General features: G+C 39.7%; 53 protein-coding genes and 1 riboswitch. Of the genes, 10 read left to right on the forward strand and 43 right to left on the reverse strand.

Annotation, left to right across the window (positions count from 1 at the left end; all coding sequences use genetic code 11):
- Positions 1-332: 332 nt before the first annotated feature.
- From IC619_RS14050 to IC619_RS16885, 4 genes are all read right to left on the reverse strand, one after another.
- Positions 333-500, reverse strand: coding sequence for a hypothetical protein (locus IC619_RS14050; RefSeq protein ID WP_191140772.1), 168 nt, complete (start codon positions 498-500; stop codon positions 333-335).
- A 176-nt stretch (positions 501-676) separates the two neighbouring features.
- The gene (locus IC619_RS14055; protein WP_191140773.1) at positions 677-2,122 is read right to left on the reverse strand and encodes a lipopolysaccharide biosynthesis protein; all 1,446 of its coding nucleotides are present in this window, start codon (positions 2,120-2,122) and stop codon (positions 677-679) included.
- Between the two features lie 199 nt (positions 2,123-2,321).
- Positions 2,322-2,885 (reverse strand): hypothetical protein, encoded by a 564-nt coding sequence (locus IC619_RS14060; protein ID WP_191140774.1) that lies wholly within the window; start codon positions 2,883-2,885, stop codon positions 2,322-2,324.
- 85 nt (positions 2,886-2,970) lie between these two features.
- Positions 2,971-3,639 (reverse strand): DUF3856 domain-containing protein, encoded by a 669-nt coding sequence (locus tag IC619_RS16885; RefSeq protein ID WP_191140775.1) that lies wholly within the window; start codon positions 3,637-3,639, stop codon positions 2,971-2,973.
- 235 nt (positions 3,640-3,874) lie between these two features.
- On the opposite strand from IC619_RS16885, the gene IC619_RS14070 reads away from it, so the two are divergent.
- Complete coding sequence (locus tag IC619_RS14070; RefSeq protein WP_249669874.1) at positions 3,875-4,288, forward strand: NUDIX hydrolase; 414 nt, start codon at positions 3,875-3,877, stop codon at positions 4,286-4,288.
- A 102-nt stretch (positions 4,289-4,390) separates the two neighbouring features.
- On the forward strand, positions 4,391-4,990 hold the full coding sequence (locus IC619_RS14075) for a YetF domain-containing protein (RefSeq protein ID WP_191140777.1): 600 nt from the start codon (positions 4,391-4,393) through the stop codon (positions 4,988-4,990).
- 12 nt (positions 4,991-5,002) lie between these two features.
- On the opposite strand, the gene IC619_RS17135 is transcribed toward IC619_RS14075, so the two are convergent.
- Positions 5,003-5,131 carry a hypothetical protein gene (locus IC619_RS17135; RefSeq protein ID WP_255506031.1) on the reverse strand — a complete coding sequence of 43 codons (129 nt, stop codon included), beginning with the start codon at positions 5,129-5,131 and terminating at the stop codon, positions 5,003-5,005.
- A gap of 73 nt (positions 5,132-5,204) precedes the next feature.
- Entirely contained in the window at positions 5,205-5,726 is a 522-nt protein-coding gene (locus IC619_RS14080; RefSeq protein WP_249669875.1) for a YfiT family bacillithiol transferase, read from the reverse strand.
- Between the two features lie 415 nt (positions 5,727-6,141).
- On the opposite strand from IC619_RS14080, the gene IC619_RS14085 reads away from it, so the two are divergent.
- The gene (locus IC619_RS14085) at positions 6,142-10,626 is read left to right on the forward strand and encodes a glutamate synthase-related protein (RefSeq protein WP_191140778.1); all 4,485 of its coding nucleotides are present in this window, start codon (positions 6,142-6,144) and stop codon (positions 10,624-10,626) included.
- A 58-nt stretch (positions 10,627-10,684) separates the two neighbouring features.
- Here IC619_RS14085 and IC619_RS14090 read toward each other — a convergent pair whose 3' ends face one another.
- A complete protein-coding gene (locus tag IC619_RS14090) occupies positions 10,685-10,930 on the reverse strand; it encodes a hypothetical protein (protein WP_191140779.1) in 246 nt (81 codons plus the stop codon).
- Positions 10,931-11,307: 377 nt separating this feature from the next.
- On the opposite strand from IC619_RS14090, the gene IC619_RS14095 reads away from it, so the two are divergent.
- Complete coding sequence (locus tag IC619_RS14095; RefSeq protein WP_191140780.1) at positions 11,308-12,336, forward strand: alpha/beta fold hydrolase; 1,029 nt, start codon at positions 11,308-11,310, stop codon at positions 12,334-12,336.
- Between the two features lie 10 nt (positions 12,337-12,346).
- Here the strand turns inward: IC619_RS14095 and IC619_RS14100 are convergent, their stop codons facing one another.
- The 16 genes from IC619_RS14100 to pabB form a co-directional block, all read right to left on the reverse strand.
- Positions 12,347-13,336, reverse strand: coding sequence for a sensor histidine kinase (locus IC619_RS14100; protein WP_191140781.1), 990 nt, complete (start codon positions 13,334-13,336; stop codon positions 12,347-12,349).
- Positions 13,326-14,030: a response regulator transcription factor gene (locus IC619_RS14105; RefSeq protein WP_191140782.1), complete on the reverse strand. Its 705-nt coding sequence runs from the start codon at positions 14,028-14,030 to the stop codon at positions 13,326-13,328. Before IC619_RS14105 ends, IC619_RS14100 begins: the two co-directional genes overlap by 11 nt.
- A 20-nt stretch (positions 14,031-14,050) precedes the next feature.
- Entirely contained in the window at positions 14,051-16,771 is a 2,721-nt protein-coding gene (locus tag IC619_RS14110; RefSeq protein WP_191140783.1) for an ABC transporter permease, read from the reverse strand.
- A complete protein-coding gene (locus IC619_RS14115) occupies positions 16,771-17,457 on the reverse strand; it encodes an ABC transporter ATP-binding protein (protein ID WP_191140784.1) in 687 nt (228 codons plus the stop codon). The genes IC619_RS14110 and IC619_RS14115 overlap by 1 nt, the downstream gene beginning before the upstream one ends.
- Positions 17,458-17,637: 180 nt before the next feature.
- Positions 17,638-17,949 carry a cytochrome C oxidase subunit IV family protein gene (locus IC619_RS14120; protein WP_191140785.1) on the reverse strand — a complete coding sequence of 104 codons (312 nt, stop codon included), beginning with the start codon at positions 17,947-17,949 and terminating at the stop codon, positions 17,638-17,640.
- Positions 17,950-17,952: 3 nt separating this feature from the next.
- Entirely contained in the window at positions 17,953-18,573 is a 621-nt protein-coding gene (locus IC619_RS14125) for a cytochrome (ubi)quinol oxidase subunit III (RefSeq protein WP_191140786.1), read from the reverse strand.
- Positions 18,573-20,378 carry a cytochrome c oxidase subunit I gene (ctaD, locus tag IC619_RS14130; RefSeq protein WP_224749767.1) on the reverse strand — a complete coding sequence of 602 codons (1,806 nt, stop codon included), beginning with the start codon at positions 20,376-20,378 and terminating at the stop codon, positions 18,573-18,575. Before ctaD ends, IC619_RS14125 begins: the two co-directional genes overlap by 1 nt.
- Positions 20,379-20,520: 142 nt before the next feature.
- Positions 20,521-21,522, reverse strand: coding sequence for a cytochrome c oxidase subunit II (gene coxB, locus IC619_RS14135; protein ID WP_191140787.1), 1,002 nt, complete (start codon positions 21,520-21,522; stop codon positions 20,521-20,523).
- A 115-nt stretch (positions 21,523-21,637) separates the two neighbouring features.
- Complete coding sequence (cyoE, locus tag IC619_RS14140) at positions 21,638-22,573, reverse strand: heme o synthase (RefSeq protein WP_191140788.1); 936 nt, start codon at positions 22,571-22,573, stop codon at positions 21,638-21,640.
- Positions 22,574-22,841: 268 nt separating this feature from the next.
- Complete coding sequence (locus IC619_RS14145; protein ID WP_191140789.1) at positions 22,842-23,237, reverse strand: ATP-binding protein; 396 nt, start codon at positions 23,235-23,237, stop codon at positions 22,842-22,844.
- 32 nt (positions 23,238-23,269) lie between these two features.
- Entirely contained in the window at positions 23,270-25,030 is a 1,761-nt protein-coding gene (locus IC619_RS14150) for an ABC transporter ATP-binding protein (RefSeq protein WP_430624115.1), read from the reverse strand.
- Between the two features lie 330 nt (positions 25,031-25,360).
- Positions 25,361-26,140: a GTP-sensing pleiotropic transcriptional regulator CodY gene (gene codY, locus IC619_RS14155; protein ID WP_191140791.1), complete on the reverse strand. Its 780-nt coding sequence runs from the start codon at positions 26,138-26,140 to the stop codon at positions 25,361-25,363.
- Positions 26,141-26,356: 216 nt separating this feature from the next.
- Entirely contained in the window at positions 26,357-26,884 is a 528-nt protein-coding gene (lepB, locus tag IC619_RS14160) for a signal peptidase I (RefSeq protein WP_191140792.1), read from the reverse strand.
- Between the two features lie 449 nt (positions 26,885-27,333).
- On the reverse strand, positions 27,334-28,176 hold the full coding sequence (gene proC, locus IC619_RS14165; RefSeq protein WP_191140793.1) for a pyrroline-5-carboxylate reductase: 843 nt from the start codon (positions 28,174-28,176) through the stop codon (positions 27,334-27,336).
- 519 nt (positions 28,177-28,695) lie between these two features.
- Positions 28,696-29,133, reverse strand: coding sequence for a GNAT family N-acetyltransferase (locus IC619_RS14170; protein WP_191140794.1), 438 nt, complete (start codon positions 29,131-29,133; stop codon positions 28,696-28,698).
- Positions 29,134-29,404: 271 nt separating this feature from the next.
- Positions 29,405-30,850 carry an aminodeoxychorismate synthase component I gene (gene pabB / locus IC619_RS14175; protein ID WP_191140795.1) on the reverse strand — a complete coding sequence of 482 codons (1,446 nt, stop codon included), beginning with the start codon at positions 30,848-30,850 and terminating at the stop codon, positions 29,405-29,407.
- A 166-nt stretch (positions 30,851-31,016) separates the two neighbouring features.
- Between pabB and IC619_RS14180 the strand changes: the two genes are divergently transcribed.
- The gene (locus IC619_RS14180) at positions 31,017-31,220 is read left to right on the forward strand and encodes a hypothetical protein (protein WP_191140796.1); all 204 of its coding nucleotides are present in this window, start codon (positions 31,017-31,019) and stop codon (positions 31,218-31,220) included.
- An 83-nt stretch (positions 31,221-31,303) separates the two neighbouring features.
- Here IC619_RS14180 and IC619_RS16890 read toward each other — a convergent pair whose 3' ends face one another.
- The 3 genes from IC619_RS16890 to IC619_RS14195 all read right to left on the reverse strand — a co-directional run bounded on the left by IC619_RS16890 (position 31,304) and on the right by IC619_RS14195 (position 34,866).
- Positions 31,304-33,145, reverse strand: coding sequence for a VanW family protein (locus IC619_RS16890; RefSeq protein ID WP_249669876.1), 1,842 nt, complete (start codon positions 33,143-33,145; stop codon positions 31,304-31,306).
- Between the two features lie 89 nt (positions 33,146-33,234).
- Positions 33,235-34,320 (reverse strand): A/G-specific adenine glycosylase, encoded by a 1,086-nt coding sequence (mutY, locus tag IC619_RS14190; RefSeq protein ID WP_191140829.1) that lies wholly within the window; start codon positions 34,318-34,320, stop codon positions 33,235-33,237.
- Between the two features lie 258 nt (positions 34,321-34,578).
- Positions 34,579-34,866 carry a hypothetical protein gene (locus IC619_RS14195; protein ID WP_191140797.1) on the reverse strand — a complete coding sequence of 96 codons (288 nt, stop codon included), beginning with the start codon at positions 34,864-34,866 and terminating at the stop codon, positions 34,579-34,581.
- Positions 34,867-34,943: 77 nt separating this feature from the next.
- On the opposite strand from IC619_RS14195, the gene IC619_RS14200 reads away from it, so the two are divergent.
- Together IC619_RS14200 and IC619_RS14205 are read left to right on the forward strand one after the other, a co-directional pair.
- Positions 34,944-35,936 (forward strand): metal-dependent hydrolase, encoded by a 993-nt coding sequence (locus tag IC619_RS14200; protein ID WP_191140798.1) that lies wholly within the window; start codon positions 34,944-34,946, stop codon positions 35,934-35,936.
- An 86-nt stretch (positions 35,937-36,022) separates the two neighbouring features.
- A complete protein-coding gene (locus IC619_RS14205; RefSeq protein ID WP_191140799.1) occupies positions 36,023-36,922 on the forward strand; it encodes a mechanosensitive ion channel family protein in 900 nt (299 codons plus the stop codon).
- 72 nt (positions 36,923-36,994) lie between these two features.
- Here IC619_RS14205 and IC619_RS14210 read toward each other — a convergent pair whose 3' ends face one another.
- Both IC619_RS14210 and IC619_RS14215 read right to left on the reverse strand, forming a co-directional pair.
- Positions 36,995-37,144, reverse strand: a complete 150-nt coding sequence (locus IC619_RS14210; protein ID WP_191140800.1) for a hypothetical protein — start codon at positions 37,142-37,144, stop codon at positions 36,995-36,997.
- A 196-nt stretch (positions 37,145-37,340) separates the two neighbouring features.
- A complete protein-coding gene (locus IC619_RS14215) occupies positions 37,341-38,663 on the reverse strand; it encodes an O-antigen ligase family protein (RefSeq protein WP_191140801.1) in 1,323 nt (440 codons plus the stop codon).
- A gap of 374 nt (positions 38,664-39,037) precedes the next feature.
- On the opposite strand from IC619_RS14215, the gene IC619_RS14220 reads away from it, so the two are divergent.
- Entirely contained in the window at positions 39,038-39,859 is an 822-nt protein-coding gene (locus IC619_RS14220; RefSeq protein WP_430624116.1) for an ABC transporter ATP-binding protein, read from the forward strand.
- Between the two features lie 48 nt (positions 39,860-39,907).
- On the opposite strand, the gene IC619_RS14225 is transcribed toward IC619_RS14220, so the two are convergent.
- Entirely contained in the window at positions 39,908-41,662 is a 1,755-nt protein-coding gene (locus IC619_RS14225; protein ID WP_191140802.1) for an adenine deaminase C-terminal domain-containing protein, read from the reverse strand.
- A gap of 95 nt (positions 41,663-41,757) precedes the next feature.
- On the opposite strand from IC619_RS14225, the gene IC619_RS14230 reads away from it, so the two are divergent.
- Together IC619_RS14230 and IC619_RS14235 are read left to right on the forward strand one after the other, a co-directional pair.
- Positions 41,758-41,949, forward strand: coding sequence for a YgaP family membrane protein (locus IC619_RS14230; RefSeq protein WP_191140803.1), 192 nt, complete (start codon positions 41,758-41,760; stop codon positions 41,947-41,949).
- 593 nt (positions 41,950-42,542) lie between these two features.
- Positions 42,543-42,755, forward strand: a complete 213-nt coding sequence (locus IC619_RS14235; protein ID WP_191140804.1) for a hypothetical protein — start codon at positions 42,543-42,545, stop codon at positions 42,753-42,755.
- A 29-nt stretch (positions 42,756-42,784) separates the two neighbouring features.
- Here the strand turns inward: IC619_RS14235 and purD are convergent, their stop codons facing one another.
- The 14 genes from purD to IC619_RS14305 all read right to left on the reverse strand — a co-directional run bounded on the left by purD (position 42,785) and on the right by IC619_RS14305 (position 57,533).
- Complete coding sequence (gene purD, locus IC619_RS14240; RefSeq protein WP_191140805.1) at positions 42,785-44,068, reverse strand: phosphoribosylamine--glycine ligase; 1,284 nt, start codon at positions 44,066-44,068, stop codon at positions 42,785-42,787.
- 20 nt (positions 44,069-44,088) lie between these two features.
- On the reverse strand, positions 44,089-44,367 hold the full coding sequence (locus IC619_RS14245; RefSeq protein ID WP_191140806.1) for a hypothetical protein: 279 nt from the start codon (positions 44,365-44,367) through the stop codon (positions 44,089-44,091).
- A gap of 73 nt (positions 44,368-44,440) precedes the next feature.
- Entirely contained in the window at positions 44,441-45,982 is a 1,542-nt protein-coding gene (purH, locus tag IC619_RS14250; RefSeq protein ID WP_191140807.1) for a bifunctional phosphoribosylaminoimidazolecarboxamide formyltransferase/IMP cyclohydrolase, read from the reverse strand.
- Complete coding sequence (gene purN, locus IC619_RS14255; RefSeq protein ID WP_191140808.1) at positions 45,979-46,569, reverse strand: phosphoribosylglycinamide formyltransferase; 591 nt, start codon at positions 46,567-46,569, stop codon at positions 45,979-45,981. The genes purH and purN overlap by 4 nt, the downstream gene beginning before the upstream one ends.
- Complete coding sequence (gene purM, locus IC619_RS14260) at positions 46,566-47,603, reverse strand: phosphoribosylformylglycinamidine cyclo-ligase (RefSeq protein WP_191140809.1); 1,038 nt, start codon at positions 47,601-47,603, stop codon at positions 46,566-46,568. Before purM ends, purN begins: the two co-directional genes overlap by 4 nt.
- A gap of 64 nt (positions 47,604-47,667) precedes the next feature.
- Entirely contained in the window at positions 47,668-49,086 is a 1,419-nt protein-coding gene (gene purF / locus IC619_RS14265) for an amidophosphoribosyltransferase (protein WP_191140810.1), read from the reverse strand.
- Complete coding sequence (gene purL / locus IC619_RS14270; protein ID WP_191140811.1) at positions 49,050-51,335, reverse strand: phosphoribosylformylglycinamidine synthase subunit PurL; 2,286 nt, start codon at positions 51,333-51,335, stop codon at positions 49,050-49,052. Before purL ends, purF begins: the two co-directional genes overlap by 37 nt.
- Complete coding sequence (gene purQ / locus IC619_RS14275) at positions 51,322-52,005, reverse strand: phosphoribosylformylglycinamidine synthase subunit PurQ (RefSeq protein ID WP_191140812.1); 684 nt, start codon at positions 52,003-52,005, stop codon at positions 51,322-51,324. Before purQ ends, purL begins: the two co-directional genes overlap by 14 nt.
- Before the next feature lies 1 nt (position 52,006).
- Positions 52,007-52,258 carry a phosphoribosylformylglycinamidine synthase subunit PurS gene (gene purS / locus IC619_RS14280; protein WP_191140813.1) on the reverse strand — a complete coding sequence of 84 codons (252 nt, stop codon included), beginning with the start codon at positions 52,256-52,258 and terminating at the stop codon, positions 52,007-52,009.
- A complete protein-coding gene (gene purC / locus IC619_RS14285) occupies positions 52,251-52,955 on the reverse strand; it encodes a phosphoribosylaminoimidazolesuccinocarboxamide synthase (RefSeq protein WP_191140814.1) in 705 nt (234 codons plus the stop codon). Before purC ends, purS begins: the two co-directional genes overlap by 8 nt.
- A 6-nt stretch (positions 52,956-52,961) precedes the next feature.
- Entirely contained in the window at positions 52,962-54,266 is a 1,305-nt protein-coding gene (gene purB / locus IC619_RS14290; RefSeq protein WP_191140815.1) for an adenylosuccinate lyase, read from the reverse strand.
- 1 nt (position 54,267) lies between these two features.
- Positions 54,268-55,458, reverse strand: coding sequence for a 5-(carboxyamino)imidazole ribonucleotide synthase (purK, locus tag IC619_RS14295; protein ID WP_191140816.1), 1,191 nt, complete (start codon positions 55,456-55,458; stop codon positions 54,268-54,270).
- On the reverse strand, positions 55,455-55,940 hold the full coding sequence (gene purE, locus IC619_RS14300; protein WP_191140817.1) for a 5-(carboxyamino)imidazole ribonucleotide mutase: 486 nt from the start codon (positions 55,938-55,940) through the stop codon (positions 55,455-55,457). The genes purK and purE overlap by 4 nt, the downstream gene beginning before the upstream one ends.
- 106 nt (positions 55,941-56,046) lie before the next feature.
- A riboswitch (purine riboswitch) is annotated at positions 56,047-56,148 on the reverse strand.
- Positions 56,149-56,300: 152 nt separating this feature from the next.
- Entirely contained in the window at positions 56,301-57,533 is a 1,233-nt protein-coding gene (locus IC619_RS14305) for a cation:dicarboxylate symporter family transporter (protein ID WP_191140831.1), read from the reverse strand.
- Positions 57,534-57,671: the final 138 nt, after the last annotated feature.

The following is a 57,671-nucleotide window of genomic DNA, read 5'->3' on the forward strand; positions in this document are numbered from 1 at the left end:
AAAGCCTAAATACGATTATCTTAAGTATATAGCATCTTAGCAGTATGAATATTCTAATATAAGTAGCGAATACATAAGTGCTGAAGAATTCTCCTCTAGCTCTAGTACAAGTGATCAGAAAATAGCCGAATCCGACCCAATCGTCATTCGGTACACCTACACCTTATAGGAAAATATCGTTTAAGCTATCATTTTGTCAAGCTCGGTAAACAGATCGTTAACGATTTGCCCTCCACAATATTCTTCGTAGAAGCCATCTACATGAAAATAACCGTCCTCTATTTGTCTGAGGACGGCTACTTAAATTGAGTCAATCAATATGTTGTTCGTAATTACACTTGATTTCGATCACAATGATGCTGAAAACCGGCTATACATCCAGCCAACAATAAAGAATCGGAGGACCCTTTTAAATTTTGAGATGGCAAAGCGGTAGCACTAACTACATTAGAAAAAAGGACGGTAAGTGCGATTGAAGTAACCATGACTATTTTTTTCATTTTTATCACTACTCCCAATTTGAAGGTATGTATAATTATTCATTATAAATTATAAATTCACTTTTGTATACATTAATTTAAGAATGATTTAGCCCATTCTAGCTATTTAAACGGAGGATCCTTCTCCTATCGTTATCATTAGCTATTATAGTCAGTAAGATTGCACGAATTCCCATTCATTTTTTTATAATTAATCTTTTTAACAACCCCAACGATCGAATGGAAAATAGACCTGATACGAAAACCGAAACGATCATGATGCACAGTGCTAATAGATCGTACCGCCACAAATCTATGGTACTTTGCAATTGAAGCCATGTAATACCAGTCATTACAGCTATATAAATACATAGATAAATGACGATAGATGGAAAGCGGAAATTGATCGCATAAACTTTCTGGTTTTGTTTGTAAACAAGTAAAATGACCAAAAAATAGGAAATCAAAGTCATGGCTACTGCCCCCCACAGCTTATAAAGGAGGATTAGAAACAAGCAACCCAATACATAAATAAGCGAAGCGATTAAAAATGCTTTGGATATTTTCTTAGTCTGTTTATTAATAAGTAGACCTACTGCAAAAACAGTATGTAAAACATTTAGAAGCGTTCCTAGTGAGAGAATCCAAATATAAGGATACGCAGGAGCTAGCTTCTTCAAGTAAAATGCACTGAAATCTTTTATAAAAAAAGTCATAACCATAATTGACAGTGTCCCAATGACGAGTAAGATTCGCCCCACTAAGCTATAGATACGTTTTGCATCATCTCTGCTTTTAATCGACATCGCAAAAGGGCGCCATGCCAACTGAAACGGAGCCGTAATTAAGACAATCATACTCGCAACTCGAAGCGCACCCGAATATAGAGCCGCTTGACTACCATCTATGTGTACCAGCACAGAGCGACCAATTGCCGTAATCGCCCAAAATGAGATTAATGTCGGCACCAGCGGGGCACCATATTTGATTAAATTTGTGAGATGTTTTTTGGAGAATTGTAAAATAAACTCCGATCTAAACAAAATCATCAAGATGATGGCAATTGTTATCTGGCCGATTAACTGCCCATAAAATAAGCCTACAATTCCGCTATCGTAAACAACAAACCATAGGCTCAATAGGTTAGAACCTATAACGTACCCCATGCTAAAAAAATTAAACAGCCATTTCTTTTGCATATAGCGGGCATATGCAAGCAGATGCTGGATCACAATCGCACCTAAGGTCGCCATTGTCGCGATAAAAAGTAAATATTTATAATCTGATCTAACAACTTCACCATATACAATCGGATTAACATATTCGCCTATAAAATACATGATGAGTGCAATTACAATGCAAACCAGACTACTAAACAATAGTGCGTTAGACAAGTAGATACGACGCTCTCTCAGCTCTTTCGCGTCAAAGAAGTAATACGCCATCGCGGCATCTGTACCTAATATACAAAGGTAAGTCAAAATTAAGGTGTAAGCATTGGTTTGATCCCATGCAGCAAACTCATCTTTTGCTAAATAGCTAATATATACCGGTGCTAGTAAAAAAGCGACTAACTTATTACCCATCGTCGAAAATGCAAACGCCGCAGAGTCTGAGAATAGTTTTTTCAGTAAGTTGTTCATTAAGGTACCTTCATTTTTCAGAATATACCCTACATCATAACATGAAAAATAAAGGGATACATGCAATTTTTACAACTATGTAATTTATCAAGGGTGTTGATCTCCATCATTTCTACATTTGGGCTGTGTTACGAGTTATTCGTAAAATGAGAGCGTACTGACTGAGTCTGCACGCTCTCATTTTATCAGCAGTATTTCATTAGAATTGGATCTCTGGCGGATCAGTTTCAAAACGATACATAATATCAGTCCTCCGTGTACGGTGCTCTTTTACTGTCAATTCAATAAATTGACTAGCGTATTTTCCATACTTCTTTAAACCATATCTTTCACAAATATCGATTAAAATCAATAAGATGTCAAATTCTAAATTAAGATAATAGTCGCGGGATATCGATAATGCTCTAACTAAATTATTGTAAGCTAGCAGATCATCTTTCTGAACAATTTGACATTCAGCTAAAGATTTCATGGATTCAACCAATCTATACTCATCATTGTATAGTTCCCCTTTCTGCATCTCTTTATCCAATAAACTTCGAGCTTTTTCAACTTGCCCTAACTCTAAGTGTAGAATGCCTAGTTGTGTGTAGGTTTTAATGGTTAAATATTTTCTGGTAATTGACTTTTCTAGAGCGAGAGCCATACTAAAGCATGACATCACGTTCTTGAAATCAGCAGTTTTAGAGTAGCATTCACCCAATGTATACCATATCTCATAAGATCGGTCTATAAGATTGTTAATATAAGCTTCCTCTAACACTGAAAGACCCACCTCTATAGCATGAAAATACATTTTCATTTTTTTCAGAATATCCATTCGTACTAAAACAATTGTTAAACGAGCATCAGCATGAGATACTAAATCTTTGTTTCCCCAGCGCCTCATGATCCCGATCAATTCTTGTAAGAACGATTGCTTTTGTGATCCATAAATGAGAGTATAAATATTTTCTTTCTCCAGATTGGTTAAAGCATTTAATTCCTTTGTCTACTTCAATTATAGCTTCATTCAATTTATGTTTCATATTGTAGATTCTAGCAAGAGCAGTATGACAGGCTGCCACTATATTTAAATTCTTGTCACATTCACTATCTGTTCTTATCGTTGTGTCAAAAACCTCTTCTTCAATTTCTATCGCTTTTTTGTACATCTCGATTGCTAAGTCAAATTTTTTGTTACCACTGTAATTCCTACCTTTTAAATAATACACAGTGGACTCTAATTCCTTCCAAAACTCACTCTCTTGCAGGGTTTCATGTAACCCATCATCTAGGCTTACTAACCTCATCCCATGTTCAATTGCTGTCAGCTTTAGTCTAAGATCTAACTGATCCTCTGATTCATCCTCTTTTTGAAAGTTTTCAATGGTTTCAAAGGGGATCTCGTAGCAGGCACATATCTCTGCTAGTGTTTGCTTGTCCCATTTTAATCCTTTCCCCCGTTCAATTTTAGATATTGTGGACTGTGGAATATGGGTTTTCTCTTTCAGATATTTCCCTATCTCAGTTGTCACTCTAATGCGTTCCCTTAGTACCATTTTTTCACCCTTTTCAGCATTCATTTTTGTTTAATGTGTTAGACATTTTGTATATTTGATCTTATTTATATAAAGAAAAGGGCACCAGCTCAGTTCAATGTATAGCCAGAGATAAAAACAACGACTTGGAGGTGTAGACATACATCCAAAAATCAATCATAATACCGTTCAGCAGTTGGTTAGTGATGCTCAAAAGGATGGTATTCAGAAGTTGGTTGTAGGTGCGGTGATACGTATAGATAACCGCTTCCTGCTCCTCGAACGCGTAGACACTGATTTCGTGGCTGGACTCGTAGAACTACCAAGTGGTACTGTGGATACAGGTGAAAGCTTATTTTCTGCACTCGAGCGTGAAGTTCGTGAGGAAACAGGGCTTATGCTTGAAGCGATCGATCAATATCTGGTTTCATTTGATTATGTGTCAGGATCGAACAAGAATACGAGACAGTTTAATTTTCTCATCAAAACATTAGCAGGCGATATTAGATTGGAGCCGACTGAACACCAGGCGTATCACCTCATCGAGACTTCCAGTAAAGTTTTTCATACTTACAATATTTCGGAGGAAACCATAAAGGTCCTCAATACCGCGCTACAACACATCAGTCTCAACTCGGATTATTAAAATCAACAAGCAAGCCCCCACACATCAAGTGTGAAGGCTTGCTGTTTATTTTTTCCTCATATGGACATGGTATTAAGGAAAAGCAAAGATGAGGGGTCCGCTGTGTTCATACAAATCGTTTGGAAGACATTTCTTATATTTGTAATCGGTACGATCATTTTGCGACTGGGCGGTCGCAAATCGATTTCTCAGATGACAATCGCTCAGGTTGTGGTGATGATTGGAATCGGATCGTTGCTGATTCAACCGGTTTCCGGGCATGGGATTGGCTATACTTTTTTAGCAGCCTTTGTTCTCGTCTGTTTTATGCTTATTTTTGAGTATTTGCAAATGAAGTTTGATCGCTTTGAAACCATTGGTACTGGAAAAGCGAAGATGGTGATCGAGCACGGTCAATTAAACGTAAAAAACCTGCGTATGCTTCGATTAACTGTCGACCAGTTAGAAACCCGATTACGAGAAGTAGGTATCGCTAATATTGAAGATGTAGAATGGGCCACGATCGAAGTGAGCGGTCAACTTGGTTATGCCCTAAAGCCCCCTAAGCAACCGGCTACGAAGGAAGATATCCAGCTCATTCTCGATCATTTACAGCACCTAAGCTCCAAACCAGTCAACACGCAACCTAAATCCCATATTTTTACAGAAATTAATACGCAAGAACATGAAGGTAATCAAGATGGACCGAAAGCTACCTTGTGAATGGAGTGGATGCTATTCCTGCTGTCCTTCTTCCTCCGATGATTTGGTAAGCATACGTTCTAATAAGGTAAAACGCAACTGCAAGTAGACAATCCATACGTGACCCAGTATGGTAATCGCGGTAATCACAATCTCTTTCAAACAAATGCCCTCCTTTTTTAACGGGATCATTTGTTCTTATTTTGTCGAATTAGGAGTTATTTATACGTCATTACTACCAGTTCATCCTTTTCTTAAGTGTGGTAATATGTGCGACATGATGCTTTCCATGCCATGCATATAGCTCTAAATTTTGCGCAAGCGTAAGTATGCCCATTTCTGGATTCCGGTATGTCCCCTTTAAAGTTTCTGCTGAGATCGACTTTATCAGATAGATCCAGCGGGCATGAATCGAAGTGAGCAAATGAATGGAAAGAGAGACAGGAGCTCCCGTAGCATCAGGTAACGCCGCCCATTTATTCTCATCATAAGTTAAAATAGTAGGTTCATCTTCCGTCAATGCAAGCCGTACACGCAGGTAACCATTTAAATGACTGTCCGCCAAATGATGTACCACTTGTCGAACCGTCCATCCGCCTTCACGGTAAGGAGTATCCAATTGCTTTTCACTGAGTCCATCTATCTCTTGTTTCAGTAAAGTAGGCAACACCTCTATATCCGAAATCCATTGTTCGATCATTTCCAGCTGAATTTTTTCTGTGAATTCAAATGGGCCAATCGGATAGCGTAGATCCATCTTTATCATCCTTTCTCGCATAGCGAGGTATACCTATATGAAAAACGTATTCCACAGATAACCTACGATCCCTTTACTGCATCGTCCTTATATATTCCCAAACTTTTTCCCAATAGGATAAATATACATTTTAAATTGCAAGCGCTTTCATTCTTACTAACACGCACAAAACCCTTTTAAAACCTTCTCTCACTCCACTTTTATCATTCAAATTTTCGCCACAATTGATTGTATAATCACTGACTTCGATGAATAAAAATGGCTGTAAAACTTGTTTATCATGTAAAATAATGATATCCTTGGGTTAATGTAGAGACCGTGTACGGGTCTTCCTTCTCTAATAAATTACTCATTTCTCGTAATTCTGTAAATTATCTACTATGATTGTATATTTTGATGGAGGTGACGGTCAACGATGACCAAAACGAAGAAAAGCCTAAACAATCTGGGTTCTTTTAAGCATTTAACCTCTGAAGAACACGATAGTTGCGGAATTGTCGCAACCATTGAAAAAAATGGAATACCTACACGCGCCAATATGTTGGATACAATAGACGCCTTGATTAAAACCGAACATCGTTCTGGTTTTATACAAGGTGAAGGGGACGGCTGTGGCATACTAACCGATATCCCACGTGCTTTATGGGCCGATAAATTAGCTGATAAAGGTCTAGCTGACATCGTACATGATCCACGATTTGCCGTCGCGCATATTTTTTTACCAAAATCTGAAGAGGCACTATACATCAGAGAGCAAATTATTAAACATTTATCTCAAAATCAGTTTGAGTTCTTGCATGAAGAACTTGACCAAGTCAACCATTCTGTCTTAGGTCCAAATGCCCAGGCTGATGAACCACATTTCTGGCAGATTGCTGTACGATCACAGTCAGAACAAGACATCTCTAAGCAAATGTTTGAGCAGGTTGTACAATTAGAAACACAATTCCCTGTTCAACTCGCTTCTTTTAGTAACCATTCTGTCGTCTATAAGTTGATGGGGGCGGCAAGTTTAATCCCCAAATACTTTAATGACTTAAATGACGATCAATTTAAATCGTTAGCGACAATCGGACATAATCGCTACTCGACCAATACGTTATCTAATTTCTTTCGTGTTCAGCCATTTTCGATCTTAGGACATAATGGTGAAATTAATACAGCTCGTAAACTACGCGACGAAGCACAGATGATTGGTGCTCCCCTCGAGGAAGAGAGTAGCGATTCTCAAGATCTAAATCGAGTCGTAGAAACCCTGATTCATCGCTATGACTATAGCTTGTTTGAAGCAATCGAGATCGTTTTCCCACCGATCATTCATGAATTACATCAACTACCTGAGCAGATCAGACAGCTATACACCTACTATAGACAAACATGGGGACCGTTTTCACAAGGACCAGCAGGAATCATCTCCCGCTATGGAAATGAGTGTGCTTTTAGCGTAGATGCCTTAGGCCTTCGACCTCTCTGGTTAGTTGAAACAGTACGTTCCTATTCCTTCTCATCTGAACAAGGGATTGTGCCCGTTTCACAGATGATAGGCGAACCGAAGCCCCTCGCACCAGGTGAAACAATCGGAGTACAACTTCTACCTCAAGCTAAAGTATATGCACATCATGAATTGCAACAAGTTGTTTTAGAACGCACCTCAAAGCGATGTGATTTTACACCGTATGGTCAGGTGAACCCGCTACCTAAGCCCAAACAAGCTTTACAACTAAAGGACAATACAGCCTCAGCTCAAGCTTATGCTGCCTTTGGCTGGGAGCGGGAACAAATTCAGATGGTCGAGCAGATGGGCGATATCGGAGTTGATCCCATTCGTTCACTAGGGCATGACGCGCCTTTAGCGGCACTAGCTAAAATGAGGCAAAACATTCCTGATTATATAAAAGAAAGTGTTGCTGTAGTAACCAATCCAGCAATTGACCGCGAACGGGAAATGGAACACTTCTCAACACGTATCCTACTGGGAGAGCGCCCCCGTCTCGGTTCAGCACAACAAGAATCGCTTCCCCTCGATTTGCCATCCCCAATATTGGTGGAAGGTAAGTGTGGCCAGCGCGTAAGTGAGCAACACAAAACGTATGCTTATGAAGAAGTGCTTCATTATTTTTCAACTGATGCAAATCGTGTACATCATTTTTCACTATCTTATAAACGTGGTACATCCATCCCTGATCGGCTTCATCAATTAGCAAATGAGGCAATTGAAGCGGTTCAGGCAGGAAAAACCATCCTGATTCTGGATGATCAAGATTGTCATACCCATGATCAGATGTTTTTAGATCCACATATCGCCATCTCCAAAGTGGATCAAGCACTAAAACTAGCCTCCCATCCTAGTGAAGGTCAAAATCTGAGAAGGAAGGCAAGTATTATCGTGCGTTCTGCCGCTATGCGTAGCCTTCATGATCTTGCAACAGCGATTGGGCTCGGTGCTGATGCCGTTTCACCTTATCTCATGTTTGCCACCTTACACGAGAAAGAAAATGCTGAGGCCACCCATCTTTTTACAGCTATCAATAAAGGGCTTGAAAAAATTATTTCTACCATTGGTATCCATGAACTACGTGGTTATGCAAGACTGTTTTCATCCATTGGACTCCATCCAGAAATAGCAGAGATTTTGCAAATTGTCAATTATGGCGGTAGCTCCACTGCTGGTTTATCCTGGAAAAAAATGGAGCAGAGTGCAGAAGAACGTTACCTTGATTTTAATGATGGTAAAGCAAAAGCTGCACGACTTTTCCATCTATGGCCGCGTGTGTGGAAATCTATTGGCCAGTTAGCTGCCAATGATATTACCTATGAAGAGTTTGCAAACAAATTAGAAACACTGGAAACCGAAAATCCACTTAGTCTTCGTCACGTAACGGATTTAAAAATAGATTTAGATTCTCACATCGACGCCAATCAAGTGGATCTTTCCATCGGAAAACATGATCTACCACTAGCCATTAGCTCTATGTCCTTCGGTTCTCAAAATGAAATTGCCTTTCGAGCGTATGCGGAAGCAGCCAATCGCCTCAACATGGTAAGCCTGAATGGTGAAGGTGGCGAAATCAAGGATATGCTAGGTAAATATCCAAATACACGTGGTCATCAAATTGCCTCAGGCCGTTTCGGTGTAAATGTTGAGCTTGCCAACTCGGCCAACATCCTAGAAATCAAAATTGGACAAGGGGCTAAACCAGGTGAAGGTGGCCATCTACCGGGTAAAAAAGTTTCTCCTAAGGTAGCAGAAGCTCGAAATGCGACGCCAGGCAGCGATTTGATTTCGCCTTCCAATAACCATGATATCTATTCTATTGAGGATTTAGCTCAGATCATTACGGAGCTCAAAACAGCCAATAAACAAGCCCAGGTGATCGTCAAAGTTCCGATCGTTCCTAACATTGGTACAATCGCAGTTGGAATCGCTAAAGCTGGAGCTGATATCATTACATTAAGTGGGTTCGATGGTGGAACAGGAGCTGCTCGTATCCATGCCCTCCAGCACGTTGGCCTACCGGCTGAAATTGGCGTGAAAGCGGCACATAATGCGCTACTTGAGGTAGGTTTACGTGATCACGTAGAGATTTGGGCTGATGGTGGTGTCAAAAGTGCCTTAGATGCAGTTAAATTAATGTTACTCGGCGCCAATAGGATTGGTTTTGGAACCCTTGCGATGCTAGCCATCGGATGTACGACCTGTAAAGGCTGTCATCTGGATACTTGTCACGTTGGAATCGCTACGCAGATCGAAACCGTAGAGGAAGCCGAGGAGCATGGGTTACGCCGCTTTGTGCCTCGTCAACTGGACATCGCGATCGAAAATCTGATGCACCTATTCTCTACATTTGGTCAGCAAATACGAGAAATAACCGCTCAGTTAGGTGAGAAGCGTACCCAAGATCTAGTGGGCCGCTCTGATTTGCTCGTCCAAACACGCGCACTTGAAGCACTTGATCTCTCTGATTTATTGCAAGTTACACCGCCCGCTAAACAACTTGAAAGTAGAGAAGAAGTACTGATTGCAGGTAGGATCAAAAGCTTGTCTGAAGATCAACATTATACGTTCACAGAGCGTACTGTGGATACGTTTACCCAAGTGGATAGTACAAGTCGTGTTCTTTTATCCAATATATCGGGAGCTCGTGTTCGTAACCGTTTAGATGGTAGCTATCATACACTGCCTGAAAGCACCTTTACTTTTGGTGAAGGCTCCATCCCTGGAAATGGATTTGCTGCATATCACGCTGAGGGTATGCAAGCTACTGTTCATGGTGGTGCACAAGATGGGGTTGGAAAAACGGCATTTGGAGGAAAAGTAGCCATTCTAAAGTCACCCAACCAACATAATGTGTTGATTAATGGTTCAGTGGGTAAAGGATTTTGTTACGGGGCACAAAAAGGACTGTTCATCGCTCAAGGAGATGCTGACTCGCGGGCAGGAATTCGTCTCTCAGGGGCTGATATCATCATCGGTGGTGAACTTACTGCACCTGTGAAAGATGAACTTGGTTTTATTGCCAATCGAGCAAATATCAAAGGTTTTGCATTTGAGTATATGACGGATGGGCGAGCCGTTGTGCTGGGAGACCCAGGGCCATGGATATGCTCCGGTATGACTGGTGGCGTGGTCTATCTCCGTCTCCAACCCGAATTAGGATTGGATGAAGTGGCTATTATGCGTCGTATCGCCAAAGCGGCTAAGGTATCCATCGAGCCCCTTAATGAAAAGGGAATTGACGACTTACAGGAGCTACTCACTCACTACCTTAATGAATTACGAGAAGCCAAGCAGTACGATACAGCAGAACACATCACTAACTTACTCGCTAACTTAGACCAACACTTTATTCAGGTGATTCCAAACAAACAGCAAGCTGATCCTGCCGTATCTACTGAGTAAGCCATCAAGAAAAAGTCCTAGAGAAAGCATATCTAGGGCTTTTTCTTATATACACACACTACTCACAACAAATAACATACTTCCATCGATCTTCTCTCTTAACATGAGTATTCCCTTGTTCATCAATCTTATGATCAATGTCTTTTTCTGCAAATGTTTTAATATACTCCGCTCTTCTCTCTTCATTTAACGTTTCAGTTGGTACAATAAGTGTATAGTCACTTCCCCACATTTTGTAAAAAGCAAATATCAGGACTAATGCCATAATGGTGCTTACAGTCCCAATAACAAATTTATTTTTCATAGTTACATCACCTACTGTCTAATTAATTCAAGAACAGAATGAAGTAAGATCGCGTAGGTCTCCTTCTTCTATATGAAATTTTCCATTTTCAATTTTATAGTTTGCATCAATTTTCACCATACATGCCTATAACAATTTTTGATCTATGTTAGACGTATCAGTTAACTCCACAAACTTTTTCTCTACTTGGCAGGCTGTACGAATTGATAACATAAAGCTTAGTGATATGATTCATAAGATCCTACAGTGAAATGGATTAGACCGTCAGCAATGACCGATCACGACATTTTGTTACTTAAAAAAAGGAATAATCCAACCTTTAGCGAATTATATTCACCTCAAGGAAAACTGTCAGAACAAAAAGGTAGGGACAATCTATGTTTACAAACAGAACTCCTCAATATCATGGAAAGCCGCTTAATAGCAGTATTGCTTGTATCGAACAGGTATGCTTAGGAGGTTTAGAACAATCCATCCTGATACGAGGCACTGATGTAGACTCACCTATTTTATTATTCCTGCATGGTGGGCCAGGTGAAGCCCAAATCGGTTACGCCAGACACTATCAATCTGAACTGGAAAAACACTTTATTGTCGTCAATTGGGATCAACGAGGTGCTGGCTTGTCGTATACACACCCTGATCATAAAAATCCTCTTACGATGACACAACTGATCAATGACACCATTGAGCTGATTGCTTATTTGTTAGAGCGATTTTCTAAGCAAAAACTCTTTATCGCAGGTCATGGATTTGGTAGTATGATTGGCATTTTAACGGCCAAACTTATACCTGAAGATATTTACGCATACATCGGAGTGGGGCAATTGGTTGATATCAATCAAAGTGATATTACCGCTTATCATTTGGCACTCCTACATGCTGATTTGATTAATCACCATCGCGCACTCAACCAGCTTCATAAAATCGGAGCGCCACCTTATGCAGATCACAAAAAATATTTCACCCTGTTAAAGTGGTTATCAAAATTTGGTGCAGTCACAAAAGAAGGCTCAAAAGCTGATTTTTTAGCAAAAGGGAAAAAATCAACCGAGTATCGCTTCCGTGACTGGAGAAAATATGAAAAAGGTAGATTACATGCATTCAAACAGTTGCTTCCTGAATTGATAGACTTTAATTTATACGAGAGAATCACACATTTAACGATCCCAACTTATTTTTGTATCGGTCGCTACGATTTTGTATCCTCTTACGAAATGCAAGAGGATTATGTAGAAGTACTAGAAACGCCGCATAAGGAAATCATTTGGTTCGATAAATCAGCTCACTACCCGCATTTTGAAGAGCCTACTCCCTTTTTAATCGCTTGTCTCAAAATAAAACGGGATACCCTAGCAGCATCTGGTAAGATCATCCCTTTTCCTAAAAAGGCAGTTTCTTTTTGACTGATCTCCTTTAGTCATGAAGTGGGAAAATGGGTACAGACAGAGAGAACGTAGTTCCTTTCCCCACTTCACTCTTTACTGAAATTGCTCCTTCATGAATCTCAACGAACTCTTTGGCAATCGCTAAACCTAGACCTGTGCCACCTGTGAAGTGGTTACGATCATTATTTCCACGATAAAAATGATGAAATACATAGGGAAGTTTTTCAGTTGGTATGCCGTGCCCTGAATTAAAGATGTTACATATCAAATTCCCATTTTTCTCTTGTATCTCTAAACGGATGATTCCTGTTCGTGGTGTATATTGAACCGCATTTCCTAAGAGGTTGAGAAAGGACTGTTTCATTCGACTGGAGTCCCAGTAAACTTCGGAGGAAACGGAGATTGATTGATGAAATGTCACTTCTTTTTCCATCATAATAGGTGCCAATAAATCGGTCATTTCTGCCATCCATTTCTCAAGCGAGATCCATTCTTTCTGCAACAAAAGTTTCCTTGATTCAGCCAGACTTAAGCTTTGTAAATCTTCAACCAGTCTAGATATGCGAATCGTTTCATCGATTAAACCATAGAACTGGGGGTCAACTACTTGCTGTTTTAATAGATACGACTCTAAATTGGTTCGCAAAATGGTGAGTGGAGTTCTTAATTCATGAGCAGTAGCTGCAATCATTTGATTTTTTGTCGTTTCCTCTTGCGTAACTCGTCTAGCTAAGCGGTTTACATCTTGTAAAATGGCACTGTAGTGTGAATGCTTCAGTATGCTTTTAGACTGCAACTGAGGCCGATCTACTACCTCACGTACTTTTTCTTGTAGTTCATAACATGCCTGCTTACGCTTACTTTCCCAACGAAATAAAACAAGAATAAAGATGAGCATCGACCAGCCCCATATCACATATGTTGCTATTCCCAGTAGGTGCCTTAACTCAGCTATCACGAACGATAAAAACATCGCACCAATGAGGAGCAATCCATATCTCAAAGTATCATATTGCATCAGAACCCCCCATGCGATAACCTAGTCCAAATACAGTTTCAATCCCTTCAAATTGCGTATCTACTTGCTTTATCTTTTTGCGTAGGTTATGAATATGGGTATCAATCGTTCTTTCATATCCAGCATATGCGTCACCGAAGCTCGCTTCAAGCAGTTGAGCCCTTGTAAAGACGCGTTCTGGTGTCATCATCAATGTTTCAAGTAGCTTTAATTCAGTTGTGGTACAGATGATTTCTTCATCTGAAAGAAAAACTTTACACTTTACCTTATCTAACTCTAACTTTCCATAACGCAAGCTTGTGTTCTCTGGTTTCTTTAATAAACCAGACTTCACTCTGCGTAAGATAACACGTATGCGTGTTACCAACTCCCTCATTGAGAAGGGCTTTTTAATATAATCATCTGCACCCAACTCCAGACCTAAAAGTAAATCGTATTCATCACTCTTAGCAGTCAAAAAGATAATCGGGATATCCGAGTATTTCCGTATTTCTTTACACACCTCTAACCCATTTTTGTCAGGCATCATCCAATCGAGTAGAATAAGATCATACTTTTCCTCCATCCGTATCCGTCTGATGGCATTTAAACTGCTACTCTCCGTTACAACATCAAACGCTTCTAGTATGAGATATTCTGCTACAGTTTGAAGTATTTTCACTTCATCATCCACAATTAAGATTTTGAATTTCATATAGCCTCCTGATTTGTATACTATCGGATATAGCGAGTAGCTTCACTGGGAGCATAACGACTCGCCTGATAAGCAGGCCAAAAAGTACATAGCATAGTAAATAATACTGCTCCACTCCATAACATAAAGAGATTTAAAAGTGGCCACTGCACTTCTACCGCACGATCCATGAGCATGTTCATTAGCATAACAGCCAATCCACTCCCCATTATGACCCCCATACTTATTCCAATCGTAGCTATAACGGTGCCTTCTATTACAATACCTGTGCACAACCATTGAGGTGCCATCCCCATAGCGCGTAACATGCCGAGTTGCTGTCTACGCTCATGTACAATTCGATATAAGATGACCATCAAACCAACAGCTCCGATGCCAGTAGCAAGCTTACTAAATATCTCTAGCAACTGAAGTGTTACTTGATATAAATATTCTCCTTTGGCCAGTTGGACTTTGGGATTATGTACAGGATATATTCCTTCCGGTATAAAAGCTTTCTCAATTTTGCTAGCTAGTTGTGCCACTTCATTTTCCTGCTTTCCACGAATGAGGATTGCGGTCTCTAATGCACGATTTTCTTTATGATTCCAATTTTTAAAAGCTTTTTTACTAACCCATACGCCATCGTTAACCATTGTATATCCATACGACTCATTTTCTGCTGCTACAACCCCTACCACCGTTTTCTTTTCGCCTGTAGGAAGCTGAAGCGTATCCCCAATCGCTATATCTGCTTTTCCGAGCTGAAGAACAGCAAACCGACGTTCCACTACAATTAATCGTGGGTTACGGATAGTGGCTAACCACATGTCACGATTCGTTTTAAAATGTGAATCTTTCTTAATCACATTTAAGTCGGCAACCGCTACAAATTCGTTATCAATTCCATTTATCACGCCAAATGAAGAATCAAATAATTGCCATACGGTAGCTGATGCTTCAACTTGCTGATGCTTTGTCATCAATGATTTTTGTTCAGAATCCGTTAGTAATCCCTTGGTTTGAGCTGTTAGATCAAACCCACCTACTGCCTCTCTGCTATCATAGATTTGCTTAAATAGAGGTGAAATGGAGCTATGGATCACACTTGCAAATGAGGTGCTCAGCATTATCATTGAAAATAGAAGGATCATAAGTTGTGTACGTCTTTTATTTTGTATGGCGTGGGCAAATGAAATTTTGAAGGTAGCGAAAACCTTAGGGAGAAATGAAAATAATCTCTGAATCCCATTTAAAAGTAGTGGATAACCTTTAGTTACACCAACAGCTAATAACAGAACCATAGTAAAAAAGAGGACGACATCTACATATCCACCCAGGTCTTCCATAGTTCGTAACCATGCTTGGTAACGGGGATGTAGCATGATGATATAAAGGATAATCCATGATCCTAATGTAAAAATAGTCCATCCGGCTTTGCTATGATTAGATCCCCTTGTGTGATTTTTAGAAATGTAAACAGGCAAATCAGCTAGCAACTCAATAATTGACTTCTGTACCACTTTTCTAGAAATCCACCACATACACGTATGGATAAATACAAACCCAATTACTATTCCTAAGATTAGCGCTTCTGGTGTAAATTGAAAAGTAAAATAAAGATCGATTTGACTCTCATATTGTAAAAATGATTGTAAAATATATTGTAGATTACGAACTGTAATTATGGCAATGATAAATCCCATCACCCCACCCAATAAGGAGGAAATAAGTCCGTATATCATCCCTTCCAAGCGTAGCATTAGCGCGATCTCATTTCGTTTCATACCCATAGCTCGCATCAATCCAAGCTCTTTCTTCCGATCATCAGCAATCAATTTAAATATACATAAAATTAGGATGATACCGAGTAAAATCGCAATCAAACTCACCATATAAAATAAAGGAATAAACTTTAATGTGACATTAATTTCTTGCAAGGTTTTATAACGAATAAATTCGGGTGTCCAATTCTCCATCGTTTGTAACTGGGGAAAAGAGCTAGCAAGTAAAATATTAGAAAAGCCAGTTGAAATACCCGTAAGTTCACGAGCTGTTTGATTTGACACAACCATTGTTTCTGTCCCACGATCTACGCCACGATACCCGGTTAAGCCTTGTTCAGCGGTAACTGCAACCACTTTCAGTGTTTTCTCTTTATCTAGCTTAAACTTCACCTGAATCCAATCTGATTTTCCGATATGGAGTCTTTTGGCAATCGTATCTGAAATAATTACTTCATCAGATTGTAGCTCATTAGGAAGATGCTCAAGTTCTCCCTTTTGAAATGATTTCGCTTCGTTGATATCAAATGAGATAATATGTGCTTGGGGAACGACACTCTCCACTTCTCCTTTTTTATCTATTGTGTACAAGTTCGCATAAGTGGATAAAATAGGGAGTACAGACTCATAACCTGCTTGATGTGCATCTTGTTTTATTTTACTAATATCTTTTTCTGTAAAATAAGGGGGATTTAGTTTATTTTGTTCACTGGCGACAATGTCAACCGTAATTGGACCAAAGTGCTTATTCATAAATGCTTCGATACTACCCTCGACAGAAGTGTATAGCAACAAGGCAGCTGTAATTAGTGCCGTACCAATCATACTCCCGATAACCGTTAAAATACTGGTAATCCAATCCTTCTTAATTCTGCGATATGAAATTTGCAGTAGATGTGGATTTCTTTTTAAACGATACATCCCAAACAGAAGCAGGGGTAAGATAATTCCGCACAGCACTGAAGTAATCCATATCATCAGTCTTCCCTCCCATACTGCTCATCTACAATTAGACCGCTATCCATATATAAAACACGATCACATTGTCTTGCAATTTGGGGATCATGTGTTACAATCACCATGCTGGTTCTCTCGGTTCGATTCATCTGCAAGAATAAATCCATAATCATATTACTGGTACTACGATCTAAAGCACCTGTTGGTTCATCAGCCCATATAACGGAAGGTTGGGTAATCAGTGCACGTGCTAATGCCACACGTTGTGCTTGCCCTCCAGATAGCTGAGTCGGTAAATGGTTTTTTCGTTTATACAAACCCACACGCTTTAATATTTCGCTTGCTTTCTCTTTTGCTTCCTTTCTCTTAATCCCCTGTATCAGCAATGGTAATTCTACATTTTCTTGTGCTGTTAAAACAGATAACAAATTATACGATTGAAAAACAAAGCCCATTTTGTTAGAACGTAGCTGATCTCGATCTACCTCATTCAAATCACTTAATGTGATTCCATCCACTTTGACCACGCCACTTGATACTGAATCTAGACCAGATAGACAGTTAAGTAAGCTTGTTTTCCCACACCCCGATGGGCCCATAATTGCAAGCATCTCACCAGATTCTATGTTTAAATGAATGCCTCTCAGAGCTTCAACTTTGCTTTCTCCACTACCAAACACTTTCCATACTCCATCTGCTTCTATCATGCATAACGCTCCTTCATTCCTATTTTGATAAACACATTTTAGTTCAACCATTTTGGTATCGTTTCAAAAACTTATCAAGAATTTATCAAGATATCGAGCATCATTTAGGACTAACATTGGTGCTTTAAATACACAAAAAAAATCCTCCTGCCTCAGCAGAAGGATTTTTTTATATTTAGGTTACATCAAGATAATACCTACTGCGGATACCACCGCAATAATCACACCGGTAAAGATAAAGATGGTGTAGTAGGCTGTTCCTTTTTGATTCAAATGCATAAAGGTAAAGAGTTGCAGCACAACTTGAATTGAAGCAAAGAAGAGAAGTAGAGGTAAGATCATATTCGGCTCTACAACATCCTCCATTACAATATAAAAGGCTGCAACCGTAAGGACGATCATCGCTGCAAATGAAACAATATGCTTCATTGTACTATCTGGTTTATGCGATTCTTCTTGTTGCGGGGATGAGTTTTGTTGTTCTTCTGTCATTCTTTAACCCACCTTTCCCAATAGGTACACAAGTGAAAAGATAAATACCCAAACGACATCGATAAAGTGCCAGTACAAGCTTGAAACAAAAAGTTTCGGAGCTGTATCCGTATTAATGCCGCGTTTTTGCGCTTGAATCATAAGCGAACTAATCCAGATGATTCCAAAGGTTACGTGCGCACCGTGTGTTCCAACCAATGCATAGAATGCTGAGCCAAAGGCACTACTCATAAAAGTATGCCCTAAGTGTATATAATGTACGAACTCATATATTTCCAAGATCAAGAATGCTAAACCAAGGAAAACCGTAACGCCAAGCCAAAATTGCATTAATTTTAACTTGCGTTGGTTCATTGCTGACATCGCAAACACACTCGTCAAGCTACTGGTTAAAAGAAGGGCAGTAGCAACAATAACTAGGTTTAAGTCAAATAATTCCATACTTGTCGGTCCACTCATTGTTTGGCTTTTAAGTGCCAAATACGTTCCAAACAAACAAGCGAACAATACAACTTCAGCTGCCAAAAACAGCCAAAAACCAAGTACTTTGTTTTTCCCCTCTAGAGTAGCTGTTTCGAGATGGTTTGACGCATGATTTGTATTTGTGTGTGCATCACTAGCCATTATGCGTCAACCCCCTTGTCCTTTTCAATCTCTTCAGGTTCGATGTGATAGCCATGATCTACTTCAAAGGAACGCATAAACATCGCGATACCCAAGATGATGAGTCCGAAGATTCCCATGGAGTAATCACCTCTGGCAATGAAGCCCATCCCCGATATAAAGACACCTATTGCCATGACAAGCGGTAAATAAGAAGAAGATGGCATATGAATCGAACCGAGTGGTTCTGCTGGTGTCAACTCTTTTTTACCTGCTTCTTTCTCTACCCAAAGTGCATCATAACCGCGTACTAATGGTAATTGAGCAAAGTTATACTCTGGCGGTGGTGAAGAAATCGCCCATTCCAATGTACGTCCATTCCATGGGTCTGCAGGTGCTTTTGTTTTATCTATGAATAGAGAACGATAGATATTAATACCAAAAGCAAGTGTCCCCAGTGTCATACCAATTACACCAATTGTACTTAACATGTTAATGGATTCGAGTCCGACATTCGCTTGGTATGTGAAAACACGGCGCGGCATTCCAAACAAACCAAGGAAATGTTGCGGAAAGAAAGTTAGATGGAATCCAATAAAGAAGGTCCAGAATTGGAATTTCCCAAGCCCTTCATGTAACATTTTTCCAAACATTTTAGGCCACCAATAAAACGCAGCCGCAAAGATGCCAAATACAGTACCACCCACTAAAACATAATGGAAGTGAGCAACTACGAAATAGCTATCATGGTATTGAAAGTCAGCTGGTGGAACTGCGAGCATAACGCCAGTCATACCACCCACTACGAATGTTGGAATAAACCCAACTGCCCATAACATCGCAGTCGTAAATCGAATCTCTCCACCCCACATGGTGAATAGCCAGTTAAAGACTTTAATACCAGTTGGTACACCAATCGCCATCGTAGCGACCGCGAAGATCGAATTAGAAACCGGTCCAAGTCCCACTGTAAACATATGGTGAACCCATACCATAAATCCTAAGAATCCGATTAGCACGGTTGCAAATACCATTGAGGTGTAACCAAACAGACGCTTTTTGGAAAATGTTGAAATAATCTCAGACAAAATACCAAACGCCGGCAAAATAACAATATATACTTCAGGATGTCCGAAGATCCAGAATAAATGCTCCCATAGTACCGAGCTTCCGCCCATCGTGTAATCAAAGAAATTAGCACCAAATAAGCGGTCAAACATGAGTAATAGTAGACCAACAGTAAGTGCTGGCATTGCGAACAACAGTAATGCTGACGCTACAAAAGTTGTCCATGTGAATAGTGGCATACGTAAAAGCGTCATTCCTGGTGTACGCATATTAATAATCGTCGCCAAGAAGTTAATCCCACTAATTAAAGAACCAATCCCTGAAATTTGCAACCCGAGTACGTAGTAATCCACACCAGGCCCTGGACTGTACTCGTTTAAAGCGAGCGATACATAGGAAGTCCAACCTGCATCAGGTGCTCCTCCGAAAAACCAACTAAGGTTTAAAATAATTCCCCCAGCTGTAAAGAACCAAAATCCGAGCGAGTTCAAAAATGGAAAGGCTACGTCACGCGCTCCAATTTGTAAGGGTACAATAACGTTCATTAAGCCAAATAAGAGTGGCATCGCAGCTAAGAAAATCATTGTCGTTCCGTGCATCGTTAAAATCTGATTATAGATATCACCGACAAAAAGATCATTTGCTGGCACCATCAGCTGTAGACGGATCAATATTGCTTCAAGTCCTCCAATTAGAAAGAACACAATACCAGACATAAAATACATAATACCGATCTTTTTGTGGTCGACCGTTGTCATCCAATCCCAAACGGTGCTACCTTTCACACGTTCAAGGAAGTTTTTGTTATAGCCCCCTAGCACAATCGCTGCTAAAAATAAAGCTACAACAACCATTATTGTAAGTGTACCCAATTTAATCCCCCCTTTTTATCTTCAATTGCTATTTACGACTTTCTAGATAATCAACTAATGCATCTAAATCTTTTTCTTCTAGATAATCAATCTTAGGCATATTCGCGCCTGCTTTAATGGCTTGTGGATCATGTAGCCATTTTTTTAGGTTTTCTGGGTTGTTTTTTAACATACCCGCGATGGTATCACGCGTACCAAATTTACTTAAATCTGGTCCTGGTACACTTTGGTTAATACCAGCATGACATCCCAGACAGTTTTGCTGAAATACTTCTTCCCCACGTTTTTCAGAATCAGTTGTAAGTTCAGCTGGTGGGGCTTGCATTTGAGTTACCCACTTATCAAAATCTTCTGCTGAATGCGCTTTTACTTTGAAGTCCATTAAAGCATGACCTGCACCGCATAATTCAGCACATTTCCCTTGGTAATCTCCTGGCTTGTTAGCATCTAATATCACGTTTGTTACACGTCCAGGGATAACGTCTACTTTACCGCCCAATGCTGGAATCCAGAAAGAGTGTAATACGTCTTTACCATGGATTTCAAAATTAATCTTTTTACCAACTGGAATATGAAGTTCTTGAGCAGTTTTAATCCCTAACTCAGGATATTCAAACTCCCACCAATATTGGTAGCCAGTTACTTTTACATTGACTACTTCTTCGTCCTGAGCAATTTTAGTTAGATCAAAGGTAGTTGTAACTGTGGGAACTGCTAAAATTCCTAATAATATAATCGGGATAACAGTCCAGATAATCTCAAGCTTAGTGTTTCCATGAGTTTGTTTTGGCATTACATCTACACCTTTCCGCTTTCTAAAGCGGATTAAGACATAAATATATATCGTAATTACGACTGCAAAAACGCCTAACATAATTAAGAAGCTTAACTTGATAAGATCTAGTTGCTTTTCTCCAGCAGATCCTGAAGGATCAAGTACATTTAGACTTTCGTGACCAGAGCAACCTGTCAAAACTAGCGCAAATAGCGCGAAGACAAATAGTCCCCGCCATATATTCCGTCGTTTCACTACGAACCAACCTCACTTTCCTTTTAAGTCTATCCATATTTATACTGGATTTCATCATCTCACAGTGCACGAGTGAAAATCTATACTAAAGCTTTTACAAGCACTGTAACAATATTTAATAGATATTTAGTAGATCAACAATGGTTTTATCCACAATGACAGCCAACAAAATGACGGTTAAATAGATTAATGAGTAAAAAAACATCTGGTTCACCCATTTTGCTTCATCTTTGGCGAAAAAACCTTTAATCGCAAGTACTATATATATTAGACCAAGTATTGCCGCGATCACAAGATAAAACCAACTCGATGCACCATCGACATACAAAATAAATGATGAAGGCACAAGCAAGATCGTGTAGATCAAAGTTTGTACTTTGGTAACATGAAAACCTTTAACGACTGGTAACATCGGTATGCCTGCCGCTCGGTAGTCATCAACTTTCCTCATTGCAATCGCAAAGAAATGAGGAGGTTGCCACAAAAACAAAATCAAGAATAACGCCCAAGCAGATAAACTTAATTCTCCAGTTGCAGCTGCCCATCCAATTAATGGCGGCACTGCGCCTGAAAAACTGCCAATAAGTGTGTTATGCGTACTCGTTCTTTTCAACCAGATCGTATATATAAACACATAAACAACAAATCCGAACATACCCAGCACCGCTGTCAATAAGTTAATAGCGGATAAAGTGAGCACACCAAGTATTGTGAGAATAATACCATACCAGAGTGCTACGTTTGGTTTGATCCTTCCTTGTACGATTGCTCGTTCGTGCGTACGTTCCATTTTAGGATCAATATCTCGGTCGATATAGTTATTTAGTGTACAACCACCTGCAATGACTAAAGCGGATCCCAAAAGCATCATTAGCAAATTGAGAAAATCGAGCTCTGTGAACCCGGTTGCTAACCAATAGCCGGTAAACGCTGCAAATAAATTGCTTTTATTAATTCCTGGCTTGGTAATCTCAATATAGTCTCGCCATGTCGCTTTTGTAGTGGTAAGCACCCGATCTGCAGAAGTTTGCTGGGAGAAAGATCGTTCCATTAGAATGACCTCCTTTCTCTCCATTCCATCATTCCTAGCATTCCCTTGCAAAGAGGATCATGTGATATAACAATCCCATTTTAGTGGAAGAGGGGTTATGATGCAAGAGCATCCAAATAAGGTTCATAATATAGCTAAAACCTATCGACTATATTATGTCCCTCTTTCAATTCTAGATATCACATTCTCTTCTTTTTTAGTCTAATGGATGCGTTCTTCAAACTGGCACCGAAGTTGTGAACATTTCATGAGTACTGAGGGCCACTCTCTACCCGTTTCTTAGCCACTTGATTACTTCCACACAAGATCCCTCTACAATGGGCACTAACACAATATCGTCCATCAAAAGCTTCACATGATGTAAGCCACTTGTTTCACCTATCCCGTTAGTCTGTTCACGCATCATTTCCTCAAAGTTATCAATACCTGGCCCTCTATCACTCACCCGGATACGTATACCCAGCTTTTGTTCAAGATCGATCTTTTCAATTTCAATCCGCCCTATTTCTGCATGTTGAATCACATTTCGAGCCAGTTCAGAAATCGATTGTACGATTTTAGCCTGATCGATTTCATCAAATCCGATTTCTTTAGCTAACTCTCTTGCTTCACTACGGATCGCTACAATATCCCACTCATAATTAAGCTCGAATGCTTTATTCATATCTTCTCCTCCAGTTTCCCACTGAACCACACTCAACTTCCTTGTCTCTCTTTTGCAAGATGTTGCACTTGATATAGCCTGCTATATTTTCCGCCTTCTTGCAATAATTGTTCGTGTGTACCGTGCTCTATGATTTGTCCTTCATCTAAAACAAAAATATGATCCGCATGCGTAATCGTGGACAAACGATGTGCAACAATTAAAGTGGTGCGATTTTCTTCTATCTTTTCGAGCGATGATTGAATCAAGTGCTCAGAGTTTAAATCAAGTGCAGACGTAGCCTCATCTAAAATTAATATAGGAGGATTTTTTAAAAACACGCGAGCGATGGCAATGCGTTGCTTCTGTCCACCGGATAGCTTCACCCCTCTTTCTCCAATCTCTGTATCATAACCGTCAGATAAGCCCATAATAAAGTCATGTGCATTAGCCTGTTGACTAGCAACCATTACTTCTTCTAGGGACGCGGTAGGTTTACCTATACGAATATTATCGAACACACTCCCACTAAATAGGAAGTTATCTTGCATCACGATGCCGATATTCTCACGTAAGCTTTCAAGCTCGATATCTCGAATATCTATATTATCAATGCGTATTTGTCCCTCATCTGGATCATAAAAACGTGGTATCAATGAAATAAGCGAAGACTTACCCCCTCCACTTGCTCCTACAAAAGCAACTGTTTGACCTGCTTCAATCTTGATACATATATCTTTTAACGCTTTTTGATCTGATGAACCATAACTAAAGTCAACATGATTGAAGGTAATAGATCCGCTTACGCGCGAGATTGGTTTGGCATTAGGCTCATCTACAATATCGTATGGTTCATCTAAAAATTCATACACCCTTTCAATTGATGCTTGAGCTTGCGTTAACGTTGTAGAGGAATTAACTAAACGACGAATCGGGCTATAAATGAGTCCCATATACCCATAAAATGCCGTCATTCCTCCAATTGTAAGATTTCCTTGAATCACTTGATATGCGGAAAAGGCAATCACAATGATCGGAGCAAGATCCGTTAAGGTATTGATCGTCGCAAACGTTTTCGCAATCCATTTACTATGGGTCATGGCCTTCGTTAATAAGTTCATATTCTTGCGCTCGAACCGCTCTTGTTCTACTTTTTCGAGATGAAAGGAGCGAATTACCGCTATTCCTTGAATACGCTCGTGTAAATACCCCTGTAGTTCTGCTAAAGCTTGTGAGCGCTCTTTTGTAAAACGTTTAAGGTTCTGAAAGAAATACTTTACTGAAACACCGTATAAAGGAAAAATAGCGAGTGAGATCATCGTCATCCATGGATCTAACCATAGCATAAAACATATGGCAATAGAGAGTGTGGCTAAATCTAACCAGATATTCATGAGTCCAGTTACCACAAATTCTTTTGTTTGTTCTACATCATGAATCACGCGGGAAATAATTTGTCCTACTTTTTGGTTGTGGTAATATTTTAAAGAAAGTAATTGTATATGCTGATACAATTTGTTTCGAAGATCAAATAAAACCTTACTAGCTGCCCACTGCGCAAAGTATTGGCGATAATACTCCACCGGTGCTCTTATAACCGTAAAGATGACAAAGACAATGATTACAATCCAGATTAGGCGATCAATCTTTTCTTGAGCTGGCATGCTCGTCAGTAATAAATCATCAACTACGTATTTAAGCAAAAGTGGGAGTAATAGCGGTATGCCAAATTTAAGAATCCCCACAGTCATTGCAAGGGAGATTTCTTTCCAGTACGGCTTAACAAACTGCATATATCGACCCATACTTTTCATCCTTACATCTCCCATTCTAATGGCTAAGCGATTTCTATAATAAAAGCGATTAAAGACTCCTACTTTAAGTTAAAGACATACTATATTTTCATCCATAGTCTATTGCCTAATTTATTATAACAGATTGTAAGTAAAAGACAGTTCATGAAATGGATTTCACATCAATTGTTTTATACTTCCTCAGTGAACTCGTTTCAGTCAAAGCCGAAACATCGGGAAATCAGGTCGAGACTCGACTCCACCTGATTGAAGTGGGGGTCTTTACTCATTTCAAAAGATAAAGACAAAAAAACCGTGCGCCCAAAGGCTTCACGGTTTTCTATATTGATTTTAGTGACGTGCTTTCTCCAATGCTGGTAAAAGTTTCGGATTCAAAATTTTAATGTACGTTCCTTTCATACCAAGTGAACGTGATTCCACTACACCAGCACTTTCTAATTTACGAAGTGCGTTTACAATGACAGAACGTGTGATTCCAACACGATCAGCAATTTTACTCGCAACAAGTAATCCCTCTAAGCCATCCAATTCACCAAAGATGTGCTCTGCAGCTTCCAACTCACTAAAGGAAAGTGAGTTAATCGCAAGTTGTACAACTGCGCGACTACGTGCCTCTTCTTCAACAAGCCCTGCACGTTCACGTAAAATCTCCATGCCTACTACTGTCGCTCCATATTCTGCAAGTACGAGGTCTCCTTCTTCAAACTCACCATTCAATCGAGAAAGAACCAATGTACCTAAATGGTCACCGCCACCAATGATAGGAACTAATGTCGTAATGCCATCCTTAAACATTTCAGCCATTTCAGTTGGATATGCAGTATACGGGCTATCCACACCAACATTGGGCATTGTTTTTGTCACTTCCATTAACAAATGTGCGTACTCCGTTGGAAATTGACGTGTTTTTAAATATTGTTGCATTCTTTCGTTTTCAAACTCATGGTTGATTGCCATTCCTAAGAATTTACCTTCTGGTCCAACCACATAAATATTTGCGCCAATAATATCACATAACGCTTCAGCAACTTCATCAAAATCGACTAAATGATGTCCTACATTTTTTTGAAGAATCTTCGATATTCTACGTGTTTTTGTTAACAAATCCATTCCAAATTACCCCCATTAAATTACATTGCTTATATGTTGAATGTCTGTCCAGTTACTTCTCTATGTACTAATACCGGACAAAATAGATTGTACTTTGCGGAATTAATGCTGTGAGAAGGATCAATTACTTTACCTATTATGCGACATTTCAGCATTAAAGCAATTTCTTTTTTGTGAACACTTTTTGACTTTTAATGCTATTTTAAATTGTTTCTTTCACAATGATGCTGAAAGTGATGGTCTCCATAAAATCATCTCGACTTTACCATCCAGTAGTTGATAGGGAATTAAACCCACACTATCGTAGCGACTGTCTCTACTGGCATAGCGTTCCCGATTATCCCCCATCACAAAAATCGTACCAAACTCTACTGTCTTGGGCCCATAGTTTCCATCTTCAATCGGAGTGTCAATATACTGCTCAGCTATCTTTTCTCCATTCCGATATAGAGTACCATTCTCTATTTCAATGATATCTCCTGCCAAACCTACCACTCTTTTAACTAAATATCTTCCTTCAGTAGACGGATCTTTAAAAGTAACCACATCTCCTACCTGAGGTGTATCTAGTAAAAATTTGAAGCGGTTGATCAATAAACGGTCACCGTCATGTAGAGTAGGTTGCATTGACGTACCATTCACAATTGAAAGTGCAAATCCATACTGATTTACACTATAGGCGAATAGAACCGCAAATGCAAAGCATATTAACCAAATTGATAGTTTTCCAATTTTTAACTTCATCATCTTCACCCCTCTATCTACAGATGTAGGGAGAGTGATTCATTTTGTGGAAAAAAGACTATTCTTAGTTGCCTGTACAATTGATGTTAAATCTACTTACTCCCAGATCATCATGAACACTCCCTTTGTATTATTTTTATTTATTTCCAAAAAATCCAGATTATAAAACACCTAAAACTCAGAATTTATATCAAAAACTTTTTGGCCGTCGTATATTCTGCTCTCTATGCACTTTTTCAGATCGCTCCGCCAAAACCTTACGGCACTCCCAACCCCCTTAGCGGTCAAACAGATTGTCCGGATTTTGGCTGAGAGTCATTTCCGCTCAAAATACACTTCCTCGTATTGGATCGGGGAATCAGGTAGAGACTCTACTCCACCTGATTAAATCGCCACTTTTATAAGTAGGAGGCTGAACCCACTCTAAAGTTCAATGCTACTGCGCTTTATCATTCTTCTGTCTTACACTCAGAAGCATATAATTTTTCAATTTCTTTCGATCTGTTGGTTGCATGTAATACAGCTTGTATCATAGCTTCTTTCATATCATATCGATTCAGCATCTCTAAGCCTGCCATTGTTGTTCCACCAGGCGAGGTAACTTCTTGTCTTAGTTGACTGGCCTCTTTCTGACTCATATATAACATTTGTGCTGCTCCCATGAAAGTTTGCAAGATCAGTTCTTTTGCGATGTCTCTTGATAAACCAGCTTCTATTCCTGCTTGTTCCAGTGACTCAATCATATAGAAAAAGTAGGCCGGTCCGCTACCAGATAGGCCAGTAACGGCATCCATCAATTCTTCTTTAACGACTAAAACTTTGCCAATAGCGCAAAAAATGCGGTGTGCTAAATCGAGATCACGCGAATTAGCAAGTGTACCCCCACAAATCGCTGTAGCTGAAAGTCGAACATGACTGGCAGTGTTTGGCATAGCTCTGATAAAAGCAACTCGATCAATCTTTTTCTCAAAGTAAGTAACTGGAATTCCGGCAGCAACAGATATGACCAATTGTTCTGCAAAAAAATGAGCTCCCCATATTTGCAGAACAAGATCTATATCCTTTGGTTTAACTGCTATAATGACGATATCAGCCTGTCTTACATGGTGAGCATTTTTATTCTCTTCTGGAATCCCGTAAGTACGACAGATTTGGTCTAAGCGCTCCTGATTTTTCCGATTGGTAATGAAAATTTGATCAGATTTGATCACACCTGCACTTATTATTCCTGAAATAATGGCTTCTGCCATTGCACCTGCACCAATAAAGCCAATTTTTTTATCTCCTATCATTGAAAAAACCTCCCACAGATTGAAAAATCCCTCTCCACCCAAAGGACGAATGAGGAATTAATCCGCGGTACCACCTTTATTAGTGCCCATAGCTGCACTCTACTTGAGCAACGAAATATCGTTGCTTATCTTGATAACGGAGAGTTTCCGATCTGATTTATCATCAGCCACATCTGAGGTTGGGTTCAAACGTCCGTGTAGCCAAAACCTTTCAGCCTATGGGTTCTGGTTTCTGTGCACAACGGACAGATCTACTAGACCTCGTCACAGCGTTTATTGCCGTAATTTTTAAAAATATTATGTTTGAAGTTCACCTTTTTGTCAATAGGATAATCCATTTTTTTGCTTTTTTTGTTTGAAAGCGCTCACAGCTTATAGTATTCTGTATATAAACGTACTAACGAATCACTTCTGTATCTCCACGTGCGCGATATGCATACTTTAGTATACAGTGTTTAGGGGACTTGGACTTATTTCACAAAAAGGCCGCCCTGCACGGCAGACCTTTTTGTCAAAACTTCACACGATTAATCGATCTTCCATGGTAAGTAGATCTTTTTCAAGTCGTGTGGAGCAGCTATTGGTATATCCGAGATATTTGTAGAATGGCAACAGTTTCTCAGTTCCTTCATCTACAGTGATCCAAGTTCTCTTTACGCCCTTTTTGACAAAGCGTTCTTCTAAAGCTTGTACCAGCTTTGTACCTATTTTCTTTTTTTGGAATTCAGGATTAACAGCTAAACAATAGAAAAAACCGCATTCACCATCTTTTGTTCCTACAATCGCACCCACAACTCGCCCATTTTCCAACTCAGCTACTAAGACTAAATCACGATCAATAGCCAGTTGCTCAGATAATACGGTCAGTGTTTCCTTCTCGCACTCATATATAGCAGTTTCCTGCCAAATCTGTAAAACATCATGAACATCGGAAAGTTGAAAAGAACGTAACTTCATATATTTGGATCCCTCCACCTAGAAGCCTCACTAGTTCTATATTGTCAAATGTGTAAATCTTACCCGACTAACGTCGAATGATTTTTATGAACACCAGTGCAACCAAGATTGAATCTTTCACAAGCAACTACCTTTATTTTAGCAAAAAAAGCTTGGACTTGCGAGAATGACAACTCACGAGTAAGCGAGCACAAATGCAATCAAATTTTATCATATTTTATGTGAATCAGCGAGCGTAACTTATCATTTAATCCGGATTGCGATTTGATTGCTAAATAAGTTGCGTACGCCTATCCTCTTCTTTAAGTGCTATCCGCACTGCTCGCTTTAGTGCAAACGCCTTGTCCATCGATTCTTTGTATTCCATTGCTGGATTGGAATCAGCGATGATCCCTCCCCCTACGTTTAAATATACATAACCCTCACGGTAGATGATCGTCCGTATAACCATGCTTAAGTCAAAGTTACCCCGCACATCAAAGTAGCCCAATCCACCTGCATAAACGCCTCTCTTTACATTTTCTTGCTCAAAAATGATTTCCATGGCTCTTTTTTTAGGGGCACCTGTCATTGATCCACCTGGAAATGTTGCTTTTACAATCTCCATTGCTTTTACATGATTCCCGATTTCACCTTCAACTACTGATACCAGCTGATGTACAGTAGCATAAGATTCGACGTTTAAAAGCTTACTCACCAAAATACTTCCTGGAAGACATACACGCCCCAAATCATTTCTTACTAAATCTACAATCATGACATTCTCAGCTTGATCTTTTTCACTCATTTTCAACTCTTCTTTTAGTTTCCTATCTTGATATTCATCTTTTCCTCGTGGACGAGTCCCTTTTATTGGACGACTTTCAACCTTTTTGTCTATACCAGCCTTCAAAAATCGTTCGGGTGAAGAAGACAAAATAGAGAAGTGATCTAAATGTATAAATGCAGAGAACGGTGCTGGATTTATGTTTCGTAAAATCTGATACATTACAAATGCATCAGATTGAGCCTTTGCCTCAATTTGATGTGTGAAGCAAGCTTGATAAATGTCTCCTTGCGCAATCCACTCCTGAATTTGAACGACCTTTTCCATGTAATCTTTAAAATTCTCTTGATGAACATAATGGATATCTGGTAAAGAATCCGCTGATGAAGCAAATGGTTGCTTGGGTTTATACTGCTCCATTACACATCTTAATTTTTCTATCCATGTCTCTAGCTGGCATTCAATATCAGAAATTTCTTGATCTCTCATCACAATTTGTGTGATATATCCTTTACCAAGTTCTTGATTATAGATAAGTACGCGATCAACAAACATTAATAAAGCATCAGGTGTATCAGATGGGTTCGTCTCATGTACCGGTGTATGATGAACATGTTGCCCCATTTCATAACCGAGATAACCAACTAATCCCCCGATAAAAGGAAGTTCTTCCTGATCAGGTGTTAGTGCATATGAATCAAGGATGGATTGTATTTCATGGAAAGGATCTGATTGCTTTTCATGAACACCGGTATGATCAATCCATTCAATTGATTTCCCCTTGATACGTAAAACAAAAGATGGATCTCCTCCCATCATCGAATAGCCACTTAATCCAGGGACAGTATGGTTCCCATCTAACCAGAATGCATATTTTTTTTCTTGATATAGTTGTTCAAAAATCCACTCCATATGGATGGGGAAAGCAAGTTCTTTTACGATTAATTTCATCATCATTACCTCTAAATTAAATTTAAAATCAACAAAAAACGATCAAGCGCGTCGATTTGCGTTATTTTTCCATTTGAGCGTCGTGTATTTTGGACAATCAACACCACTGAAAAACGATTCGATTATTTTGTGCTTAAGTTGCTCATAATGATATGGAGGTGATTATATGTATACTGGACGCAACTTAGATGAATTAAGTATGGTTCCCTTATCTGGATGGGATCTTGAGGAATTATCTTATCATCACTATATGATGGCTCAAATGTCTCCACTTATGAATCAGCAAGGTGTAAGTTTACATCAAGACCTGATTCATGAGATTGAGGGACGAAAACATCAATATCAGCATCATCCCTCAGACCTTTCTTAGATTAACAGAAAAGGATGTAGAAAGAAAACTGGAAGCATGTGTGTCGATTTTTTACCCCTTCGACCTTACTGCTTCCAGATCATTTATTCTTCAGTTTTAACTGATTTTTGCTGAGAGAAGGTTTTTTTGCTTTCGGTCTCTCCTGCATTTTTTTGCTGTTTTTTTGCACCTGGTACGGTGTACATGTATATTGTGATTGCATTATTCTCTAATTTCACTTTTATCATAATCGGTTTATCCATATTGTTTTTAAAGCGATAATCTGGTCCTCCCCATGAAACTGTTGCATCACGACCAGGTGGAACATACGGAACAGCTGCACTGTGAGAAAATCTTCTCACTGTCTTTATACCAGCTCGATCCACCGCATTATATAAGGTAGTAGAAACTTGGCAAATACCACCGCCTAAACCTTCTGCTGGCTCTCCTCTGATGATAATACCTGCAGATTTATATCCACGTGCAGCTGTTCTTTCACCTACTACCTCGTTGAAAGAAAATTTTTCACCCGGCATGAGGATTAACTGATTAATACGCTCTGATGCTAAACGAATATTATGTGTGCGATTTTTCTTTGAACCACTAAATGTCGTTTTATATTTTCCTATTAATGCTTCATCTACTCTTTCTAAATCAGACGAACGCACATCGGGTTCAATGTTAATGATAGGAATTTCACGAGGTTGGTTAATCAGCGACGGAATATCAGTCAGCAATTTCTCTACCTCATCCACATCTACAACACGCCCTATTTCTTCATTTTCTATCGTCTGGCCTAATTTCTCTACATCTGCATTTTTAACCGGTTTATCAATTTTCGCTTTTACTTCATCAAGCCAAGCACGCATTTTTTCCTGATCTAATTGATGTGGGTGATCTTTTTGATATCCAATCTGGCTTAAATCTAGCTCAAATGATTGATCTTCAAACGTGAATTGCAGTTTTGGTATCTCTTCTTTAACCTCAACTTTCTGCTCACTAGCTCCTACTTCTGATAATTCTCCATTGCCCCATGCATATATGCCACCACCAATTACTGACACAAATAGAACAAGAGATGCAACTCCACCAACTAACATTTTTTTTCGTTTTGCGTGTGGATTACTCGTCGTTGCAGGTCGTTTAGACATCTGGTCTTGATGTTGTACTTTTTGTATACCTTTATCCTCAGATTCAACCTCAAATGTAAATGGTGTCTCTTTTTTTTTTTTTGCGATATTTGTATAATCTTCAAGATCTGATAAATCCCATTTTCGTGTTATTTCTTTATTTTCATCCCTTACATTCGTCTCAGCGACTGGTTCTGTAACTTCTTCTTTGGTATTCGTCTCAACGACTGGTTCTGTAGCTTCTTCTTTGATATTCGTCTCAGCTACTGGTTCTGTAACTTCTTCTTTGGTATTCGTCTCAGCTACTGGTTCTGTAGCTTCTTCTTTGATATTCGTCTCAGCGACTGGTTCTGTAGCTTCTTCTTTAGTATTCGTCTCAGCGACTGGTTCTGTAACTTCTTCTTTAGTATTCGTCTCAGCTACTGGTTCTGTAGCTTCTTCTTTAGTATTCGTCTCAGCTACTGGTTCTGTAGCTTCTTCTTTGGTATTCGTCTCAGCGACTGGTTCTGTAGCTTCTTCTTTGGTATTCGTCTCAGCGACTGGTTCTGTAGCTTCTTCTTTGGTATTCGTCTCAGCTACTGGTTCTGTAGCTTCTTCATTGATATTTGACTTTTGCTCTCTTACAAATTTTTCTTTTCCATCATTATCTTGACTCTTTTTTAATTCAGAACCAGGCGACGAGTCGGAAATTATATTTTTTTCAGCAGATTCTTGTTCGGTTAAAGATCCTATTTCTTCAGATTTTTCTCCTTGATCGTTCTTAGTGTCCCAAGCTTTTTGAGGCATATTTTCTTCATTATTATGCTCTTTATCCAATAGAATCCCCCTCTTCCTTTCTCTATGAATCAAAACCTATATATGTAACAACCATCAACTACAAAGTAAGGATTAAGCTAGAAATGCAACTACACACCTAGCTCAACCAATTGACTTACTTTTTTATACACAGTCGGTAAAGCCAAGTCCTCAATGCTATCGATATCAATCCATTTTAAGTTAGGATCATTAAGTACTGGCAGTTTATTGACGTATACTTGCATGATTACGCCATCCCATCTGCGATGTGTAAAGATATGATTTAATGTTCCACACATTTTCATATGCTGAAAGGCTATCCCTTGCTCCTCACAAAATGCATTCACCACGTATTGGGGTGTTATTGTTTTTGAATAGGTAAGGGTTGGAAATCCCCACATTCCAGCGAGCAGACCCTTCGTTGGTCTTTTTTCCATTAGAACTTGTCCCTTGTATTCAATCCAAGTAAATACTGTGCGTACAAGCTTCACCTTTTTTGCTTTTTGTTTAACTGGCAACTTTAGAACGAGATCTTGATCAAAAGCTTCACATTGATGGTGTAGTGGACACGCGAGACATTGTGGAGATTTCGGTGTGCAAATCATCGCTCCCAGCTCCATTAAAGCTTGGTTAAAGTCACCAGGCCGATCATCCGGAATCAATTTCATTGCGACTTTCTCCATCAAACGACGCGTAGCAGGTCTTGCTATATCATCATGAAGAGCAAATAATCTAGAAAAAACTCTCATTACATTACCATCAACTGCAGGTGCTTTTAGATTATAAGCAATGCTTAAAATCGCTCCAGCTGTATAAGGTCCGACTCCTCTTAACGTAGAGATATCATCCGGGTGTTGCGGAACTTGTCCATCATATTTTGCTGTAACTTCTTTGGCTGCACCATGTAAGTTACGGGCACGAGAATAATACCCTAGCCCTTCCCAAGCTTTTATGACACTCTCTTCATCTGCATGCGCTAGCGTTTGTATCGTTGGGAACTTTTCCATAAAACGCTCGTAGTAAGGGATGACGGTATCCACACGCGTTTGTTGCAACATAATCTCAGACACCCAAATATGATAAGGATCTTTTGTGTTTCTCCATGGTAAATCTCGATGGTTTTGATCATACCATCCCAGAAGTTGTTTACAAATTTGATCTGATAAGTTCTTTTCCACTTTCCATTCGACTTCCATTATTGCCATACGACTACTCCTGTTCACTTACCACTTCATCATGGTCTTCCAGATAGATGCAGGTGTGTCAATTTGCATGGTTTTCCCATTTTACACGACTGACCTAGATGCTTATTCTTACAATGTATAATTTTATCATACAAGAAAAACAAGTCCATCTGGTAGCTCAAAAAAAAAATATTTTACGAACAGCCACTCGCTCCCTTTTCTGATAAAATAAAGCGCATAACCAATCCGTTTTGGTTAATCGACACGCCTCTATGTTCGTATGTTTTCGAAGACCCATGCATTTATCTTTTTCACATTAAACTTTGAGTTCTTCAATAACGGATCGTTTAATCTAGCCACTCTTAATGCTTCACACTCACCTTTGTCGAGCATTTTTATGGATTCTACTACTTTACCTTCTTGTTGAAGACTAACTAAAATTTCATACGCGCTAATCTGGTAATTTTGGTGTACGACATTTTTGATCTCTGGTATCATTTCTATATACTGTGACCAGTATTTTGAATCAATTTGATACTCAACAAATAATGTAAACATGGAAATTCCTCCGTAACTTATGTTAACATTCCATTTTGCATACAATAGGATTGGATATATTGTGGGGAGGCTCTCTTATGGATACAGGCACACATTTTGTTATGGGCGCTAGCCTCTTTGGTCTCGCTCATCTCGATCCTACTGTCATCTCAAATTCTGACACAACTCAAGCTGTACTTTTTGCTACTGTAGTGGGTTCACAGCTTCCTGATTTTGATACGATCTATCGATTATTCGGGAATACCATATACATAAAAAAACATCGTGGATTTAGCCATTCATTACCCATGACTTTGATTTGGCCTACTCTCCTTACCCTTGCCTTACTATTCTTTTTTACCGATGCAAATCTCATCCACGTATGGCTGTGGTCTTGGATATCTGTTGTAATTCACGTTAGCATTGACTGCTTTAATACATATGGGACTCAAGCAGCTCGTCCTTTCTCTTCTAAGTGGATAGCATGGGATATTATTCATATTTTCGATCCATTTATCGCTACGATACTCATTTTGGGGTTGTCACTTTGGAATTTATTTCATCTTGATCCTGGTCTGCTTTTTTTATGTTTGTTTGCTATTATTTTACTATACATTATACGCAAAGTCTGGATACACCATAAATTACTTAACTGGATTAAAAAAAAGCACCCCTACTCATTACGCTACAAAGTATCTCCTACTATTCGGGGACGTGTTTGGAATGTAATCGTAGAAGATGAAACAGTTGTTAAAGTGGGGGAAGTACGGGGTAAAAATCTATTATGGACTGGTCACGTTTCAAAGAAAGCCTTACATCACCCTGCTACTTTGCATTCACAATCTGCTGAATCAATTGCCGCTTTCTTGTCATTTACGAGTTATGGTTATCCTCAAGTTCTTGAAATTGCACATGGCTATGAAGTTCGCTGGTTGGACGTGCGTTACCACTACAAAAAGAACTTTCCTTTTATAGCCGTTGCTATACTTGATCGTGACTATCAATTGCAGTATGATTTCGTAGGCTGGATGAGTGATGAACAAAGACAAAAGAAGATCAAAAGCTATCTCACAGAAAACCATTTAGATTAAGATCACTTATTTCAGCCAAGGCTGAAATATTGGGGAATCCACTTGTAGCACATAGCGATCAATCCGCATCAGGAGGTGTAACTCGTTTGTTCTTGAATATAGACCAAAACGAAAATATTATTGCTGTTGAAGAATTTGCCCAGGAAACGAAGTCACTGATGTCTCAAATTGTAGACGATCCATACAGTTTCATTGTATTTCCGATTATAGAACTAGCGATCATTCTATTACTCACATTTCTAGCCTTGCGATATAGTGGTCTCATCATCGAAAGAGTTTTTAATGTAAGTAAGATGGAAAGTCGCAAAGCCAATACCTTACAAAAATTAATGAAGTCCATTGCACGTTACGCCATATATTTTGTGGCTACACTAACCTTGCTCATGCAATTTGGTTTCGATCCCTTACCCGTGATTGCAGGTGCCGGTGTGTTCGGTTTAGCAATTGGTTTCGGTGCTCAAAACTTAGTTCGTGATATTATTTCTGGTTTTTTCATGATTTTTGAACGTCAACTTGAAGTTGGCGATTTCGTTGAAATTAATGGACAAATTAGTGGTACTGTGGAAGAAGTGGGATTACGCATTACCAAAATACGAGAATACAATCAGCGCTTACACTATATCGCAAATGGGAAAATCAGCCAAGTAACAAACTACAATCGTGAGCAGATGAGACCTATCGTCGCGATAACCGTTCCTTTTGAACAAGATATGGATCTCGTTGGCGAAGCTTTAGAGGAAATATGCCAAAGTGTTGCGAAAAAATATGCTCCTTTCCTTATTCAAAATCCAGAAGTACTTGGTATTACCAATGTAAATCAGGATGGCGTTCAGTTCACAATCACCGCAGTCAGCCAACCTGAAGAGTTTTGGTCAATTGAACGCGCTATCAGACTGGAAGCTATTTCAGTTCTACAGAAACGAGATATAGACATTGCATATCCACGTCGTGTTTTATTTAATCATAGCCTAACTTCATCACCGTAAAATGTTGCTACTCGATAATAAAAAGAACGAGACGCTGAAGCGGATATCAGCATCTCGTTCTTTTTATTATATCTATACAATCACACGTGTTATCGTTGCCGCTACAGCAACAACGATAACGCTAATTCCGATCCAAAGCGCTGTATTTTTCAAATCTCGCTCCAAAACGCCTACCGCATCAACACTCGCAACTCGTTTTTCCTTTTTTCTTTTCCTCGCCACTTCAATCCTCCTCAAAGACACCGATTTAAAAAAAGTACGCTGACTGAACCCACAATCGTTCACAAGCAACTAGCTATATTCTAGCAAAAAATGATTGCACTTACGAGAGCGTTATAACTCCCTCCCTCACGCCTATATGGGTACAATTACATCAAGCCACAATCTGTTATCATCATGCATCTTGAATATTACGTTCTCATTTTGACCTGAATGATTTGATGTTAACCTTAGCCGATACAATAAACGAAGATAGCGCTTGCAAAAGAGTCGCCTCTTTAGGGATATCATCGCCTTCACTCCATGCTGGTCGTTTCACACATCTTTTTTCATATTGGGTATGAATGATAATAATGCTTAGGATAAACAACACACCTATTTGTGGTGCAATGATTGGATAGTCATACATGCCGTGTCCCAAAATGGCGATCGTTTGCGAGATCAACATCCCTGCTAGTCGCTTTTCTTCCTTTTTATTTGCCGTTTTACGCCAGCGACGTGCACGATATATCGTTGATAGGATCAGAGCTAGAAATAGAAATAAACCGATAACACCGTATTCAGTCGCAATCCCTAAGAAAATGTTGTGTGCATGAAAAACTTTAACACCAGCTTGTTCTGCCAGTTCTCCGAAACGTAAGGGAAGCGTACCTAAGATCCAATTTTCCTTAAAAATGTCAAAAGCTGTTGACCACACCACTAAGCGATCATCCAAAGTACTGGCTAACGTATCTTTTCTAGGAATAAGTTGCGGGAATAAGAAGACCGATCCTAATATAGACAATGAAATGACCACAGTTCGTTTACGGTGGCCCGTCATCCATAATTGAACAATCAAACCAATGACTAGCCCTCCCCAAGCTCCACGTGATCCTGTACACATAATTGCAATACAAAAAACAATGAAGATCGCAAAAGCACCTATCTTTTGCCGCATATTTTTCAAAACGGACAGTGCAAATATACTGAGTAGCGCTAAACAGATCAGTAGCGCAGCCGCTAAATTCGAATTGCCTGAAGTCCCCACACTTCGTTCCGAATAATTAGCTTGCCAACGGAAGTAGCTATAAAAATCTAATATATACCTTAAAGGCGGACTTTGATTAATGACCTCCCAGTCTACCCGTTGTAAAATCACGACAACCGCAATAAATACACCACATATCCAGAAAAACATGTACATTTTTTGGATATCCTGCCACGACCAATCAACAACATCCCGTATCCAAATCGATAATAAATAATATAAACCATAAAAAAATACAGGTAAAAGCATCGTAGGTATTCCCATAACCAAATGGGGCTCTATCAACCACCCTAAAATTGAAAGAAGAATAAAGCCTAAAAAAATACGGTCAGGTAAGTATTGAAAAGAATTTAGCCCGTTCTTTTTCTGATAAAACACTGTAAGTATACCAATCAAAAGCATTACAACCGGTGGAAGGAAAGGAGATATAAGTATTGAAATGTATAATAGCCTCGTAATATTTTGTATAATTTTTCTATCATTTTCAATATCCAATAATACTGCTCCTCATTGTTAGATTAACTATTGTATTATAGCATATATTCTATATGTAACTAAAAGCAATCTTGTATCTCCAAAAGAGACCCGCTTATTTTGTTTTTCAACACACTCACTCTTTTCCTTGGCTATAATTTCGCTTTTCATTACGAATTCCCTCTAAATAAACAAAATCCTTCGCTACACATCAAGTGTATAGATTTGCATGATTCGTTATATATCTTGCCCCATCGACACGATTGTTTTCTATTGTCTTTCCGAAATTCACCACATCCTAAATCGGTTTAATAAGTCATTCGTTTTCTTCTCTTTATTGACGATTGAAAATCTTTCTCATACAATATAATTGAAGCTTTTTTCCGGAGAGGAAGATGGCAATGGCCAATGGATTACACGCAAAAGATCTCGCCTTATCATATGGTGACAAACAAATTATTAAAGACCTGAACATTTCCATACCAGAGGGGAAAATCACCGTTTTAGTTGGTAGTAATGGTTGTGGTAAATCTACTTTACTTCGTTCATTAGCTCGCTTACTAAAACCTCGCTCTGGACAAGTGTATTTAAATGATACCAATATTATCAACCATTCAACACGAAAAGTTGCAACTGAATTATCGATTCTACCACAAGGTCCAGTTGCACCTGAATCATTGACTGTTCTACAATTGGTTAAGCAAGGGCGCTATCCTTACCAATCGTGGAGAAAGCAATGGTCCAAACAAGATGAGGAAATTGTAAATTGGGCGTTAGAAGTTACACAAATGAAGTTTTTCTCTGAACATCCTGTGCAAGCATTGTCTGGCGGTCAACGACAACGTGCTTGGATTGCGATGACACTTGCTCAAGATACTGGAATCATTCTGTTAGATGAACCAACTACTTACCTTGATTTAACACATCAAATCGATATCTTAGATCTTTTATATGAGATGAATGTCAAGCAAAACCGTACGATTGTAATGGTATTACATGATTTAAATCTCGCATGTAGATATGCTCACCATATGGTTGCTGTACATAACCAAAACATTTACGCACAAGGAAAGCCAGAAGATATTGTCACGGAAAAAATGGTTAAAGATGTATTTCGTATTACTTGTAAAATTATCCCTGATCCCATATTTGGAACCCCGATGTGTGTTCCATTTGGTAAAGGAAATATGGTAACTCAACAAAATATATCAATATAAAACAACCCGTTTATGACGAATATCATAAACGGGTTGTTTTATACGAACTTAGATACGAGCTGAAGAGGTGAGGATGTGTTTATCTTTAACGCGCATCAACCCCTCAGATGTAAGTCGTATCTGAGGTAGATGAGTGGATGAGAGAAATAGTAAGGTGTAAATTGGATCTATATGATGATACCCATAACCTGCTAATTTTTGTGAAAATTGTTTAGTCGAGATAATGAGTTCATCAACCGACTGAACACTCATCGTTCCTAGAAGTGGGAGATGAAGGTGATATTTCATCTCTCCTTGTTGTATCCAAGTGATTCCGCCATTCACACTTTTAATATGATTGATTGCCTCCATCATCGCTTGCGGATCCCTCCCGATAACCAATAGATCATTTGTACTTGTATAGCTAGAGGCAAGCGCATCAATTTTTTCCCCAAAACCACGGATTAATCCTCGTGTGATCCATTTGCCATGCTTATCAATGAGATATACATGTAATAGATCAGGGTGATTCGTATGCGATAAAAAACCATGATTAAAGTGTAACCATTCATGCTTGCATTTTGTAATCACCGCATTAACAAGTTGTATAACGGGATATTCAAGCTCTTTTTCTGAAGTAATACGCAGGTCTTCTTCTGTGACTTGACCCATTAAATTCCACTTTATTTCGTCCTTATTTATCCAATTCAACTTTGGAAATGATTGAATAAGGGTTTGTTGTTCAACGACCTTCACACCATCAGCAAATACGGTAACAGGTGTCGGCTGATGTAGATCTTCCAATATATTAAAGTCAGCTATTTTCCCTGGAGCGATTGCCCCTACATGATCATCTATTCGGTAGTATTGTGCTGGATTAATGGTAACCATTTGGTAAGCATGAATCGGGTTGACTCCATTATCTATCGCAACTCGTAGTACATAATCGATAAACCCTTTTTCTAGATACGGAGGTGTCGCACCATCAGTTGTCATCATTAAGCGATGCCAAGGAACTTCTTTTTTTGTGACCAGCTCCTGAATTAATTCTGGTAGGTCTGGTCGAATCGAACTATGCCGAAGCGTCGTCATCAACCCTAGTTCTAATCGTTTCCAAACTTCATCGACAGTAATACTCTCATGATCCCCAGTAACACCAGCAACAGCTAATCGTGATAATGTCCGATAAGAAGCACCCGGAGCATGTGCTTCAATCCGTTTACCAAGCTGCTTCGCCTGATGCATCCAGCGATTCATTTCGCTATCCCCTTGTAATATAGGCAACCAATCTGTTAATTCACCAGCTTGTACGACAGCAGTGTGTGATAACCACTCCGATATTCTTTGGTCTGTAAATACCTCTTTTTGATGCGGTTGATGACACTGGGGATCAAAGCGGGTCCACCAAAATTGTTTGACAGGTAACTGCTTTAATTCATCTAGCAGTTCAAACGCATCTTTATTCTCACATAAGCCAAAAAAGAAAAGGTTATCATTGATTAGCGTAGTTGTTCCTGTTTTTAATACTTTCTCCGCTAAGGAAATAGGTTGATATAGTTGAAAAGGGTGTGCATGTGGTTCGATATAACCCGGAACAACCACCTTGCCTTTTACATCATAAATGTGGACTTCATCATCAATGACACATCCACTTTCTTCAATATTACCGACGAAAACCACTCTTTTTCCTGAAATAACAATGTCTTGCTGAAGTAACCTACCCGTATATACATTCAAGACTTCACCATTTTTAATTACGCTATCCGGTTTCTTTCTCCCCATCGCAACGTCTAATGTTTGCTTCATCTCTTGATGTGAATACATTTTATCTCTTCCTTCCATTCATCACGCCATTCTTTTTCTAGCATAAGAACATTCGTTATACAAATACTAAGTAAAAAGTAAAGGAGCGTATTATGTTGAAAAAAAATGTGGGAAAACTGGACGCTGTTCTCCGAATTAGTTGTGGTTTAATCGGTTTAACATGGGCTGCTACACACTCTACAAAAAAATTCCCTGCTTTCATCGCTCTTATTTCAGCACTTAAGGTTGCAGAAGGTATGACACGTTACTGTCTCATTCTACAGTTTCTAGGAAAAAAAAGCATTTAGATCACATTTTGTCCTTTGCACGTGTCGATTTGGTTGATTCCATCATAGCATGAACCACTTTCCAATCTGCAACACGTCAACATAAAAGCCTTTTTATTTGTATAATACCTCCTCTTTTCAGTATACAAAGAGGAGGTATGTCCCACAAAATATAATAAAATAAAAAAAAACAAAATAAACTCTTGCCTATAGTCAGACTTTTTTGTATAATAGTTTCCAAGAAGCTTAAATTGAATAGTTATGCGGCTTATATTTTCTGATAATTATGTCTCTTTATACTAAACTTACATTCTCATGTCAATCTAGTACCTTTTACATGATGCAATGAATCTAAATCACTCTCTTCTGTAGTTTAAAATACCTTGATCACTTATTATTTCCCATTTTCAGGAAAAAAACCGATGATTTTCACTGTTTTTTTCTAAAAAAAGAAGGATATTTTGTAACCTCTCGTCGAAAGAATGGTTACATCAACTTTTTTTCGGTTTTGACGTGGCAAATGGAGGGTAACATGGTAGAATGAAATTACAGAAGGCGAACAGATGATCGGTTACAAAAAAAAAGCCTAAAACCGGTTAAGGAGTGTGAGAAAGATGTCATTAAGTGAAATGGAAAAAGAAACTGTGATTCAGTTTGACGAATCTACTAATTTAGCAACTGTTTATACAGCAAGCTATACGGTTGCTCGCTCACTTAAAAAAACAGGATATCGTCCAGTTAAAACAACTAAAGGTGGTTGGTGGTTTAAAATACCTGTTAATGGTATTAGCATTTCTGGGGATAAAGAAACCACACAAATTGGATAATCATTTAGATACGCGAAGAACGACTCCGTTTAGACGAAGTCGTTCTTCGTTGCGATAGCTTGTCCAGCAATATCTTTACGATAATGACAACCTTTAAAAGTAATTTGCTCTAATATACAATACGCTTTTTCACGTGCATGGGTAAGTGTATCTCCTATTCCCGTCACTCCTAAAACTCGCCCACCTGTGGTAACCATTTGATCCTGTTCGTTCCTACGCGTGCCTGCATGAAAAACGATCTGGTTTTTCGTAAGCACTGGGATAGAATGGATTGGAATACCTGTTGGGTATGATGCGGGATAGCCTTCGACTGTCATTACTACACATACTGCTGCAGCATCCCTCCACTCTATTTGCACCCCATCTAATGAACCGTTTACAACTGCCAATAGAATTTCTAACAAGTCTGTAGATAATCGAGGTAACACAACTTGGGTCTCAGGATCACCGAACCGTGCATTAAATTCAATTACCTTGGGTCCTTCTTCTGTAATCATCAAACCTGCATAAAGCACACCTTTGTAATGAATCCCTTCCGCATTCATCCCTTCCACTATCGGTTTTAATATCGTGTTTATTGCTTCCTCGATTATATTTTGTTTGATTTGTGGCACAGGTGAGTATGTTCCCATACCACCAGTGTTAGGTCCTTTATTATCATCATAGACTGGCTTATGATCTTGCACCTCTACCATTGGAATGAAGGTTTTTCCATCTACAAATGCCATAAGAGAGACTTCTTCTCCAGTCAAAAATTGCTCAATGACAACCTCGTGTCCAGCTTTTCCAAATGCTTTCTTTTCCATGATGTCCTGAATTGCCTTCAGAGCCTCATCTGGTGTTTGAGCTACAACAACACCTTTACCAGCAGCAAGTCCATCGGCCTTAATAACAATTGGAGCACCTTGCTTCAATACATATTCTTTTGCCTCATCCGCTTCTGTGAAAACTTGGTATGCGGCTGTTGGCACTTGATATTTATGCATAAGTTCTTTTGCATAACGCTTACTCCCTTCGATACGGGCGGCCAGCTTGCTCGGCCCAAATACTTTTAATCCTTCAGCTTCGAAACGATCACATATCCCATTTAAAAGGGGCACTTCCGGTCCTATCACCGTCAAGTCGATTTTTTTCTTTTTAGCAAAATGAATTAACTTGTCAATATCGTGTTCCGAAATATCAACACACTCTCCAACTTCTTCAATCCCGCCATTACCAGGAGCACAGAAGATGTGACTCACTCTAGTGCTTTGTCCTAATTTCCAGGCAATCGCATGCTCACGTCCCCCACTACCTACAATAAGTACTCGCAAATACGCTTCCTCCCTGTCTATTAATGCAGAAACAGACTAATCCCAAATAAACTTATCGTTACCAACACACAAATAAATGACCAGTCTTCACGGTAATATTTTTTGGCACGACTGCGGTAAGCTGAATCGGTAGTTAGTACACCTCCAACGATTAATCCAATCATAAAAAATACCGCAGCTGATATACGCATATTAGATTGCAAAACGATTAAATCTAAATCTGCACTTAAATAAGCCCATGTACCCGATATAAATAGGGCCACGATCGTCCATAAACCTGTCCATGAAATCATACGCATGATCATATCCTCCTTGTATAACTTTATGATCTAGTATACGCAGAAGGAAAATCACTTGATACGTGTTAACCTATTAATGTTTAAAATGTCTGAGGTGTGTAAAGACCATCACAATCCCCATTTGATTAGCTAAGTCAATCGATTCTTGATCACGAATAGAGCCTCCAGGTTGGATAATCGCTTTAATACCAGCTTTGGCAGCAGCTTCTACTGTATCGGACATTGGAAAGAAGGCATCTGATGCCATAATAGCCCCATCTGCTTTTTCTTCAGCTTGTGCGATGGCTATATGAGCTGAGCCTACACGATTCATCTGACCCGCCCCTATTCCTACTGTTTGTCGATCCTTTGTTAATACAATCGCATTTGATTTCACATGCTTAACCACTTTCCATGCAAACATCAGCTCTTGCCATGTTTTTTGATCGGGCTGTACATCTGTTACCACGGTACAGTTTTCTGGTGAAATTTGCTTTTGATCTACTTCTTGGATCAAGGCCCCACCATCAATACTATTGATCTTAATCGAATCATGTGTATCCAGATTCACTTTCTCGCTAAGTTCTAAAATGCGGAGGTTCTTTTTCTGGCTTAACACTTCAATTGCGCTTGCTTCAAATGAAGGGGCTATCACAATTTCAAGGAAAATTTCTGCAAGTTTACTTGCAGTTTCCCTGTCCACACGACGATTTAGAACCACAATACCACCAAAAATGGAGATAGGGTCTGCTTCATACGCCTTTTGATAAGCCTCAGCGATTGTATCACTGCTTGCTACACCACAAGGGTTCGTATGTTTAACAACAACGGCGGTAGGCTCTGAGAACGAACGAATCAATTCAATTGCGCTGTGGCTGTCATTAATGTTGTTATAAGATAGTTTTTTTCCATGCACTTGAGCAGCAGTTGGTAAAGAACCTGCATGTACTAGCGGTTCTTCATAATAAGCTGCGGCTTGCTGTGGATTTTCTCCATAGCGAAGCACTTCTTTTCGTCTATATGTTAAAGATAATTGCTCAGGAAAAGGGATATTCACTTGTCGATTAAAATATTGGGCAATTAATGAATCATAAGCTGCTGTGTGGCTAAATGCTTTAGCGGCTAGTTCTCTTCTCAACGCTTCATCCGTCCCCCCACCTTGAGCAAGTACATCTATAATGCGTGCATAATCAGCGGGATCGACAATAACGGTTACATCTCGATGATTTTTAGCAGACGAGCGAATCATAGCGGGCCCACCAATATCAATATTTTCAATAGCCTCTTCAAATGTAACATCAGCCTTAGCTATCGTATCTTGAAAAGGATATAAATTAACAACAACAAGGTCAATTGGCGTGATTTGATGTGCATGAAGCTTTTCCATATGCGTCTTTAATTCCCGTCTGGCTAAAATACCGCCATGTATATGGGGGTGAAGTGTCTTTACACGTCCATCTAACATCTCAGGAAACTGTGTAACATCTGTGATAGGGGTCACTTCTATCCCTTCATCTTCTAACATCTTAGCTGTCCCACCTGTAGAGACAATTTCAATACCATGTTTTTTAAGCGATTGAGCAAAGCTTGTAATTCCTGTTTTATCAGTTACACTGATCAGAGCACGACGAATCAATGTTCCTTCCTCCTCCATTCTGTTTCCGTTTCGATTAGTTGTTTGATAATAGTCGGATATAGGTTATGTTCAGCTTGATGAATTTTATCTACTAGAGTTTCTAACGTATCGATCTCTGAAATGGATACAGGAACTTGTGCCAAAATAGGACCAGTATCCATGCCTTCATCTACAAAGTGAATGGTAACACCTGTCACTTTTACAGGATGTAGAAATGCTTTTTCAATCGCGTTTAGTCCAGGAAAGGCAGGTAAGAGTGACGGGTGAATATTTACAATGCGTTTGGGAAAAGCTTGTAGTAAGGTAGTCCCTACGAGTCTCATATATCCTGCTAAAATCACCCACTCAATACCATGCTCTTGTAAGATTTCTAATATGGCTTTTTCATATGCTTTTTTAGATGGGTAAGAACTAGGCTCAATTAAGTATGCAGTTACTTGTAATTCTTGTGCGAGTAGCAACACTTTAGCATTAGGGTGATCACAGATCAGAAGCCGGACAGCACGTCCCCACGCCTCTACACGGGATCGTAGGACGATATTTTTAAAGTTACTTCCACTTCCTGATGCAAACACTGCAATGCTCATAAGTCTGATCCACCTCTAAAGGAAACCGTGTTCTCCCCTTCTGTAATTCTTCCAATTACCGTAGCTGTTTCTCCACATTCATGTGCCATTTGTAGTACTTGCTTCGCATCTTCGCGTGGAACGACGACCACCAGCCCAATTCCCATATTAAAGGTACGAAACATATCCAGCTTCGATATATCTCCCAACTCTTGAATCCATTGAAAAATAGCTGGAGGCTCCCATGAATCTAAGTCGATTTCAGCATGTAAATGTGGGGGTAACATGCGCGGAATATTTTCAATTAAGCCACCACCTGTAATATGTGCAGCATTTTTAACTTGAAAATTGGAAATCAACTGGAGAACAGATTTTACGTAAATTTTTGTAGGTGTAAGTAGTGCTTCCCCCAAACGTTGGTGACTGAATGGAATCCGCTCATTGAAATCAAAATTACGATCTTGTAGCAAAACCTTTCTAACCAATGAAAAACCATTACTATGAAGTCCACTTGAAGCTAAACCAATTAATACATCATCTGTAGTCATTTTTCGGTTTGAGAGTAACTTTTCCTTTTCAACTGCACCTACACAAAACCCTGCAACATCATACTCACCGCTACGATACATACCAGGCATTTCTGCTGTTTCGCCACCAATTAATGCACAACCAGCCAGTTGACAGCCATCTGCAATGCCTTTTACAATATCTTCTGCTTGGGTTGGGGATAACTTACCAGTAGCTAAATAATCTAGGAAGAATAACGGTTCTGCACCTTGTACCACAATGTCATTGACACACATGGCCACACAATCTATCCCAATTGTATCATGTCGATCTAATGCAAAGGCGACCTTTAATTTGGTTCCAATCCCATCAGTAGCCGAAACGAGAACGGGTTCTTGATAGGATCCCAATGCAAACAGACCACCAAAACCACCAATTCCCCCCAAAACTTCTGGTCTTCTGGTACGCTCCACATGGCTTTTGATTCGATTGACGGTTTCATTGCCAGCATCTATATCAACACCAGCCGCTTTATATGCCTCACTCACGGTAGTTCCTCCTCTTGTCACATCAGTAGTAATCGACACTACTGGCTTAAACTGATAGGGTAATTTAAGTTGAGACAGATTCCAATTCTTCTTCAATTGCAATTGGATATTCCCCCGTAAAGCACGCTAAGCAGTGACCACCATTATGCTCGTTTGTTTTTCGTCCGATGGACTCAATCATTCCCTGCGGACTAATAAAGGCTAGGGTATCTGCACCAATTTCTTGTCGCATCTCTTCCAATGTTTGATTTGCTGCGATCAGCTGATCACGATCTGGTGTGTCTATACCGTAAAAACAAGGATTAATCACAGGTGGAGAACTGATGCGAACATGCACTTCAGTCGCTCCAGCCTCTCTTAATAAACGAATAATACGCCTGCTCGTTGTTCCTCTAACAATCGAATCATCAACCATCACGACACGCTTACCTCTTACAACCCCTCGTACGGCACTTAATTTCATTTTTACACCTTGTTCCCGCAGTGCCTGGCTAGGTTGGATAAACGTTCTACCTACATAACGGTTTTTAATGAGCCCCAACTCATATGGAATCCCTGAAGCTTCAGCAAATCCAATTGCAGCTGAAGTGCTTGAATCAGGTACACCCGTCACCACATCCGCTTCAATCGGACTTTCTTCTGCTAATTGTTGACCCATTCTTTTCCGTGAAGCATGCACATTGATTCCTGCTATGTCACTATCCGGTCTAGCAAAGTAAACATACTCAAAAGCGCATACTGCTCGGGGTGCTGGAGATGCAATTCGACTTGTGCGAAGTCCCTCTTTATCTACAATAATCATTTCACCTGGTTCAATATCACGTATCAATTCCGCACCGATCACATCAAATGCGCACGTTTCAGAGGAGAATACATAAGCATCACCAATTTGGCCAAGTGAGAAAGGGCGCAAAGCATGCGGGTCCTCAACGGCTATCAGCTGATCATTTGTAAGAATGAGTAGCGCATAGGCTCCCTTAATGTGACTTAAAGCTTCTTTTACAGCATCTTCTAGTCGTGGAGCCTGCGAACGTGCAATGAGATGTGCAATCACTTCTGTATCTGTCGTGGTCTGAAAAATAGAGCCTTGTTGCTCTAATTCTATACGAAGTTCTTTCGCATTGACTAAATTCCCATTTGAAGCAAGCGCCAGCTCCCCTTTGGCAAAGTTAAACACCAATGGTTGTGCATTTTGAATTCCGGTACCACCCGTTGTCGAATATCGTACATGTCCAATCGCAGTATTCCCCACTAAATGATGGATGGAATCAGTCTGGAAAACTTCTGTCACAAGCCCTGTTCCTCTTTGTACATGGAATCTAGTTTGATCTGTGACTACGATCCCTGCACTCTCCTGTCCGCGATGCTGGAGCGCATGTAAACCATAATACGTAAGCTGAGCTGCATCAGGACGACCTACAACTGCAAACACACCGCACTCTTCATTTAATTCATCGTGGTCAAAGATTGATTCATCGCGCATGGGATCGCCTCCTCATTTAAGCGGGACAGTTCTTGAATGGAGAAACGGTACACATCTGCTTGATTCACTTCAATGTTTAAATAGGCATCATCGCTCACTTTACCAATTGCTTGACAAGGAACACCGTATTGGTCAGCTATACTTTTCACTTCCTCCATCTGTTCCTTCGCAATCGTAATGACAATACGGGACTGACTTTCGCTGAAGAGCGTAGTTGTAGTAGAGAGTTTCGTTTCCATGCAAATATGTGCTCCGACTCCTCCACTTATACAGGATTCTGCCAATGCAAGGGCGAGTCCACCCTCAGCAACATCGTGAGCAGAGCGAACAAAACCTGCTTGAATAAGGTGCAAGGTAAGTTGCTGAACCGCTTTTTCTTTTTCCATATCTAAGTGAGGAGGCATTCCTGAAATATTTCCTGAAGCTAGAAGTTGCAATTCACTACCGCCTAATTCTGCTAACGTTTCCCCTAATAAGACAATTTCATCACCATCTGCTTTGAAAGCTTGGGTGGTAATATGTTCTCTTTTTTGGATGAGTCCAACCATACCGACAACTGGTGTTGGATAAATCGGAGCACCTTTTGTTTCGTTATATAAACTTACATTTCCGCCTACCACTGGCGTTTCCAATTCACGACACGCAGTAGCCATACCATCAATCGCTTTGGCGAGTTGCCAATACACTTCTTCTTTTTCTGGACTACCAAAGTTTAGGCAGTCTGTAATTCCAAGCGGCTGTGCTCCGGCACAAACCACATTGCGTGCTGATTCAGCTACTGCAATCCGTCCGCCTTGTTCAGGGTCTAAAAATACATAGCGACTATTTCCATCCGTAGTCATGGCTAATGCTTTTTCGGTATCACGAATGACAATAACGGCTGCATCAGAGCCCGGACGTACAGCTGTCGAGGTGCGAACCATATGATCATACTGTTGATATACAAAGCGCTTACTCCCCATATTGACTGAAGCAATAACACGTGGTAACCAGGTTTGGGGATCTAAATCTTTCAAATCGGCTTCAGCATCAAATTTTTGCATTTCATGATAAGCGTCTGGTATCTTTTGTGATCGCTGGTAAACAGGGGCATCATCTACAAGTGTACTTACTGGAATATCAGCAACACGTTCACCTTGATACGATATCCGATAGCGATTGCCTTCTGTAACCTGTCCTACCACAGCAGATTGCAGTCCCCATTTTTCACAGATCGCATGTACTTCATGCTCTCTCCCTTGCTCGACCACGACTAACATCCGTTCTTGTGATTCTGATAACATGATCTCATATGGACTCATCCCTGTTTCCCGCTGAGGTACACGATCCAGATCTAGATCAAGTCCCATGTTTCCTTTGGCAGCCATTTCAGCACTGGAGCAAGTAAGACCTGCCGCTCCCATGTCTTGTATACCTAGCAAAATCTCTTTCTCTACCATTTCTAGACAAGCTTCAAGTAACAGTTTTTCCATAAACGGATCACCCACTTGAACAGCTGGTCTTTTTTCTTCTGAGCTTTCATTCAGCTCTTCGGAAGCAAATGTAGCACCATGGATACCATCACGCCCAGTACTTGCCCCCACATAAATCAAGGGATTGCCCACTCCAGTCGCAATGCCTTTTTGTAATTCCTCATGCTTAAGTACACCGACACACATCGCATTTACAAGCGGGTTCCCTTCGTAAGTATCATCAAACATGACTTCTCCACCCACTGTTGGAATACCCATACAGTTTCCATAGTGAGCAATCCCCGCTACCACTTGTTCAAATAAATAACGTACTCTAGATGATTCTAAGCGACCAAACCGTAATGAGTTAAGTAAGGCGACCGGACGAGCCCCCATTGAGAACACATCACGAATAATCCCTCCTACGCCAGTAGCTGCTCCCTGGAAAGGCTCAACCGCTGATGGATGGTTATGACTTTCAATCTTAAACACAACAGCTTGTCCATCTCCAATATCGATTACGCCAGCACCTTCCCCTGGGCCTTGTAGTACATGTTCACCTGATGTAGGAAACTTCTTCAACAATGGCTTAGAGTTTTTATAACTACAATGCTCTGACCACATGACACTGTAGATCCCAATCTCTGTCCAATTCGGCAATCGCTCCATGAACCCGCAAATCTTGGTATACTCTTCTTCAGTGATACCCATGTCACGATATAATTTCTGTTTCTTTATCTCCTCTGCTGATGGTTCAAATGGTAACGATTCGATTTGTGTTTGCTCATGCTGCACCATGATTCTCCTCCCCGTGTTTCAACATAGATTGAAACAAACGTACACCATCCACAGAGCCCATCCATTCTACAATCGCACGTTCCGGATGTGGCATCATTCCTAGCACATTACGCTCACGATTACAGATTCCAGCGATAGCGGCTGTTGAACCATTTGGATTTTCTCCTTGATATCGAAAAACAATTTGATCATGTTCCTCTAACTCTTGTCGTGTCTTATCATCGCAAAAATAATTGCCTTGACCATGTGCGATCGGAATACGTATCGACTCATTTTGTTCGTATAGAGAAGTAAATGGCGTTTCATTAAGGGATACAGTTAGCTCTTGAATATCGCAACGAAATTTCAAATGATCGTTTTGAAGCATCGCACCTGGTAATAAACCCATCTCAAGTAACATCTGAAATCCGTTGCAAATTCCGATAACCAGTTTACCCTCCTGCGCGGCTTTCACAACACCTTTCATAATCGGAGAAAACTGTGCCAACGCACCCGAGCGCAAGTAATCACCATATGAAAATCCACCCGGTAAGATCACTGCATCATATCCACTCAGATCTGATTCTTGATGCCAAACGGGTGATACCGGTTCTCCTAGTACATCTTCAACTGCTTTGATACAATCAATATCACAATTAGAACCGGGGAAGATGGGTACAGCAAATCGCATATTAAGCAACCTCCTCCAATTGGTATGAGAAATCTTCTATTACCGGGTTGGATAGCACCTTCTTACAGATTTCTTCAATATCTCGCTCTGCTTCTGCTAAGGTTACACTTTCCAGTATTACTTCCATTCGTTTTCCAATACGTACATCTGATACGCTCTCATAACCTAAAGAGTGAAGTGAACCCTTTACTGCAACCCCTTGTGGATCAAGTACACTTTGTTTTAACGTTACATCAATGATCGCTTTATACATGTTGGGTTCCTCCTAATCGTTTCCATACGATTTGATACGATTTTACAACGTCTCCTAAATCTCTTCTGAAGCGATCTTTATCCAATTTATCACCGGTTTCACGATCCCATAGTCGACAAGTATCTGGTGAAATTTCATCACCTAACATAACATCTCCCATTTCATCGATTCCGTACTCTAATTTAAAATCAACTAAAACCATCCCTTTATCCCAGAATAACTTGTGCAAGTATTCATTCACATTTAACGCAAGCTCACGTATATCTGCTAGTGTATTGGGATCAATTATACGAAGTGTAGCAATATGATCATGATTAATCAGGGGATCCCCCAACCGATCATCTTTCAAATAATACTCGATGATCGGTTGATTTAACTTGGTGCCTTCGGCCAGACCAAGCCGTTTTACTAAGCTTCCTGCGACCTGATTTCTAACCACAACTTCTAACGGAATCATCTTCAATCTTTTTACCAACTGTTCAGTAGCTGAGATTCGGCGGATAAAATGCGTCTGAATTCCTTTCTCATGTAAGTATTCAAACAGAATACTCGTAATACAGTTATTCATCTCCCCTTTACCTGCGAGCTGCTCTTTTTTCTCGCCATTAAACGCAGTCGCTTCATCTTTATATTGAATCCTTACGACTGTCTGATCATCTGTGGCATATATCTGTTTGGCCTTGCCTTCGTATAGCAAACCGCATTACTCCTCTCCAATAAGCCCTAAACGTTTAAAAATAGGATCCACTTGTGCTAAGTGATAGTGATAGTCGAAGCAATCTTCTATTTCAGTCTCATTTAAATGAGCGGTGATCACATGATCTGCTCGCACTAAATCTTTAAAGGAAGATTGTGCTTCCCATGCTCGCATGGCCAACGACTGAACACGATCATACGCTTCCTCTCGCTTCAACCCTTTTTGGATAAGGGCTAGCAGTACTCTTTGTGAATAAATCAATCCAAAAGTACGATCCATATTACGTTTCATATTTTCAGGGAATACAGTTAAATTTTGAATAATATTTGACAGTCGTCTAAGCATGTAATTGAGAAGAATAGTGGCATCAGGGAGAATCACACGTTCAACAGAGGAATGAGAAATATCACGTTCATGCCATAAGGAGACATTTTCATAAGCGGATACCATATGACCGCGAATAATGCGTGCTAATCCACTTATATTTTCGGAACCGACTGGATTTCGTTTATGCGGCATCGCTGAAGAACCTTTCTGTCCTTTATTGAACGCTTCTTCAACTTCCCGAATTTCACTTTTTTGTAGCGCACGAATTTCAGTTGCAAATTTTTCCATCGATGTTGCAATGAGCGCTAGGGTTGCCATATAGTTTGCATGTCGATCACGTTGCAAGGTTTGTGTTGAAATGGGTGCAGGCGTTAGACCAAGATGCTCACATACATACTTTTCCACGAAGGGATCAATATTTGCGTACGTACCGACTGCACCAGATAATTTACCAGTTGCAACTTCATCTATAGCCTGTTTAAAACGCTGACGGTTACGCTTCATCTCTTCGTACCATAGGGCAAGCTTCAAACCAAATGTAGTCGGTTCAGCATGTACACCATGTGTACGTCCCATCATCACGGTATACTGATGAGCCAATGCCTTTTCTTTTAGTACTTCTATAAGGTGATCGATATCAGAAAGTAAGATTTGATTAGCTTGTGTTAATAAATAGGACAGAGCGGTATCCACCACATCCGTTGAAGTTAATCCATAATGCACCCATTTTGATTCTTCACCTAAAGTTTCAGATACTGCACGTGTAAAAGCCACTACGTCATGCCGGGTTTCTTGCTCAATTTCATAAATACGATCCACATTGATTTGTGCATATTGGCGAATTTGATCTACATCTTTACTTGGAATTACATCTAATTTAGACCAAGCTTCGCAAGCTAATATTTCTACTTCTAACCAAGCACGAAATTTATTCTCTTCCGTCCAAATTGCTTTCATTTCCGGTCTGGAATATCGTTCAATCATTTTAATTCCCCACTTTTACTTCATTTCGATTTGATAGGATGCCAATTTGCTGCTTTTCCTTGTTTGTAAGTTGTGGCCATATGGCTATTTGTTCCATCTGGCTTATCAATCCATCAATGGAATCTCCTACAAAAGTAAGGTGGCCCATTTTTCGACCCTTTTTTGCTTCAGACTTCCCATACCAATGCAGTTTTGCAGTAGTTGGTAAAGTATTCATCTTTTCTTTTAATTGATCAGTGTGCTCGCCTAGTACATTGACCATCAGGGCTGATTCATGCATCATAACCTGACCGAGTACCATACCAGTAACTGCTCGTATAACTTGCTCAAACTGAGAGGTTCGACAAGCATCATAAGTATAGTGACCAGAATTATGAGGACGTGGTGCTAACTCATTTACAAGAATCGTATCATCTTCTAGCACAAACATTTCGATAGCCAAAATACCAACCAAATTAAGATAGGATGCAATTTGCCGTGCCATTTGCTCAGCCTGTTCGATTACATGATCTTTTAACGGCGCAGGTGCAATAGAAAGATGTAAGATATGATTACGATGTACATTTAATGCGGGCGGAAACACCTTCATTTCACCACTTAATCCACGTGAAACGATAACAGAAATTTCACTTCGAAATGGGATATATTGCTCCATAATATACGTGTGATCTTCTCCAAATAAAGAATGGGGCAATCCGCTCATCTCTTCTGACGTATGAATTCGCCATTGTCCTTTTCCATCATAGCCGCCTCGTACCGTTTTCAATATTGCTGGTGCGCTAAAACTATGCCATGCTGATCGCATATCTGCATGCGTTTCAATCGCTTGATATGGCGCTACACGTACTCCTGCATCCGTTAAGGCCTGTTTTTCAAGTAAGCGGTTACCTGTAATCTCTAGCAAACGACTAGATTGCGGAATTCGATAGCTTTTTTCTAATTCACGAACGAGATTTATATCTATATTTTCAAACTCATAGAGAATGATATCTGTTTTTTCTCCCAATATTGTAGCGGCCTCTAAATCATCAAACCCCGCTACAATATGCTCATCAGCCACCTGTGCGGCTGGACAATCTTTTGCTGGATCTAGGGTAATAAAGCGCAATCCCATCTTTCGTCCTTCAAGGATAATCATTCTACCCAATTGTCCGCCACCTAAAATACCTATTGTCTTTCCTACTAGCGTCATTTGAAGTCACTATCCTTTAAGACTTGCTCTTTAATTTGTATTCTGCGCTCAGACAAGCGAGATCTTAGGCTTTGATCACGAACAGCAATCATTTTAGCTGCCAGTAAACCTGCATTAATGGCACCAGCCTTTCCAATTGAAACAGTTGCAACCGGGACACCGCCAGGCATTTGTACAATGGATAATAAAGAGTCCATTCCATTTAAAGAAGCTGAGTGTATAGGTACGCCTATCACCGGGACAAGTGTTTTAGCAGCGACCATTCCAGGCAAGTGTGCAGCTCCTCCTGCTCCAGCAATAATGACCTCAATTCCTTTTTCTTCTGCTGTTTCGGCATATCGAAACATTTCATCAGGTGTACGATGCGCGGATACCACTTTTGCTTCAAAGGGAATTTGTAATTCCGTCAATATGCTACATGTATGCTCCATGGTTGGCCAATCGCTTTTACTACCCATAATGACACCAACGATTGCTTGCATCTCTTACCCACCTTTGCTTTTCACTTGAATATACAACAAAAGCCTAAATGATAGACTTCTCCACTATAAGGAAAAATCTACCATCTAGGCATACTAAATACCATCCTAAATGAAAGATTTCTCTCATAGTTAGGAAATTTACGGTTTCCTCGTAGAAACACTTAGGCCCTATTCCTAAGCATATATGAGAAAGATCATCCATTTAAGTTTAACAAGGAATACTGGATGAAGTCAATCATAAAAGCGAACATTTAATACAACAAGTTATAAAAGCGTTCGTTTTTATAACGCATTGTATGATAAAGCGACACCTCTAAAGAGGTGTCGCTTTATGGTGATATTTATCATTTTATTTAATTTTTAAGCTGCTGAAGTTTTGGATTCAGTCCGTTTTTCTTCTCCACGACCGATAACAGCAGCCACTGTCGCATCACCGGTAATGTTTACAGCTGTACGTGTCATATCAAGTAGACGGTCTACACCCAAGATAATCGCAATCCCGGATACTGGTAAACCGACAGAGTCAAGTACCATTGCTAAAGTAATCAGTCCCACTCCAGGAACGGCAGCCGTACCAATTGAAGCTAGCGTTGCTGTTAAAATAATAGTAAGCTGCGCCGTAAAGTCAAGTGGAATCCCGTATAATTGCGCGATGAAGACAGCTGCAACGCCTTGCATAATGGCTGTACCATCCATATTAATCGTAGCACCTAGAGGCAACACAAAGCTACTTACACTTTTGGGAATTTTAAGCCCACGTTCAGCACATTCCATTGTTACCGGTAACGTAGCCGCACTAGAACTCGTTGTGAATGCCACCTCGATAGCAGGTCCCATCGCTTTGAAGAAACGAAGTGGATTGATTTTGGCTAATAATGTGAGTAATGTCGTGTAGGTGATGGCCACATGAAGCAGTAGTGCACCGACAACCGCAATCATATACCATGCCATAGAACCGATAATATCAGTACCAGCAGAGCCGATGGCACGTGCCATCAATGCAAATGCACCATAAGGCGCTACATACATCACCATATGCACAATTTTGATCATCACTTCATTTGATTGATCAATAAAATTCTTTACAGTACTAACCTTACTCCCCAGCAACGCCATCGCAATTCCAAAAAATAAACTAAAAGCAATGACTTGTAACATGGATGTTTCAGCCATAGCCGTTACAGGGTTATCTGGGATAATGTTAAGTAATGTTTCTTTAATAGGAGGCGCTTGCTTAATTTCTGCCTCTTCCACATTTGTAGGAATAGTAGTACTTTCACCCGGATTAATGACATTTGCCATTGTAAGTCCAATTGAAATAGCAATAGCCGTTGTCGCTAAGTATAAGAGGATCGTTTTAATTCCCACTCGACCTAGTTTCTTAGGGTCAGCAATTCCAGCTGCACCAGCTACAATCGAAAAGAACACGAGGGGCACGACTATCATTTTAATCGCTTTCACAAATAAGGTTCCAACTGGATCAAACACATAATTATCTAAAGTTGTGAACAATTCTGGAGATGTTGCGTTTAAAACAATTCCCACGATAAGACCTAATATGATACCGATTAATATTTTCGTTGTTAGACCAATTTTTTTCATATTGTCAACACCTTTCTAACCTCGAATGATCGTTAAGTATGATGCGATTAAAAACGACAAAACAGACCTCCCTACAGGATTTAAGTATCGTCATCGTAACACATACTAAAGAATACGTCAGCTAATCAC

It is taken from the genome of Polycladospora coralii (assembly GCF_014773435.2).
GTDB classification, from domain to species: Bacteria; Bacillota; Bacilli; order Thermoactinomycetales; family Thermoactinomycetaceae; genus Polycladospora; species Polycladospora coralii.

Excerpts from the sequence above, each read along its gene's own strand:
- IC619_RS14050 (WP_191140772.1), bottom strand. The coding sequence starts at position 500 with ATGAAAAAAATAGTCATGGTTACTTCAATCGCACTTACCGTCCTTTTT.
- IC619_RS14055 (WP_191140773.1), bottom strand. The coding sequence starts at position 2,122 with ATGAACAACTTACTGAAAAAACTATTCTCAGACTCTGCGGCGTTTGCA.
- IC619_RS14080 (WP_249669875.1), bottom strand. The coding sequence starts at position 5,726 with ATGGATCTACGCTATCCGATTGGCCCATTTGAATTCACAGAAAAAATT.
- IC619_RS14085 (WP_191140778.1), top strand. The coding sequence starts at position 6,142 with ATGACCAAAACGAAGAAAAGCCTAAACAATCTGGGTTCTTTTAAGCAT.
- IC619_RS14090 (WP_191140779.1), bottom strand. The coding sequence starts at position 10,930 with ATGAAAAATAAATTTGTTATTGGGACTGTAAGCACCATTATGGCATTA.
- IC619_RS14095 (WP_191140780.1), top strand. The coding sequence starts at position 11,308 with ATGTTTACAAACAGAACTCCTCAATATCATGGAAAGCCGCTTAATAGC.
- IC619_RS14100 (WP_191140781.1), bottom strand. The coding sequence starts at position 13,336 with ATGCAATATGATACTTTGAGATATGGATTGCTCCTCATTGGTGCGATG.
- IC619_RS14105 (WP_191140782.1), bottom strand. The coding sequence starts at position 14,030 with ATGAAATTCAAAATCTTAATTGTGGATGATGAAGTGAAAATACTTCAA.
- IC619_RS14110 (WP_191140783.1), bottom strand. The coding sequence starts at position 16,771 with ATGATATGGATTACTTCAGTGCTGTGCGGAATTATCTTACCCCTGCTT.
- IC619_RS14115 (WP_191140784.1), bottom strand. The coding sequence starts at position 17,457 with ATGATAGAAGCAGATGGAGTATGGAAAGTGTTTGGTAGTGGAGAAAGC.
- IC619_RS14120 (WP_191140785.1), bottom strand. The coding sequence starts at position 17,949 with ATGACAGAAGAACAACAAAACTCATCCCCGCAACAAGAAGAATCGCAT.
- IC619_RS14125 (WP_191140786.1), bottom strand. The coding sequence starts at position 18,573 with ATGGCTAGTGATGCACACACAAATACAAATCATGCGTCAAACCATCTC.
- ctaD (WP_224749767.1), bottom strand. The coding sequence starts at position 20,378 with ATGACAACGGTCGACCACAAAAAGATCGGTATTATGTATTTTATGTCT.
- cyoE (WP_191140788.1), bottom strand. The coding sequence starts at position 22,573 with ATGGAACGATCTTTCTCCCAGCAAACTTCTGCAGATCGGGTGCTTACC.
- IC619_RS14145 (WP_191140789.1), bottom strand. The coding sequence starts at position 23,237 with ATGAATAAAGCATTCGAGCTTAATTATGAGTGGGATATTGTAGCGATC.
- IC619_RS14150 (WP_430624115.1), bottom strand. The coding sequence starts at position 25,030 with ATGAAAAGTATGGGTCGATATATGCAGTTTGTTAAGCCGTACTGGAAA.
- codY (WP_191140791.1), bottom strand. The coding sequence starts at position 26,140 with ATGGATTTGTTAACAAAAACACGTAGAATATCGAAGATTCTTCAAAAA.
- lepB (WP_191140792.1), bottom strand. The coding sequence starts at position 26,884 with ATGAAGTTAAAAATTGGAAAACTATCAATTTGGTTAATATGCTTTGCA.
- proC (WP_191140793.1), bottom strand. The coding sequence starts at position 28,176 with ATGATAGGAGATAAAAAAATTGGCTTTATTGGTGCAGGTGCAATGGCA.
- IC619_RS14170 (WP_191140794.1), bottom strand. The coding sequence starts at position 29,133 with ATGAAGTTACGTTCTTTTCAACTTTCCGATGTTCATGATGTTTTACAG.
- pabB (WP_191140795.1), bottom strand. The coding sequence starts at position 30,850 with ATGAAATTAATCGTAAAAGAACTTGCTTTCCCCATCCATATGGAGTGG.
- IC619_RS14180 (WP_191140796.1), top strand. The coding sequence starts at position 31,017 with ATGTATACTGGACGCAACTTAGATGAATTAAGTATGGTTCCCTTATCT.
- mutY (WP_191140829.1), bottom strand. The coding sequence starts at position 34,320 with ATGGAAGTCGAATGGAAAGTGGAAAAGAACTTATCAGATCAAATTTGT.
- IC619_RS14195 (WP_191140797.1), bottom strand. The coding sequence starts at position 34,866 with ATGTTTACATTATTTGTTGAGTATCAAATTGATTCAAAATACTGGTCA.
- IC619_RS14200 (WP_191140798.1), top strand. The coding sequence starts at position 34,944 with ATGGATACAGGCACACATTTTGTTATGGGCGCTAGCCTCTTTGGTCTC.
- IC619_RS14220 (WP_430624116.1), top strand. The coding sequence starts at position 39,038 with ATGGCAATGGCCAATGGATTACACGCAAAAGATCTCGCCTTATCATAT.
- IC619_RS14225 (WP_191140802.1), bottom strand. The coding sequence starts at position 41,662 with ATGTATTCACATCAAGAGATGAAGCAAACATTAGACGTTGCGATGGGG.
- IC619_RS14235 (WP_191140804.1), top strand. The coding sequence starts at position 42,543 with ATGTCATTAAGTGAAATGGAAAAAGAAACTGTGATTCAGTTTGACGAA.
- IC619_RS14245 (WP_191140806.1), bottom strand. The coding sequence starts at position 44,367 with ATGCGTATGATTTCATGGACAGGTTTATGGACGATCGTGGCCCTATTT.
- purN (WP_191140808.1), bottom strand. The coding sequence starts at position 46,569 with ATGAGCATTGCAGTGTTTGCATCAGGAAGTGGAAGTAACTTTAAAAAT.
- purF (WP_191140810.1), bottom strand. The coding sequence starts at position 49,086 with ATGCGCGATGAATCAATCTTTGACCACGATGAATTAAATGAAGAGTGC.
- purL (WP_191140811.1), bottom strand. The coding sequence starts at position 51,335 with ATGGTGCAGCATGAGCAAACACAAATCGAATCGTTACCATTTGAACCA.
- purQ (WP_191140812.1), bottom strand. The coding sequence starts at position 52,005 with ATGCGATTTGCTGTACCCATCTTCCCCGGTTCTAATTGTGATATTGAT.
- purS (WP_191140813.1), bottom strand. The coding sequence starts at position 52,258 with ATGTATAAAGCGATCATTGATGTAACGTTAAAACAAAGTGTACTTGAT.
- purB (WP_191140815.1), bottom strand. The coding sequence starts at position 54,266 with ATGATTGAACGATATTCCAGACCGGAAATGAAAGCAATTTGGACGGAA.
- purK (WP_191140816.1), bottom strand. The coding sequence starts at position 55,458 with ATGACGCTAGTAGGAAAGACAATAGGTATTTTAGGTGGCGGACAATTG.
- purE (WP_191140817.1), bottom strand. The coding sequence starts at position 55,940 with ATGCAAGCAATCGTTGGTGTCATTATGGGTAGTAAAAGCGATTGGCCA.